Source organism: Thalassospira permensis NBRC 106175 (assembly GCF_000714555.1).
GTDB lineage: Bacteria > Pseudomonadota > Alphaproteobacteria > Rhodospirillales > Thalassospiraceae > Thalassospira > Thalassospira xiamenensis.
In genome coordinates this window covers 1-55,835 of record NZ_AUNC01000018.1, presented here as the reverse complement: position 1 = coordinate 55,835, position 55,835 = coordinate 1, and the positions used below count along the sequence as shown (strand labels likewise).

The 55,835-nt window shown below is 54.9% G+C and carries 58 protein-coding genes; 20 read left to right on the top strand and 38 right to left on the bottom strand.

Annotated elements, in window-relative coordinates:
• Positions 1-38 precede the first annotated feature (38 nt).
• Positions 39-1,046 (bottom strand): TRAP transporter substrate-binding protein DctP, encoded by a 1,008-nt coding sequence (dctP, locus tag SMB34_RS10805; protein ID WP_037990004.1) that lies wholly within the window; start codon positions 1,044-1,046, stop codon positions 39-41.
• A 318-nt stretch (positions 1,047-1,364) separates the two neighbouring features.
• Between dctP and SMB34_RS10800 the strand changes: the two genes are divergently transcribed.
• Together SMB34_RS10800 and SMB34_RS10795 are read left to right on the top strand one after the other, a co-directional pair.
• A complete protein-coding gene (locus tag SMB34_RS10800) occupies positions 1,365-2,042 on the top strand; it encodes a GntR family transcriptional regulator (RefSeq protein WP_037990001.1) in 678 nt (225 codons plus the stop codon).
• A gap of 32 nt (positions 2,043-2,074) precedes the next feature.
• Positions 2,075-2,815 carry a TlyA family RNA methyltransferase gene (locus SMB34_RS10795; protein WP_037990000.1) on the top strand — a complete coding sequence of 247 codons (741 nt, stop codon included), beginning with the start codon at positions 2,075-2,077 and terminating at the stop codon, positions 2,813-2,815.
• A 31-nt stretch (positions 2,816-2,846) separates the two neighbouring features.
• Here the strand turns inward: SMB34_RS10795 and SMB34_RS10790 are convergent, their stop codons facing one another.
• Both SMB34_RS10790 and SMB34_RS10785 read right to left on the bottom strand, forming a co-directional pair.
• Positions 2,847-3,275 (bottom strand): GlcG/HbpS family heme-binding protein, encoded by a 429-nt coding sequence (locus SMB34_RS10790; protein WP_007090884.1) that lies wholly within the window; start codon positions 3,273-3,275, stop codon positions 2,847-2,849.
• 132 nt (positions 3,276-3,407) lie between these two features.
• Complete coding sequence (locus SMB34_RS10785) at positions 3,408-4,280, bottom strand: LysR family transcriptional regulator (RefSeq protein WP_037989999.1); 873 nt, start codon at positions 4,278-4,280, stop codon at positions 3,408-3,410.
• Positions 4,281-4,410: 130 nt separating this feature from the next.
• On the opposite strand from SMB34_RS10785, the gene SMB34_RS10780 reads away from it, so the two are divergent.
• Positions 4,411-5,406: a DMT family transporter gene (locus tag SMB34_RS10780; protein ID WP_037989997.1), complete on the top strand. Its 996-nt coding sequence runs from the start codon at positions 4,411-4,413 to the stop codon at positions 5,404-5,406.
• A gap of 14 nt (positions 5,407-5,420) precedes the next feature.
• Here SMB34_RS10780 and SMB34_RS10775 read toward each other — a convergent pair whose 3' ends face one another.
• Both SMB34_RS10775 and SMB34_RS10770 read right to left on the bottom strand, forming a co-directional pair.
• The gene (locus SMB34_RS10775; protein ID WP_037989996.1) at positions 5,421-5,888 is read right to left on the bottom strand and encodes a DUF2269 family protein; all 468 of its coding nucleotides are present in this window, start codon (positions 5,886-5,888) and stop codon (positions 5,421-5,423) included.
• A gap of 47 nt (positions 5,889-5,935) precedes the next feature.
• Positions 5,936-6,541, bottom strand: coding sequence for a TetR/AcrR family transcriptional regulator (locus SMB34_RS10770; protein WP_037989995.1), 606 nt, complete (start codon positions 6,539-6,541; stop codon positions 5,936-5,938).
• Positions 6,542-6,705: 164 nt separating this feature from the next.
• On the opposite strand from SMB34_RS10770, the gene SMB34_RS10765 reads away from it, so the two are divergent.
• Positions 6,706-7,311, top strand: a complete 606-nt coding sequence (locus SMB34_RS10765; RefSeq protein WP_156962671.1) for a hypothetical protein — start codon at positions 6,706-6,708, stop codon at positions 7,309-7,311.
• Between the two features lie 49 nt (positions 7,312-7,360).
• Here the strand turns inward: SMB34_RS10765 and SMB34_RS10760 are convergent, their stop codons facing one another.
• From SMB34_RS10760 to fabI, 4 genes are all read right to left on the bottom strand, one after another.
• On the bottom strand, positions 7,361-7,993 hold the full coding sequence (locus SMB34_RS10760) for a dioxygenase family protein (protein ID WP_051682251.1): 633 nt from the start codon (positions 7,991-7,993) through the stop codon (positions 7,361-7,363).
• 136 nt (positions 7,994-8,129) lie between these two features.
• On the bottom strand, positions 8,130-9,140 hold the full coding sequence (locus SMB34_RS10755; RefSeq protein WP_156962670.1) for a hypothetical protein: 1,011 nt from the start codon (positions 9,138-9,140) through the stop codon (positions 8,130-8,132).
• Positions 9,141-9,234: 94 nt separating this feature from the next.
• On the bottom strand, positions 9,235-10,326 hold the full coding sequence (gene aroC, locus SMB34_RS10750) for a chorismate synthase (protein ID WP_037989990.1): 1,092 nt from the start codon (positions 10,324-10,326) through the stop codon (positions 9,235-9,237).
• 80 nt (positions 10,327-10,406) lie between these two features.
• Positions 10,407-11,237 carry an enoyl-ACP reductase FabI gene (fabI, locus tag SMB34_RS10745; protein ID WP_007090890.1) on the bottom strand — a complete coding sequence of 277 codons (831 nt, stop codon included), beginning with the start codon at positions 11,235-11,237 and terminating at the stop codon, positions 10,407-10,409.
• 259 nt (positions 11,238-11,496) lie between these two features.
• Between fabI and SMB34_RS10740 the strand changes: the two genes are divergently transcribed.
• Entirely contained in the window at positions 11,497-12,798 is a 1,302-nt protein-coding gene (locus SMB34_RS10740) for a YihY family inner membrane protein (RefSeq protein WP_240478807.1), read from the top strand.
• 84 nt (positions 12,799-12,882) lie between these two features.
• On the opposite strand, the gene SMB34_RS10735 is transcribed toward SMB34_RS10740, so the two are convergent.
• From SMB34_RS10735 to SMB34_RS10715, 5 genes are all read right to left on the bottom strand, one after another.
• The gene (locus SMB34_RS10735) at positions 12,883-13,551 is read right to left on the bottom strand and encodes a tetratricopeptide repeat protein (RefSeq protein ID WP_051682250.1); all 669 of its coding nucleotides are present in this window, start codon (positions 13,549-13,551) and stop codon (positions 12,883-12,885) included.
• Positions 13,548-14,351 carry an SDR family NAD(P)-dependent oxidoreductase gene (locus tag SMB34_RS10730; RefSeq protein ID WP_240478806.1) on the bottom strand — a complete coding sequence of 268 codons (804 nt, stop codon included), beginning with the start codon at positions 14,349-14,351 and terminating at the stop codon, positions 13,548-13,550. The genes SMB34_RS10735 and SMB34_RS10730 overlap by 4 nt, the downstream gene beginning before the upstream one ends.
• Positions 14,323-16,341, bottom strand: a complete 2,019-nt coding sequence (locus SMB34_RS10725) for an AMP-binding protein (RefSeq protein WP_037989982.1) — start codon at positions 16,339-16,341, stop codon at positions 14,323-14,325. Before SMB34_RS10725 ends, SMB34_RS10730 begins: the two co-directional genes overlap by 29 nt.
• A gap of 2 nt (positions 16,342-16,343) precedes the next feature.
• Positions 16,344-17,042: a thermostable hemolysin gene (locus tag SMB34_RS10720; RefSeq protein ID WP_037989979.1), complete on the bottom strand. Its 699-nt coding sequence runs from the start codon at positions 17,040-17,042 to the stop codon at positions 16,344-16,346.
• A 101-nt stretch (positions 17,043-17,143) separates the two neighbouring features.
• Positions 17,144-18,487, bottom strand: coding sequence for a mechanosensitive ion channel family protein (locus SMB34_RS10715; protein ID WP_037989977.1), 1,344 nt, complete (start codon positions 18,485-18,487; stop codon positions 17,144-17,146).
• A 215-nt stretch (positions 18,488-18,702) separates the two neighbouring features.
• On the opposite strand from SMB34_RS10715, the gene slyA reads away from it, so the two are divergent.
• A complete protein-coding gene (slyA, locus tag SMB34_RS10710; RefSeq protein ID WP_007090897.1) occupies positions 18,703-19,203 on the top strand; it encodes a transcriptional regulator SlyA in 501 nt (166 codons plus the stop codon).
• A 22-nt stretch (positions 19,204-19,225) separates the two neighbouring features.
• Here slyA and SMB34_RS10705 read toward each other — a convergent pair whose 3' ends face one another.
• From SMB34_RS10705 to SMB34_RS10690, 4 genes are all read right to left on the bottom strand, one after another.
• On the bottom strand, positions 19,226-19,492 hold the full coding sequence (locus SMB34_RS10705; RefSeq protein WP_037989975.1) for a hypothetical protein: 267 nt from the start codon (positions 19,490-19,492) through the stop codon (positions 19,226-19,228).
• Complete coding sequence (locus tag SMB34_RS20670; protein WP_156962669.1) at positions 19,492-19,905, bottom strand: DUF411 domain-containing protein; 414 nt, start codon at positions 19,903-19,905, stop codon at positions 19,492-19,494. Before SMB34_RS20670 ends, SMB34_RS10705 begins: the two co-directional genes overlap by 1 nt.
• A gap of 107 nt (positions 19,906-20,012) precedes the next feature.
• A complete protein-coding gene (locus SMB34_RS10695) occupies positions 20,013-20,936 on the bottom strand; it encodes a DnaJ C-terminal domain-containing protein (protein ID WP_037989973.1) in 924 nt (307 codons plus the stop codon).
• Between the two features lie 168 nt (positions 20,937-21,104).
• Positions 21,105-21,581 carry an RT0821/Lpp0805 family surface protein gene (locus tag SMB34_RS10690; protein WP_007090901.1) on the bottom strand — a complete coding sequence of 159 codons (477 nt, stop codon included), beginning with the start codon at positions 21,579-21,581 and terminating at the stop codon, positions 21,105-21,107.
• Between the two features lie 148 nt (positions 21,582-21,729).
• Here SMB34_RS10690 and pdxH point away from each other — a divergent pair, with 148 nt between their 5' ends.
• Positions 21,730-22,350, top strand: a complete 621-nt coding sequence (gene pdxH / locus SMB34_RS10685; RefSeq protein ID WP_007090902.1) for a pyridoxamine 5'-phosphate oxidase — start codon at positions 21,730-21,732, stop codon at positions 22,348-22,350.
• A gap of 70 nt (positions 22,351-22,420) precedes the next feature.
• Here the strand turns inward: pdxH and SMB34_RS10680 are convergent, their stop codons facing one another.
• Positions 22,421-22,726 (bottom strand): ArsR/SmtB family transcription factor, encoded by a 306-nt coding sequence (locus tag SMB34_RS10680; RefSeq protein WP_007090903.1) that lies wholly within the window; start codon positions 22,724-22,726, stop codon positions 22,421-22,423.
• 322 nt (positions 22,727-23,048) lie between these two features.
• Here SMB34_RS10680 and SMB34_RS10675 point away from each other — a divergent pair, with 322 nt between their 5' ends.
• Positions 23,049-23,906 (top strand): universal stress protein, encoded by an 858-nt coding sequence (locus tag SMB34_RS10675; RefSeq protein ID WP_051682248.1) that lies wholly within the window; start codon positions 23,049-23,051, stop codon positions 23,904-23,906.
• 213 nt (positions 23,907-24,119) lie between these two features.
• Positions 24,120-24,308, top strand: a complete 189-nt coding sequence (locus SMB34_RS21055) for a hypothetical protein (protein ID WP_063095421.1) — start codon at positions 24,120-24,122, stop codon at positions 24,306-24,308.
• 24 nt (positions 24,309-24,332) lie between these two features.
• On the opposite strand, the gene SMB34_RS10665 is transcribed toward SMB34_RS21055, so the two are convergent.
• Positions 24,333-25,046 carry an SOS response-associated peptidase gene (locus SMB34_RS10665; RefSeq protein WP_037989968.1) on the bottom strand — a complete coding sequence of 238 codons (714 nt, stop codon included), beginning with the start codon at positions 25,044-25,046 and terminating at the stop codon, positions 24,333-24,335.
• Between the two features lie 184 nt (positions 25,047-25,230).
• Between SMB34_RS10665 and SMB34_RS10660 the strand changes: the two genes are divergently transcribed.
• Positions 25,231-25,974, top strand: a complete 744-nt coding sequence (locus SMB34_RS10660) for an SDR family NAD(P)-dependent oxidoreductase (protein WP_007090907.1) — start codon at positions 25,231-25,233, stop codon at positions 25,972-25,974.
• A 58-nt stretch (positions 25,975-26,032) separates the two neighbouring features.
• On the opposite strand, the gene SMB34_RS10655 is transcribed toward SMB34_RS10660, so the two are convergent.
• The 8 genes from SMB34_RS10655 to SMB34_RS10610 form a co-directional block, all read right to left on the bottom strand.
• Positions 26,033-26,545 (bottom strand): GNAT family N-acetyltransferase, encoded by a 513-nt coding sequence (locus tag SMB34_RS10655; protein WP_037989965.1) that lies wholly within the window; start codon positions 26,543-26,545, stop codon positions 26,033-26,035.
• A 75-nt stretch (positions 26,546-26,620) separates the two neighbouring features.
• Positions 26,621-27,160 carry a hypothetical protein gene (locus SMB34_RS10650; RefSeq protein WP_007090909.1) on the bottom strand — a complete coding sequence of 180 codons (540 nt, stop codon included), beginning with the start codon at positions 27,158-27,160 and terminating at the stop codon, positions 26,621-26,623.
• Between the two features lie 148 nt (positions 27,161-27,308).
• On the bottom strand, positions 27,309-27,728 hold the full coding sequence (gene rnk / locus SMB34_RS10645) for a nucleoside diphosphate kinase regulator (protein WP_037989959.1): 420 nt from the start codon (positions 27,726-27,728) through the stop codon (positions 27,309-27,311).
• 799 nt (positions 27,729-28,527) lie between these two features.
• Positions 28,528-29,745: a 5-aminolevulinate synthase gene (hemA, locus tag SMB34_RS10635; RefSeq protein WP_037989955.1), complete on the bottom strand. Its 1,218-nt coding sequence runs from the start codon at positions 29,743-29,745 to the stop codon at positions 28,528-28,530.
• 522 nt (positions 29,746-30,267) lie between these two features.
• Positions 30,268-31,668: an aspartate aminotransferase family protein gene (locus SMB34_RS10625; protein ID WP_051682247.1), complete on the bottom strand. Its 1,401-nt coding sequence runs from the start codon at positions 31,666-31,668 to the stop codon at positions 30,268-30,270.
• A 210-nt stretch (positions 31,669-31,878) separates the two neighbouring features.
• Entirely contained in the window at positions 31,879-32,721 is an 843-nt protein-coding gene (locus SMB34_RS10620) for a universal stress protein (RefSeq protein ID WP_007090914.1), read from the bottom strand.
• 176 nt (positions 32,722-32,897) lie between these two features.
• Positions 32,898-33,443 (bottom strand): hypothetical protein, encoded by a 546-nt coding sequence (locus tag SMB34_RS10615; protein ID WP_037989951.1) that lies wholly within the window; start codon positions 33,441-33,443, stop codon positions 32,898-32,900.
• 160 nt (positions 33,444-33,603) lie between these two features.
• Positions 33,604-34,497, bottom strand: a complete 894-nt coding sequence (locus SMB34_RS10610) for a LysR family transcriptional regulator (protein WP_037989949.1) — start codon at positions 34,495-34,497, stop codon at positions 33,604-33,606.
• A 108-nt stretch (positions 34,498-34,605) separates the two neighbouring features.
• Between SMB34_RS10610 and SMB34_RS10605 the strand changes: the two genes are divergently transcribed.
• Entirely contained in the window at positions 34,606-34,983 is a 378-nt protein-coding gene (locus SMB34_RS10605; protein WP_037989946.1) for a VOC family protein, read from the top strand.
• Positions 34,984-35,035: 52 nt separating this feature from the next.
• A complete protein-coding gene (locus SMB34_RS20665; RefSeq protein ID WP_167332762.1) occupies positions 35,036-35,749 on the top strand; it encodes a glutathione S-transferase family protein in 714 nt (237 codons plus the stop codon).
• A gap of 71 nt (positions 35,750-35,820) precedes the next feature.
• Here the strand turns inward: SMB34_RS20665 and SMB34_RS10595 are convergent, their stop codons facing one another.
• Positions 35,821-36,438 (bottom strand): TetR/AcrR family transcriptional regulator, encoded by a 618-nt coding sequence (locus tag SMB34_RS10595; protein ID WP_037989943.1) that lies wholly within the window; start codon positions 36,436-36,438, stop codon positions 35,821-35,823.
• A gap of 93 nt (positions 36,439-36,531) precedes the next feature.
• On the opposite strand from SMB34_RS10595, the gene SMB34_RS10590 reads away from it, so the two are divergent.
• A complete protein-coding gene (locus SMB34_RS10590; protein WP_037989939.1) occupies positions 36,532-37,152 on the top strand; it encodes an NAD(P)H-dependent oxidoreductase in 621 nt (206 codons plus the stop codon).
• A gap of 81 nt (positions 37,153-37,233) precedes the next feature.
• Here SMB34_RS10590 and SMB34_RS10585 read toward each other — a convergent pair whose 3' ends face one another.
• Positions 37,234-37,923 carry an orotate phosphoribosyltransferase gene (locus SMB34_RS10585; protein WP_037990021.1) on the bottom strand — a complete coding sequence of 230 codons (690 nt, stop codon included), beginning with the start codon at positions 37,921-37,923 and terminating at the stop codon, positions 37,234-37,236.
• A gap of 259 nt (positions 37,924-38,182) precedes the next feature.
• On the opposite strand from SMB34_RS10585, the gene SMB34_RS10580 reads away from it, so the two are divergent.
• The 3 genes from SMB34_RS10580 (at position 38,183) to SMB34_RS10570 (ending at position 41,179) form a co-directional block, all read left to right on the top strand.
• Entirely contained in the window at positions 38,183-38,470 is a 288-nt protein-coding gene (locus SMB34_RS10580; protein WP_007090922.1) for a helix-turn-helix domain-containing protein, read from the top strand.
• 78 nt (positions 38,471-38,548) lie between these two features.
• The gene (locus SMB34_RS10575; protein WP_037989937.1) at positions 38,549-40,279 is read left to right on the top strand and encodes a SulP family inorganic anion transporter; all 1,731 of its coding nucleotides are present in this window, start codon (positions 38,549-38,551) and stop codon (positions 40,277-40,279) included.
• Between the two features lie 111 nt (positions 40,280-40,390).
• On the top strand, positions 40,391-41,179 hold the full coding sequence (locus SMB34_RS10570) for an enoyl-CoA hydratase/isomerase family protein (protein WP_051682245.1): 789 nt from the start codon (positions 40,391-40,393) through the stop codon (positions 41,177-41,179).
• A gap of 8 nt (positions 41,180-41,187) precedes the next feature.
• On the opposite strand, the gene SMB34_RS10565 is transcribed toward SMB34_RS10570, so the two are convergent.
• The 7 genes from SMB34_RS10565 to SMB34_RS10535 form a co-directional block, all read right to left on the bottom strand.
• Complete coding sequence (locus SMB34_RS10565) at positions 41,188-41,697, bottom strand: DinB family protein (RefSeq protein ID WP_051682244.1); 510 nt, start codon at positions 41,695-41,697, stop codon at positions 41,188-41,190.
• A gap of 37 nt (positions 41,698-41,734) precedes the next feature.
• A complete protein-coding gene (locus tag SMB34_RS10560; protein WP_051682243.1) occupies positions 41,735-42,991 on the bottom strand; it encodes a multidrug effflux MFS transporter in 1,257 nt (418 codons plus the stop codon).
• Between the two features lie 402 nt (positions 42,992-43,393).
• A complete protein-coding gene (locus SMB34_RS10555) occupies positions 43,394-44,800 on the bottom strand; it encodes a TRAP transporter large permease (protein ID WP_007090926.1) in 1,407 nt (468 codons plus the stop codon).
• Between the two features lie 19 nt (positions 44,801-44,819).
• Positions 44,820-45,395, bottom strand: coding sequence for a TRAP transporter small permease (locus tag SMB34_RS10550; protein WP_037989934.1), 576 nt, complete (start codon positions 45,393-45,395; stop codon positions 44,820-44,822).
• Between the two features lie 29 nt (positions 45,396-45,424).
• Positions 45,425-46,420, bottom strand: a complete 996-nt coding sequence (locus tag SMB34_RS10545) for a TRAP transporter substrate-binding protein (protein WP_007090928.1) — start codon at positions 46,418-46,420, stop codon at positions 45,425-45,427.
• Between the two features lie 411 nt (positions 46,421-46,831).
• On the bottom strand, positions 46,832-48,187 hold the full coding sequence (locus tag SMB34_RS10540; protein ID WP_037989933.1) for a sigma-54-dependent transcriptional regulator: 1,356 nt from the start codon (positions 48,185-48,187) through the stop codon (positions 46,832-46,834).
• 28 nt (positions 48,188-48,215) lie between these two features.
• A complete protein-coding gene (locus SMB34_RS10535; RefSeq protein ID WP_240478805.1) occupies positions 48,216-50,201 on the bottom strand; it encodes a sensor histidine kinase in 1,986 nt (661 codons plus the stop codon).
• A gap of 259 nt (positions 50,202-50,460) precedes the next feature.
• Between SMB34_RS10535 and SMB34_RS10530 the strand changes: the two genes are divergently transcribed.
• Positions 50,461-51,456 (top strand): mitochondrial fission ELM1 family protein, encoded by a 996-nt coding sequence (locus tag SMB34_RS10530; RefSeq protein ID WP_007090931.1) that lies wholly within the window; start codon positions 50,461-50,463, stop codon positions 51,454-51,456.
• Positions 51,457-51,499: 43 nt separating this feature from the next.
• On the opposite strand, the gene SMB34_RS10525 is transcribed toward SMB34_RS10530, so the two are convergent.
• On the bottom strand, positions 51,500-52,423 hold the full coding sequence (locus tag SMB34_RS10525) for a LysR family transcriptional regulator (RefSeq protein WP_037990013.1): 924 nt from the start codon (positions 52,421-52,423) through the stop codon (positions 51,500-51,502).
• 160 nt (positions 52,424-52,583) lie between these two features.
• Here SMB34_RS10525 and SMB34_RS10520 point away from each other — a divergent pair, with 160 nt between their 5' ends.
• From SMB34_RS10520 to SMB34_RS10510, 3 genes are all read left to right on the top strand, one after another.
• A complete protein-coding gene (locus SMB34_RS10520; protein ID WP_037989928.1) occupies positions 52,584-53,765 on the top strand; it encodes an MFS transporter in 1,182 nt (393 codons plus the stop codon).
• Positions 53,766-53,881: 116 nt separating this feature from the next.
• Entirely contained in the window at positions 53,882-54,817 is a 936-nt protein-coding gene (locus tag SMB34_RS10515; protein WP_037989926.1) for an EamA family transporter, read from the top strand.
• 76 nt (positions 54,818-54,893) lie between these two features.
• On the top strand, positions 54,894-55,718 hold the full coding sequence (locus SMB34_RS10510) for an aldo/keto reductase (protein WP_007090935.1): 825 nt from the start codon (positions 54,894-54,896) through the stop codon (positions 55,716-55,718).
• Positions 55,719-55,835: the final 117 nt, after the last annotated feature.

Sequence of the window (55,835 nt, the reverse complement as noted above, 5' to 3'; positions counted from 1 at the left end):
CGAAGTGGCGCCGGCATGCATCCGGCGCCACGAGACCATTATTCTACGGCAAGAGCCATATCGAGCAGTTCCTGACCGCCCGGGGTTTCTTCAACAAACTTCGCATAGGACGTCTGTTTAGCAAGTTCCTGCCATGCCTTGAAGTCGGCGTCGGTCAGATCAGCGATTTCAACACCGGCATCCTTGAAAACCTTGACGCTGTTGGCATCTTCGTTACGGGCTTCTTCGGAATAGAACGCCTCGGCCTTTTTGGCCGCCGCGGCAAGGGCATCTTTCTGGGCGTCGTTCAGACCGTCATAGGTTTTCTTCGACATCAGAACCGGCTGATACATGAACCACAGCGCGTTGGCACCCGCCGGGGTGTAGCATTTGACCTGTTCATAAATGCGGTATGAAACGAAGCTGGCAGAACTGGTGTTGGTGGCATCCAGAACGCCGGTCTGCATGGCCGGATAGATTTCCGAGCTCGGCATTGCGGCGATGGATGCACCGGCACCCTGAAGCATCTGTTCGAACGATTTGCCAGCGGCGCGGATCTGCAGACCTTTGACGTCATCCGGAACCCGGATGCAGCCCTTGGTCGAGGCAAAGCCACCGGCCAGCCAGCCCTTGGCAATGGTAACAACCCCGTTTTCATTCAGGAGTTCTTCCATCTTTGCCATGAAAGGCGAGTTGTTCAGGCGTTCGGCGTGGTCATGGTTTTTAACCAGTGCCGGCATCAGCGTCAGGTTGGTTGCTGGAATACGGCCACCTGCATAGGCCAGCGGATAGACGATCATGTCAAGCTGACCGCGTTCCATCGGCGTCCACTGTTCGTTCGCCTTGAACAGCGAGCCGGACGGGAAAATCTGGATTTCGAGATCGACATTGGCCGCTTTGACTTCGTCGGCAATGATCTGGGCGACCTTGTGGCGGACATCGCCGGTCGACCACTGATGCGACAGCTTGAGCGTTTCCGCATCAGCGTTCGAGGACATGCCAAAAGCAGCGATGGACAGGGTAATAGCGGCGACGGACGCCGTAAGAGTACGTTTGAAAATCTTCATCTTTTCCTCCCGGATGAAGCATGCGTTTCTGGATGCATTTGTGACGTGTTGACACGTCTTTTTATTGGTGCGGATTTCGCAATATCAAAAAGCGTTACAGATTTCTGGCATCCTGTCTATGGATTTTTGTATACCAGAAATGTGTATTGCGGTGCCACAGATGTGCGCTCAAGGATTGCAGCCATTTTAGCCGTTTTTTGCAGATAACTTTTGCGATGCAGCAGAGTTTCGATGCAAAGCAGCACGTAAAAGGCTTTGCGCGGTACCATTTTCTATGTTCTGGTATACCACGATTGCAGCGCAAGGATGAGGCTTCTCATGTCACGGAACGGCAAGCTCGCCACCGATCTGGTTCAGAAACTTGAACGCGATATTGTCACCGGTGTTCTTAAGCCCGGCGACAAGCTGGACGAGCGCAGCCTGTCGGAACGGTTTGGTGTTTCACGTACCCCGGTCCGCGAAGCGTTACAAACGCTGGCGGGGTCGGGGCTGGTGGCGACCATGCCTCGGCGCGGCACCATCGTTGCCTCGATCACCGTGGCCGATCTGATTGAAATGTTCGAAGTCATGGCGGAGCTTGAGGCAATGTGTGCCCGGCTTGCCGCGCGCCGGATGGCGCGCGCCGACATTGAAAAGCTGATCGCACTTGGCAATGAATGCGGCACGCTTCAGGAACATGCAGACGCCGATGCCTATTACGAGGCCAACGTCAATTTCCACGAAGTGATTTACGCCGGATGCCGCAACAGCTTCCTTGAACGCCAGACCAAGAATGTGCGCAACCGGCTCGCACCCTATCGCCGTTTGCAGTTGCACCGGCCGGGGCGCGTGAAAAAATCCAATGCCGAACATTCCGAAATCCTTGATGCGATTTCGACTGGCGATGCCGAACGGGCGGGCCGACTGATGCATCAGCATGTCGCGGTTCAGGGCGAGGCGTTAAACGATCTTCTGGCCATTGTGCCGCGTGGTTACCTTGAGCCGCTGGCGAGCTAGATTTCTTCGGAACTTTGCGCTAAAACCCGCGCATGGCAAAGAAACGTTTGGATCAGTTGCTTGTTGAACGCGGATTGGTGGAAACCCGGTCCAAGGCACAGGCTTTCATCATGGCAGGCAATGTCTTTAGCGGCGAGCAACGGCTCGATAAGCCGGGGCTGCAATGCAAGGAAGACATTTCGCTGACCCTGCGCGGGCAACCCCATCCGTGGGTATCGCGCGGCGGGCTCAAGCTTGAAAAGGGTCTGGCCGAGTTTGGCGTCGATGTCACCGGTTTTACCGGCATTGATGTCGGATCCTCGACCGGCGGTTTTACCGATGTGCTTTTGCAAAACGGTGCGGCCAAGGTTTTCGCCGTTGATGTCGGGCAGGGGCAGCTTGACTGGAAACTGCGCAATGACGACCGGGTTGTCGTGATGGAAAAGACCAATGCGCGTCACATCACGTCCGAACAAATTCCCGATCCCATCGATATCGTCGTCTGCGACGCCAGCTTCATCGGCCTTCGCACCGTGCTTCCGGCAAGCCTTGATCTGGTCAAACCGGGCGGTTGGCTGATTGCATTGATCAAGCCGCAATTTGAAGTCGGCAAGGAACGCGTCGGGAAAAAGGGCGTGGTCCGTGAACCGGAACTGCATCAGGAAGTCTGCGACACCATTTCCGACTGGCTGGCAAGTCTGCCCGGCTGGCAGGTGCTCGGCATCGCGACAAGTCCGATCACCGGGCCCGAAGGCAATGTCGAATTTCTGATCGGCGGGCGCAAATCGGCGTAATCAACGCCGATTTGCGCCAATAGTGATGGGCTTATTTACCGATCACTTTCAGGAAATGATCAATCCCGGCTTGGGCGCAATCCTGATCCTGCGGCGGGGTGCCTGAACTGACGCCGATTCCGCCGACAACATCGCCATCAACCGATACCGGCAATCCACCGGCGACAATCGAAAGACGACCGCCGACTTCGGAATCGATTCCGAATGCTGGCATGCCCGGCTGGGCCGCGGCGGCATATTCATGGGTCGCCTTGCGCGCACCCGCGGCGGTGAATGCCTTATCCTGGGCAATCGTGGTGCTGGTGACCTTGCCGCCATCCATGCGTTCAAAGGCAATCAAAACACCGGATTCATCGGTGATGGCAATGCACATCGGAACGCCGATTTCAGTTGCACGGTTGCGTGCACCTTCGATCAGGATTTTGGCATCATCGATCGACAGGCGTTTGATGGTCAGCATCGGGCTTCTCCGGCAGGTTTATCGTTAAAATCACGCATTATGCCGGGGCATCTTATGGTTTGCCGTCTTCTTCGATCAACCCGATAAAACGTCTTTTTACATGGTGGAAGCATGCGCAATCACGGGGTCGGTTTAGACCCGCTCGCTGGTGGTGCTTCGGGCTGGCGCAAGGGCGGCAATTGCGCCAAGTGCCAGTTCCCGAACCGCCGGATTGGCCTGTTCGCGGACCAGAAGGGCGATATCGACCTTGGGCAAGCCGGGCAATGATGGATCATCGATAATCTGCATTCCGGCATACTCCGCGGTGCATCTGGGCATTGCGCCGATGGCGTGGCCGCCGTCAACAGCGGTGATGATCATGGAATTGGAGTCGCTGCTGTGGCTGATCCGAAACGCGATATCCTGGCGCGACAGGGCATCGGTCACGTAATGGCGAATGACGCAGCCATCGTGGAACAGCGACAGCCGTAACGGCCGTGCCTGATGATCAAAACCGGCATCGGCCACCCAGACCAAGGGTTCGGATGTGACATGCAGGCTGGGCGTGTCGGGGTCGGCGGTCAGGATGGCCAGATCCAGATCGCCATTGGCAACCCGTTTGCCAAGATTTCGGCTGATATCGGCGTGGCAGCTGATTTCCGTGTCCGGCAGGCGGATCGCCGCAATCCGCAAGATTTCCGGCAGGTAAATCGCGGCATAATCATCCGGAAGGCCGATGCGCAAAATTGAGGGGGCAGCATCCAGAAGATCGGCCAGCATCTTGTCATTCAGGCCGATGATCCCTTCGGCATAGGATTTGACGACAAGGCCGGTCGTGGTCGGGGTAATGGCATTGCGATCACGCGTGATCAGCGGCGCACCAACGGTATCTTCAAGCTTTTTAATCTGCTGGCTGATGGCTGGTTGCGTGCGGAAAAGTCGTTCGGCCGTGCGTGTGAAACTTTGCGTATCCAGCACGGTCAGAAACGTTCTGAGCAGATCAATATCGACATTGAGAAGAGCCATAAGCGCAATTTATCCCGACGATAAGGCGAAGCAATTTCACATCGATATAGCACCGCTGCAAGATAAGCGCTATCAGCCAAGGCGCATTTTGCACAACCTGCACATCGCCCCCGTTCCGAAAGACCAGACCATGCCCCATGTCTTGCCCGACATCCTGCGCAATACCGGAAATGCATCTGCTATTCCCTCCGCCACCACGGAAATTGCACCGGGGACCGAAAGGGTCACGCCGATGGTCCAGTCATCATTCTGGGCCATTTTAACCCTCGTAGTTGCGGCAATCCTTATGGGGCTTGGTCCGATTTTTGTGCGGTTCAGCGGTGTGTCACCCGATGCCTCGGCTTTCTGGCGTGTTGCGCTTGCTGCTCCTTTGCTGGGCGCGACCGTCTTCTTGATGCCGGCAGGATCATCAAAACCAGCGGTCGGAAATGGTGTTTCCGTGCGCAAGCGTGATACGGGTTTGATGATCCTTGCCGGTCTTTTATTTGCCGCCGATCTGGTCGCCTGTCACATGGCGATCGAAATGACGACGGTCGGCAATGCGATTTTGCTTAACAACCTTGCACCGGTGATTATCGGGTTTCTTGGTCTGTTTGGCATCGCACGCAAACCCGGCGTGATGTTCTGGTGCGGGGTGCCGTTTGCGATTATCGGCGGTTATTTCCTGTTTCGGGCCAGTGAAACCGGCGCAGGATCGATGCAGGGTGATGCCTTTGCCGTTCTGGCGGCCTTTTTCTATGCCGGATATCTGATTGTCATCAGCCGGTTGCGCCGCAATCACAGTGCCGCATCAATCATGTTCTGGAGCACCCTGACCACCATGATTGCCTTGGGCGTGATGATGGTGATCAAAGGCAATTTCGTCCTGCCGCCACATATAACAGGCTGGCTGGCGCTGATCGGTCTTGCGATGCTGGTGCATGTTTTGGGGCAGGGGATGGTGTCGGTCGGGCTGAAGCGCGTGGACGAGGCGACCGGATCAATGATCCTGCTGTTGCAGCCCTTTGTCGCCTCGATCCTTGGGGCTGTCATCCTGGGCGAGATGCTCAATGAGTGGCACATCATGGGCAGTGCGGCGGTGGTTGTGGCCCTTCTGATCGCGACCCGTCGTCGCCGCACGCTTTAGGCTTGATCTTGGCACTATCTGGCAATCATGAACCAAAGGGTGCCAACCGGCATCAGGGTTGCTGCAATGCCCAGCATCGTCCAAAGCCTTACACATTTATCATAGGCATCTGGCATGATGGTTTCACCCGCCGCCACCGTCTTGGCGGCAATCCGCGACATATATAGTTGCAAGGGCAAAAGCCCGACCAGCCAAAGGGTTGCCGCCATGGCAAACAGACTGATGCCAATCGTCAGATGCGGGCTATCGGAAAGCGAAACGCCTCCGGCATGAAAAAGACCAACCCCACCAATCACGACCAGAGCCGCGCCAAAGGCGGTAAAGGCCAGATCGGTGACATTCACCAACCGGCAGGCAAAGGCGATGATCACCGGGTTTCTGGTGCGATCGGCCAGGCTTTTCCATACCGCCGTAACGATGATATTGCCCAGAAACAGTACGGCACCCAGAAGATGAATGAATTTAACGGTGGTATATTCCATCGCGGACAGCCTTCGAATTTTGGGATATCGGAAACGGGAATTTCAGATCAGGTATTGTCCGGTGCGGTCAGGTCCTCGGCAAGCAGGCCCAGAACAAAATCGTCCAGTTCCTGATCGGCAGGCGGGACAATCATGCCGTCAATCACCAGCATGGCGATACCGTGTGCGCGGCTCCATGCGGCCAGCGCGCGGTTATAGGCGGTGGCCGCCTCGTTCAGGGTCATGTCGGCACGGCGATCAACCGATGTAACGGCGCGCTGCAACACATCAAACGCATTATCGGCTGCTTCGCGAAGTTCGGGATATTGATCCAATGGCGGGCGTTCCCGGCCAAAGATCAGGCGAAAATGTTGCGGGAAATCGACTGCGAAATGCACATAGGCCGCACCCAGCGCCATGATGCGCTCTTCGTGTTTTTTGATATTTGCAGCAACATTTTCAAGCCGTTTGGCAAAGCGTTCAAACGCATCAATCGCTACTGCCGCCAAAATGCCATCCTTACCGTCAAAATGGCGATAGGGTGCTGCTTCCGAAACACCGGTAAGCCGCGCAAGACGTCGCAACGACAGGCCACTTGGGCCTTCTTCGGTCAGGATGTTTTCAGCTTGCTGTAGAAGGACATTACGGACGTCGCCGTGGTGGTATTTCCCCATAAACTCGTATCTCGATTTTCTTATGTTAACTTCGTTAACTTTACTGACTTAGACGAGTATGTGCAAGCCCGTTTTTGTCTTTCAGATCGACATGAAAAGATTTTAAAAATAGGGTGTTGCTCTCGGGTTTTCTAAAGCGAGAAACTGTACAGCAGGTTGGGAAGATGTTTGGTGAACCCCCTAAAGAAAGGCGTCGGTTTTGGCTTTTTTTCATCGCTGCGATGCTGGTTATCGTGGGGAGTGAGAGACTTTGGGCGTTTCTGCCTTCTGAGGTGCCGCCGGGACTTGCCTTTGATGAATTCAATAAGCGCTGTGTCGTTAACGTTGATGACTTTTCAGTGCTTGCCAACGATGTGGAAATTGCCCCTTACCTTATTGATGGCGAGCGCATGAAAGCCGCCTTCTCCGAGGGGAAGGCCTATGCGTGGCAATACGAGCACAAGTCTTACGACGAGTTTTCTGTGTTATTGTCTGTAACGGAAAACAGTACCTGTACTGTGCTGATGTCCGGGCAGGGTTTCGATACGATGAAAAGTGCACTGGAAAGTGGACTGGATGGAAGAATCAAACAGATCGATCTTCCGCCAGAACGACCGGGAACGGTTTCATATGTTCTGTTCGACGAGTCTGGTTTTACTCGTCGTGCGATCATCGTTTTGACCCCGGTAGCAAAGAAGGGTTTTGACTTTGGTGTTGCTTTAGTCAAACCAGTGAATAGCCATTTTCGTGATGGAACCACGCTGGATGACTATTCTGTTTTTGAGAAATAACCCCGATCGCGGCTTCGGGATTGTCTTGGGGGTATAGTGTCACGTGTGATTAACTCAGAATAAAATCAAACCGCGCGATGTCACCGTCAGATGCTTTTTGAACATCCATCAACAGTGCCGGATTAAACAGAAAGTCCCGCTCGTTCCGGGCTTCGCCGGGGAAGTAAAGCTGCGTGGTCAGAACTCGGTCATCCCCGTTTCGCAACTTGACGTGATAGTGCGGCGTGCGGCTGCCATATTCGGCGGGGCGGATGGTTTCGAAAAAGTACCGACCTTTGGCATCGGTTTTCTGATAACCGCGCAGCAGGAAACCGCGATTGTCATATTCGCCGTCGCGATTGGCATGCCAAAGATCGACGATTGCGCCACTAACCGGCTGGCAATCGCGGGTCAGGACAAACCCGATCAGAGTGACTGGATCGCCATCCGCATCGGCACGAAAATCAGATTTTTCCGGGGGCTGCTTGCTGTAAAACGGGCCTTCGGTGCTGCTGCGGGTTGGTTCATCATCGGTGCCACAGGATGGCGTGATGTCGCGTTTTATTGGCTGGGCGCGCAAGATTGGCGCAAACATCCCCACGGAAATGCCGGAAATGCCGGTCGCGCTGGCGGCAAGCCAGCCTTGCAACAGGCTGCGGCGGATTGGTATGGCATGACTTTGCTCACGTCCTGATAACGGCATGCGGTATTGCCCCTTTCATCACCATCAGGCATCTAGCCGCACGTGGAATGCGGTCTGCCTAATAAAAGCGAGATAGCGGCTTTGGCCCAAAAATCAACGCCCTCATGCAATTTGTGATGAAAAGCGATTGGCGAATTCAGGCAGGCGTTGTTGATGTTGCCTTGTCAGCTTCGACCGGTTGCGAGGCAGCAGAAGCATCACCCCCTTGGTCCGTCGATGGTGTCGCGGGGGGTGGTTGAGTTGCTGGGGCGGTGTTGCCATTCGTGCCATCCGGTACGGCGGTGGTACTGCCCGATATATCGGCCGTAGGCGCCGTGCCCTGATCTGCGGTTGGGACAGGCGCATCTGGGGCTGGGGTGGGCGTTGGAGTTGGAGTGGTTGCCGATGCCGCCTCGCTTTCCGGCGGCACAGGCACCGGTGGCATATTCGGGCTGGATGCGGCTGATTGGGGCGCTGCGTTGCTTGTATCCGGTGCTTTTCCCGGTTCTGCTGGTGTTGCTGGTGCCGTTGTCGAAGCAGGATCAACCGGTTTTGCTGGTGCGGCGGGCTCGTCAGGCGTGATCGAAAGCGTTGCGGACGGCGACGGGGTCGGGGCGGCTTTATCATGATCTGGGCGGATCAGGAAGCGGTCGGACAGGGTATCGCGCCCGACCAGAAGCGGCTGGGTAATGCCCGGTACTTCCAGCAAGCCCAGTTCAACATCACAGACAACATTGCGCAGGACCAGCTTCGTTCTGATCACGGGTGCTCGTACCGGGGTGCTGTTGGCGCTAGTTGTGATCTGTCGGAAGGTCCTTACCGGCATGGCAAGACGCCAGGTGATCTGTCGCTGGATCAATTGCGAATTGTCACCAGGTGCGCTGTCGACAGTCAGCGAAAAGGATACTTTGACTGGCGGGGTTGTGTCTGCGTTACCGGGCGTTCCGGCACTGCTTTCGGTTTCGTCATCGGGTTCCTCGACCGTCAGGTCGCTAACGAAAAGGCAGCTTTGCGGGGCCGCGCCAAGGATCATCGAGGGCAGGGCCGCAATTCCCCAATCGGGCAAATCGACCGGTTCATCGGCATAAAGGACGGTGCGATTGCCCAAGCCACCATCCCGCCCGGCGGGCTTTGTGGCCGATGCCGGTTTGCTTTTGGATGCAAGCATGATCAGGGCTTTGTACAATGTCGGGTTCATGCACCATTGACGGTGCACGATCCCGCTTGTGACAGACTAGTTCAGGAAAATAATGCCGCCGGAATTACTTATTGCGGTTCCAGCCATCACACTGGCCGCGATGGCGCAACAGATGATCAGCCAGAACGATGGCTGCCATGGCCTCGCCAACCGGAACGGCACGAATGCCAACACACGGATCATGGCGGCCCTTGGTGACGACATCGACATCCTTGCCGTAAATATCAACACTTTTGCGCGGTGTCAGGATCGAGCTGGTCGGTTTGACGGCAAAGCGCAAAACAACATCCTGCCCGGATGAAATCCCGCCCAGAATGCCGCCTGCATGGTTGGAGCCAAAGACCGGCTTGCCATCTTCGCCCATGCGCATTTCATCGGCATTTTCGATGCCGGTCAGTTCGGCGGCCTCAAACCCGTTGCCGATTTCAACACCCTTGACTGCGTTGATTGTCATCATCGCTTTGGCCAGATCAGCATCAAGTTTGTCATAGACCGGGTCACCCAGCCCGACCGGAACGCCCGAACAGACAACTTCTATTACTGCACCGACCGATGATCCGTCCTTGCGCAGACCATCAAGATATTCCTCGAACACCGGAACAGCGGCTGCATCGGGGCAGAAGAACGGATTGTTATCAACCTCGTCCCAGTTCCAGTTGTCGCGATTGATTTCCTTGGTGCCCATCTTGATCAGGGCGCCGCGGATTTTGATATCCTCGCCAAGGACTTTGCGCGCAATCGCCCCGGCGGCAACCCGCATCGCGGTTTCGCGCGCCGATGATCGTCCGCCACCGCGGTAATCACGGATACCGTATTTTTCCCAATAGGTGTAATCGGCATGGCCCGGGCGGAACTGGTTTTTAATCTCGCCGTAATCCTTGGAGCGCTGATCAACGTTTTCGATCAGAAGTCCGATAGGGGTGCCGGTGGTTTTGCCTTCGAACACGCCTGACAGGATTTTGACCTGATCGGGTTCGCGGCGCTGGGTGGTAAAGCGCGACTGGCCCGGTTTGCGTTTTTCAAGAAACTGCTGGATGTCTTCTTCGGTCAGGTCAAGAAGCGGCGGCACCCCGTCAACGACGCAGCCAATCGCCGGGCCGTGGCTTTCGCCAAATGTGGTGAAGCGAAACAGGGAGCCAAAACTGTTGCCAGCCATTTCCGATATCCAGAATTCAGGTGTTTGAAGACAATACGGGCTGCCAGTAAGGCAGCCCGCAAGATCATATCATGTTCGGATCAGGATTTCTGAACATTGATATCCGGTGCGTCTGCCTGCTTCATGCCGACGGTATGATATCCGCAATCGACATGATGGGTTTCGCCGGTAACACCGGTCGAAAGGTCCGACAGGAAGTAAAGGCCCGATCCGCCAACATCATCAAGGGTGACGTTGCGGCGCATCGGCGAATTATATTCATTCCATTTCAGGATATAGCGGAAATCGCCAATCCCTGACGCGGCAAGGGTCTTCATCGGACCCGCAGAAATGGCGTTGACGCGAATACGATCCGGGCCAAGGTCATTGGCAAGGTATTTCACGCTGGCTTCCAGTGCTGCCTTGGCAACGCCCATGACGTTGTAATGCGGCATCACCTTTTCCGCCCCGTAATAGGACAGGGTCAGAAGCGAACCACCATCGGTCATCAGTTTTTCCGCGCGCTGTGCAATCGCGGTAAAGGAGTAGACCGAAATGTTCATCGACATCGCAAAATTTTCCGGCGAGGTATCGACATAGCGCCCGCGCAGTTCGTTTTTGTCAGAAAAACCGATGGCATGCACGACGAAGTCCAGCTTGCCCCATTTTTCTTTCAATGTTTCAAAAACGGCGTCCATGCTGGCCGCGTCGGTCACGTCGCAGGGCAGAACGGTGTCGCTGCCAACAGACTCCGCCAATGGGCGGACGCGCTTTTCAAGTGCTTCACCCTGATAGGTAAAAGCAACCTCGGCGCCAGCGGCGGCCACGGTACGCGCAATCCCCCAGGCAATCGATTTATCGTTCGCGACGCCCATGATCAGGCCACGCTTGCCAGCCATCAGGCCAGAAATGTTTTCGGCGGAAAAGCTCATTTTCCCTCTCGTTCCCACGATCTCTCTCTGGCAGGCATGCAGCGCGGAACAAAGCTGTGGCCCACACAGGAGGCATTTGACATTGGGCGCATCCTACACAAAGCGAAGCCAAGGTCAATCTGGCCTGTTTTATCTTGTGCGGTCACGTTATCCTGTTGATCAATTACACTATAACCAGAAATCGTGCAGGGATAAGTGTTTAATGGTTCCAATCGGCCAATTACTTAAGGACCGCACTGGATTTTGGCGCTACGCCATTATGCGATTTGTGCATGACAAATCCGTCGAACGCGCAGCGGGGCTTTCTTATACAACCCTTCTTGCCATGGTTCCGTTCCTTGCTGTTGCGCTTACGGTATTGTCGGCCTTCCCGGTTTTTGAACAGTGGAAGGACCAGATCATGGGCGTGGTCCTGAACAATTTTCTGCCCGAAACTGGCGAACAGGTGACAGGTTACCTCAGCAATTTCCTTCAGAATACCGGCCAGATGACAGCGGTGGGCACGATTGTGCTGGCCTTGACCGCGGTCATGCTGCTTGCTGCGATCGAAGGTGCGATGAACGATGTGTTTCGCGTTACCACTCCGCGCAAACTTTTGGCGAAACTCGTCGTTTTCTGGACCTTGCTGACGGTCGGGCCGATGTTGCTGGGGCTGAGCCTTTCGGTGGCATCCTATATTTTTGCCATGCGCTACATGGTCGGGGCCGACGGGCTGGGTGAGCATATCGGGCAATTGACGTTTTTGGCCCCTTTCCTGCTATCCTCGATTGCCTTCTCGCTTTTGTTTATCGGCATGCCGAACCGTTCTGTCGTGATCACTGACGGCATTTTGGGCGGCTTGGTGGCGGCTGGATTGTTCGAGGCGCTTAAAAAAGGGTTCGGGTATTACGTTATTAATTTCCCGACCTATCAGACGATCTATGGCGCCGTGGCGATTGTACCGATCTTCCTGTTATGGATGTATCTGACCTGGATTGTTGTGCTGCTGGGCGCGCAGGTTGCTGCCGCCCGATCCGAATGGCGTGCGGCACGTGCCGCTGGGCTGATCCCCGATCCGCGGGGTGCCGTGCCCGGCCATATGGAACGCATTATCGCGGTGTTACGCGTTCTGGAATATTTGCAACATGGTTTCCGCGAAGCAACCAAACCGCCGACCTATCGCCGCATGTTGCGCGAAACCAAGCTGGGCGGGCGGGATCTTAACTGGGCCTTGGCGGCCCTTCGGCGTGAAAAGCTGATTGAACGGTCCGAAAGCCACCGCTGGCTTTTATCAGGCGATCTGTCGCGGATCACGCTGGTGGATCTGATGTCCAGACTGGGGCTGTTTCTGGATTATGACCGGTTGCTTCTGGTTAATGCCGATGGCGGTTGGCCAGGAGCCATGCGCGAACGTCTGGTGGAACTGGAAAAAACGCGAAAATCCGTTCTGGATGTTGAAATTGCTGCCCTGCTTGATTTGCCAAAATCCGATGATACAGCCCCCAAGCAGGTTGAAACCAAGCCCGAAGACGAAAAGAAAGACGAAATCGGCCCAAAAGACATGACCGAAATCGTCGATTGAAACTTTCCGAAGGCATCAAAATACAAGGCCGGGTTTGTGTTCCCCGGCCTTGTTTCGTTTGGGGAATTGTGCTGTTCGTCAAGGTTAGTTTTTGGAAACTTCCTGCGCGATTTCATTTAGTGCCTTGGCTATTTCCGCCCGACGTCCGGCATCCGCCGATGCGCGGCTGGGGCGCTCGGGTGCGTTCAATGCTTTTTCCAGATAAACCTTGGCTTCGGCGTAATGATCATTCTGAAGCAGGAAATCGCCATAGAAATAGTTGGGGTCAATCCCGTCAGGATTAAGTTCCAATGCCTTTTTCAGGAATTCTTCGGCCTTGCTGTCACTGCCAAAGGCAAGCGGCCATGGAGGCACCTGATAATAAAGCGATCCCAGTGACGTATAGGCCGATCCATCAAGTGCCGTTGGATCGAGGGTAATCGACTTTTCAAACAAATCGCGCGCGTCGTTTACTTTGCCAAGGGCGGAAATGCCGCGTACGATCCCGGCCTCGGTCGACAGGACAATACCCTGCCAGATCATGACTTCGGGACTATCCGGATAGAGGTTCAGCAGACTTTCGCCCTCGGTTTCAAGTTGATGAATGGCATCAAGCTGCTGTTTTTCATCCGTCATCTGGTACTTGATGCGGGCCCATTCTGCCTGCAGATGGGTAACGCCATTCATGGCCTCGTTATTGGCCGTGTCGGCATTGGCAGACAAAGGCAGGCCAAGCGCAAAGACGCATATCATGGCAAAACGGGTGATTTTCATGCCGGGTGGCTCCTTGGGTTGGCGTCCGGTTTGTTGGCGATCAGGGGGATTGGTGCAACCACCTGATCAGCCTTGAGGATTTCTTCGCCGATGGCGGTGTTTTTACGAAGTCCCCTGTCGACGATGCCCGGTATGACGGCATTGATCAGGGCAAAAAGCCGTTCCGGCCAGCCGATCCGAACATCGGTTTTGTCTTGTTCAATCGAATTGACGATCTGACGGGCAACGTCACGTGGATCGTCTTCGGTGACATTTGTGCGACGGTTAAGCAGCCCTGCCTTGCCGCTGTTCATGGTGGTACGAACCGCACGCGGGGCGATGTGACTTATGGTGATGCCCGTGCCGGACAGTTCACGACGCAGCGCATCGCTATATCCCTTAAGCCCGGATTTGGCGGCGACATAGCCGGTCATATGGGGCAACGGAATCAATCCGGTCATTGATCCGATATTGACGATCTGACCGCTACCGCGTTTGCGCATGGCCGGAAGAACGGCCTGGCACAGGCGCATTGGCACCAAAAGGTTCAGCGTCACAAGCGCGTCGTAATCCTGATCTTCGGCATGATTGAAATCATTGATCCCAGCCAGATTGATCAGGATGTCGGGTGTGTGTTCACGCAATGCCTTGCAGATTGTATCAATGCTTTCCATCAGGTTGCCCTGCGTCGTGCGGTCATAGGCAACGACATTTGCACCGCGTTCGATCAGCAGGTTGACCAGTGGCATGCCAATGCCGCCAGTCGCGCCCGTCAGGAAAACGGATTTTCCATCAAGCAACATTTTTACGTTGTCCTTCATGCGGGATCGCCGCAAACAGATTGGCAAACAGCCGGAAGGTGTTTTGCGCGACTTCGATGATGGCGGCCTGATCAGCCGGATCGGTGACCTGATTGACGGTCTTTTCGAAGAATTTCATGTGTTCAAGATCAAGGGTGCCGTGCGAAAACAGATAGCTGAATGCTGATTTCGGCAAATCAAGGCCGGTCATGACGGCATCCGCACCCTGACTGGCGATTTGGGTGGATGTGCTTTCAAGCATGAAGACCATACCAAGGAAACCGACCGGGTTCTTAAGGCTGATATAGTCGTAGTTATAGGCAACCATCACCTGGGTTTCGAGGTTCGGTATCGCGTTGCGGGCGGCTTCGCGGTTACCACCGGCGGCTTCGATATCATTGAGAATCCATTCTTCGTGGCCTTCTTCTTCTTCCAGATATTCAATGATCGCCTTATGCAGCCAGCGTTTTTCATCTGGCAGACGCGATCCCATTGCCATCAGGAAGGGAACGGTGTGTTTGACATGGTGATATGCCTCCGTCAGGTAGGCGACATAGGTTGACCGTGAAATGCGACCTTGCAGGCCATCAACAAGCTGGGGAACGTGATAAAGGGACGCGCGGGCTTCGTCGGTTTCGGCAACAAGGCGATCATAAAAATTCATGGTTTTCTCCGGGACGGACAAGGGGGATGTGTAAAGTTTGGCAATCGCCTCGCGGCGCGGGCGTCCGGTGCCTGTCAGGCAGCCGTTTTCGACCGTAAAGGGGGCAACGATGCGGGTATGTTTGATGTGTGCGTAATCGGGCAGGCCAGCATTGGCCGCGGCAACCGCGGCACTTACATCGGCGGTCGGACCGGTCGGAACAATCAGGGCGCTTAGTTCCGGTTCCCCATCGCCAAAGACCATGGCCTGATAGATGCCTGGCTGGGCCAAAATGGCGGCTTCGGGCCATTCGGGGGAAATGTTGCGCCCAAACGATGTGATCAGGACATTTTTGCGTCGCCCTGTCACACAGACGAAACCATCGTCATCAATCTGCCCCAGATCGCCGGTTGCAAGAAAGGCCGGTGCTGCTTCGCCGACATAGCCAAGGAAACCGGGATTTTCGATGATGATTTCATCGTTGGAAATCTCGGCCTTTACATGGGGCAAAAGCGTTCCGGTGGTGCCGGGCTTATCTTTGCCCGGTACATTCATTGAAACGACCGATGCGCATTCCGAAAGACCATATCCTTCGTAAACCGGAAGCCCGATATGGCGGGCCTTGGCAATCAGGGCCGGATCAACACGCGATCCACCAACCGCAATGAATTTAAGGTCAGGAAGGCGACCCTTGCGGATGACCAGCATCATCAGCGCACGCAGGATTTCAGGCACCAGAATGACCGATGTCGCGCGGGTATCCCTAAGGATTTCGTGCAGGCCCTGATATTGCGCCCCGAACTGGCCAAGCGGTGTCAGGGTAATGGTACACCCGGCCAGGAGACCGGCATAAACCCCCGCGACATTTTCCAGAAGTACTGCAAGTGGCAGCACACAGGCATGGATGCCAGCAAAATCATCGCCCAGCATCGCGTGGATCGAAGACGCAACAGTGATCATCGCCGATGTGGGCAGACAAACGCCCTTTGGCGTACCGGTGGTGCCGGATGTGAAGGTAATTTTTGCCGTGCCATCGGGGATGTCGGGCGAACGCGACTGCCCTGTTTCCGTCATCCCATTAGCCGTCAGCATGTGGGTGATGCCCGCGGTCACAATGGTGTGATTGATCTGATCGCGGGTGAAAAATGGCGGGATCGGAACGCATACAATACCGGCCGATAGGGCGGCAAGGTCCCAGACCAGCCAGTCGATCCCGTTATCAAGTGCTATACCCAGTACATCGACATCTGCAAGTTCAAGACAACGTGCGTCGATCAGGTCGGAGAGGTCGCCATAGGTTACGCTATCATCGCCTTCGCGGAGCGCGACTTGATCGGCGTTATGGGTGCGGATGCATTCGAACAGCATGATTATTTCTCGCCGTTATGTTGCAGCTGGGGATAAAGGCGCGGGCGCATGTGGGTGTATTCTGCACCCAGCAATGTCTGAAGGCGGCGATAACCATGTTCGACCGAACCAGACAGAACATGCGGGCACGTATCGTAATACCGGCCCCAGTCGATTTCGTTTTCCGTCAGGCATGATGGATCGGCATGGGCGTGGCGAACGGGCTTGAGGCCCATTTTACGCAGGCGTTTTTCGATACTGTCGGTGCCGGTCACAACCGCCTGTTTAAAGCCGTTATGGTGCAGATAGGCCGACAGTGCCGCAAACAGGAAGGACGACGCCCCACCACCCGATGACGCCAGATTGCCGATCTCGACAATCTGATGGCGCGGTACACCAAGGATCACTTCGATTGGCGCGGGTAGATATTGTTCAAGAAACAGCGGCCCATGTCCGGCTGACCGGAAACCAAGGGCGGCGACGATCCGTCCGGCATCGTCGCGGACACTCATCAGGCTGCCATATTGCACGCGGATCGCGGCGTCATAGGCGTCTGCATAGATATTGGCGATGAATGTTTCGACTTCGGGGCGTTCTGTCGCCAGAAGTGTCAGCACCGAAATGGCACAGGCACGCATCTGCAGATGATCCAGAAAACCGCGTTTCTGGAAACTGAGCTTGGCGGCGGGGAAACCATTTTCATTATAATTCAGGTGAAGCATGCCATTGGGCCTTCGACTGCGTTGATAGCGCATTCTTGGCCCGGAACCTGACAGCAACCTGAATGAGGGGTTGTTAAAGCAAAAACCTTGGAAATGTTACTTTAGCGGGCAGTGTTTTCTGAAGCATTGCCGGGGATTTCGATCTTTACCGTACCATCGGAACTGCGTAGATGAAGGTCGCGCTGCGGGAACGGAATTTCGATCTCGTTTTCCTTGAAGCTATCCCAGACATTGAGCAATACCTCGCTGATGATATTACCACGTCCGTTTTGTGGATCCGTGATCCAGAAGCGGATTTCAAGATCGACCGAATTATCGCCAAAGCCGCGTAGCAGTGTGTTCGGGCCGGGATTATCCAGAACGCGCGCACATTTTGCTGCGGCTTCATTGCACAATTTGATCGCGAAATGCGGATCGCAACGATAGGCAATGCCGACCGGAACCTTCAGGCGCAATTTGACGTCCGAGTGGCTCCAGTTTTCCACCTGATTGGTGATAAGGTCTTCGTTGGGGATCAGGAATTCGGTGCCGTCGCGGGTGCGAACGGCGGTGTAACGCGCGCCAAGCGACTGAATCCAGCCAAATGTATCGCCAATCGCAATCACGTCGCCCGGCTTGATCGACCGGTCCAGCAACAGGATCACGCCGCTGATCAGGTTGGCGACAATCCGTTGCAGACCAAACCCGATGCCGACACCGATGGCACCACCAAAGACAGCAAGCGCGGTCAGATCGACACCGACGGTCGAAAGCGCAAACAAAACCGCAATCGACAGCAGCACAAGTTTCAGAAGCTTGGACATAAGCACCTGAACCGATGGCGTCAGGCGGTGAACCTTCTGGATGCGTTGTTCGAAAATGCGCGAGGCAAATGACGCGACCCAAAGCAGGATCGCCAAAGACAGCATTGCCTTGAGGATGCCAAACACCGATATCCGAAACTGCCCGATATGAAGGGCAAGGCTGTCCAGCAGATCAATTGCCGGATCAAGCCAGCCGACAATGTTAAGGGCGGCCAGCCCCCATGCAATGATAGCGATACTGCGGGCCCAGACGGGATCATTCACCACCGCTGTGCCCAGACGGATGAAAATCCACGCATTCAGAAGGCTTGCGACAAGGCGCAGGATATTGTGCCGCAGCCCCGCCTGTATCGCGACCGAATCAATAAACCAGATCAGCAGAACCAGAATGATCGGAAACGCCAGATCGGGTAAAACCGCCAGCAACCGACGGAACCCGGCATAGTGCAAAAGCGCCCGCCAGTTTTGCAAGCGCGCCAGTTGGCGCGAAAGCGGCCTGCGCAGCAACAGGGCAGGGATCACCGTCAGCAAACATGCCCCGATCTGTAACAGGATCGGAACCAGCAAGATATTGTTGTCCACCCATGCGGCTGCCTGTTCAAGCCAGATCACGAGCTGGTCGGGATTCCAGAATTGCTCCATACGTCCCCTGATTTTGCCCTGTATTATGATTGGCGAATGGAAAGCATTATATTTCATATGGTAACGCGAAACCGCCCGCGGGAGATAGGGGGCTGATTCTTCGTGTTCTGGTTGGTTCTGCGAAAGATGCGTCTTTTGGCTTTGGTTTTCTTGACGTTAGATAGCTATCTATCTAAATCTTTAGGATCAAAAACCTCCTGCAGGTATCTCCCCCCATGACAATTTCCAAAGATAGCAATGCATCGCGTGAACAGTTCGGTTTCTGGCTGGGCATGCTTGCCCGGCAATGGCGTGCGGAAGTCGACCGGCGTTTATCGCCCTTTATCCTGACCGAGGCGCGCTGGATCATCCTGTTTCGTCTCAGCACGACCGATCATGACCTGACGCAAAAGGAACTGGCGCGTATTGCCGGGGTGCAGGGACCGACATTGGTGCGGACATTGGACTGGCTGGAGGAAAAGGGATTGATCGAAAGGCGCGAAGTCCCCGATGACCGGCGGGCAAAAACGGTTCACCTGACCGAAAAGGCCGAACCGGCGCTTCGACAGATTCAGGCGGTCATACAAGGTGTCCGCGCCCAGATTTTTGCCGATGTTACCGATGAAGAACTTGAACATTGTCTGACCGTGTTCAAAAAGATCGGCCGACAGTTCGATGCTTTTGCCGGAAGTGAACAGGACAAGGACATCATCATGGTTGGACGGGGGAAAACCTAAAACCGTTTCCACCGTTTTATATCTAGCTGTGAGGCAGTGCTGGGTCGGGTGATCGGTTCCGCAGGGTTTCGCGCTCCCATCGTTCGGTCAGAACTGCGGCCCCAAAGCCGAGCCCGCCAAAGATCGCAAGGCTGATCGCAAGTGCGGGCAGCAAACTGTTTGAGGGCATGAATGTCGGCGAGCCGCCGGGCAATGACAACCAGACCATTGCAGCACTGCCCCATAAAATGCCAACCGCAACCATGCCGATCCCGGTAAAGGCAAGCCGCAAGCGCGAAAGATATTTCATTATTCTGACCTGCGCCGCTCGACTGATCCATCATAATGGATCGCTACGGTTTCCTGTGCCGGGCCATCAAGGGCAAGCGCGATAACATCCGCCGGTTTGCGCCGCAAAAGTGTAACGATATCGCCAGACGGGACCTCGCCGATCACGCTATAACCCGCAACCCGACCGATCTTGCAATCGCGCATCGCGGCAGGGGTGATCATCATTGCCTGTTGTTCTGAAAGGGACAGGTTGCTGACCTGTGCGGCGCGAACGTCAAAACCTTCGGCCTCAAGGTGGCTTTGCCAATCGATGCTGTCTTGGCAATCATTCGTGTATGAAAGTTCAAGCGTCGGGCGCGATGTGCCGACAAATGCGGTCAACCCGATCAGGGCGATACCGGCCAGAATCGTAGAAAGAGCAATGGGTTTCATGACTTCTGCCTTTGTCAGATAAAACTGCAAAGGCAGAATGCCTGTTAGAGCAGGTGCGAGTCTTGAGCCCGGTCAAGCCGCAATCGGGCGTGGCCGGGCTACCCGTGTTAACGTGCCTTGTAAGGATGTTTTTCCGACCATTCTCGTACGAAATCGATCAGTTCATCGTCGCGATCTTCGGGCAGCTTGACGGTCAGATGTACATATTGATCGCCGCGTTTGTCACCCCGGTCATATGCCGCACCCTTGCCACGTAGCCGCAATTTCGTGCCGCTATTGGCGTTGGCGGGGAGTTTCATGCTGACCTTGCCATTGATCGTCGGGACTTCGATAGACCCGCCAAGGATTGCTTCGGCCAGACTGATCGCAAGATCGCAATGCAGGTCATTGCCTTCGCGACGAAAAACCTTGTCCGGGTGGACATGCAGCTTGATCAGCGCGTCACCCGCTTCCCCGCCATTCATGCCGGTCATTCCCTGGCCTTTCAGGCGAAGGGTCTGGCCATCTTCGCTTCCGGCAGGGATGCGGACTTCAAGGCTTTTGCCGCTGGCAAGATTGATGCGCTTGGTCGTGCCGATAATGGCTTCGGCCAGATCAAGGCTAAGCTCATAGGAAATATTGGGTCCTTTGACCTTTTCGGCCTGTCTGCGCCCACCAAAACCACCGAAGCCGCCCCCGCCGCCGCGGCCAGCCTTGCCGAAAATCTCGTCAAAGATATCCTCGGCATTGGCACCGGAAAAACCAAACGGATCACCGCCAGCCTGGCCGCTATAACGCGCACCGCCGCCACGGCCAAACGGCCCGGTTTCACGGCCATCGGCATCAATTTCGCCCGCGTCATATTTTTTGCGACGTTCGGCATCCCCCAAAAGATGATAGGCGGCCGAAACTTTCTTGAACCGCTCTTCGATCTTGGTGTCACCGGGATTGACGTCCGGGTGCAATTCGCGCGCAAGTTTGCGATAGGCTTTTTTGATTTCGTCCTGGGTGGCGTTTTTGGCAACGCCCAAAGTCTTGTAGGGATCCTGCATCGCCTGACCGGTTGGAAAATGGGAAACGCTATAAATGTATTATAGGCCTGTATTGGCTGTTGCAAGGAAGGCATTTGTTTTTATTGCTGTCCTTGACATGGCTCAGATATGAAAAAGCGGCGCTGTTCGCAAGGAACGCGCCGCTTTTTTAATGTCGTTTCGCGCAGGTCAGTTTACAACTTCCCAGCTTCCATCCGGCTTGCGGCATGCGGTACCGTACGCTTCTTCCTGCTTGCCGCCGATGGTGACGGTCTGCTGGTATTCACGGCAATATTCCTGGGTTTTCGGTTCCTGATAGGTTCGGGTCGGGGTTACCGTGCCACGAACCCCGGTATCGGGGTTATTCCAGGTCGATGTCTGGCCCGTCGGCGCACTTTCAAGGGTGCGCTGCGTGCTTTGTGCCATGATCGCGCGGTCGGCATTGTCCAGTGACTTGCCGACTTCACTGCCGATAAAGGCGCCAGCCAGTGTGCCAAGTGCCACACCGACAAGCTGTCCCGATCCTTTGCCGAACTGCGCACCGGCAACCGCACCACCAACCGCGCCCAAAAGGGTGCCTGCGGTTTGTTTCTGGCCTTGATCCTGTGCGCAACCGGCAATGAATGCGGTCATCATGACGGGGATTACGATATGACGAAATTTCATATTTTTTTGCCTACCTTGTCTTTCCTGTCCCAACCGATATGTTCTGTATCTACGGAACGATCTTGATTGCGTCGTTTCACGTATATCCAAAACCCGTATCTTTCGAATTTGGTGCGGATTTTGAACTATCAAAGGAATCCTGACCCCAATGGACGAAAAAAATACGCCAAAAATGGGGCATGAAGATCATGCCGTACCGTTCGATCTTTTTGACGTGTGGTTTAAAGAGGCGAAAAACAAGGAGAAACCGTATCCGGATGCGATGACGCTGGCGACAGCAGATGCGCGCGGGCGGCCTTCGGCGCGTATTGTACTGCTTAAGGACTTTGATCAGCGCGGTTTTGTTTTTTACACCAACTATGAAAGCCGCAAGGGCGATCAACTTGCCGAAAACAGCTTTGCTGCATTGTGCTTTCACTGGAAGTCGCTTGAAAAATGCGTTCGCATCGAGGGGGCGGTGACCAAGGTCGACAGTGTGGAGTCCGACGAGTATTTCGCATCCCGACCGCGCGGCAGCCAGCTTGGCGCGTGGGCGTCAACCCAGTCCCGCCCGATGAGTGGCCGGTTCGATCTGGAAAAACGGGTTGCCGAATTCACCGCCAAATTCGGGCTGGGAAAAGTACCTCGCCCGGAGCATTGGGGGGGCTTCCGCCTGATCCCTGATCGCATCGAATTCTGGTCCGAAGGCAAGTTCCGCCTGCATGATCGCCAGCTTTATACCCGCGATGCCGAGGATAAGGGCTGGAACCTGCAAAAGCTTTTCCCGTGATGCGGAAGGCTGTTCTGAAAATGCAAAACGCGCGAATGTCGGTTCGCGCGTTTTTGTTTGGCTGGTTTGATCAGTATTCTTCTGACGGGCAGAAGACTTCCTGCAACACGACGATGATTTTCATGATCTCGGGATTGGCAAGTGAATAATAGATGGTTTGCGATTCCCGGCGTGTCTTGACCAGTCCCTCGCGGCGCAAACGGGCAAGATGTTGCGATAGTGCAGATTGTTTAATACCCAGTTCACCTTCAAGCGTGCTGACTGATTTTTCTGTTGTTCCAAGCGAACATAAAACCATCAGACGCCACTCGTTTCCCAATGTTTTCAGGAACTCGGCAGCCTCGCGAGCGTTTTCATGCAAGTTTTTATAGGGCATCGCAGGCAGTATCCATTCTCGAAGTCAGTCCGGCTATTTTCTGGCACGTTAAGACCGATAAACCGTATAGGATGATTAATCTTCGGCATTCGGCAACGCATTGGTTTGATGTTACACTGGTTTCTTTCTCCGCCTAAGCATTTCGTAGGGGAAAGCCCCTTTTCAATGCATGGACGGGATCTTTTATAAAAGTTTTGATCTTGAACAAGGAAAGATGCGTTTTCTGGTTGCAGACTGTCCCTTTCTGACGTCTTGACGCATTGTAGTGATCGCAACAAGGCACACGTGTCGGAAGACACATCAATTCTCGGGAGTGAGTGCGATGGCAGTAAGAACAATTCTGGCCCCGGTGGCGGGTTCGAACATTGATCAGCGTGTACTGGATCTGGCGTTCCGGACGGCCAAAAGATTTGATGCTCATCTTGAGGCATTGTTTGTTGCCGCCGAACCACAAGATGCGATCCCGATTGTCGGGGAAGGCATGTCGGGCCTGATCATCGAAGAAATGATGCGGGCTGCTGAAAACGAAACCCAGCGCCGTGAAACCCGCGGGCGTGCTGCCTATGATGCGGCGCGTGATGCCGCCGCCGTTGCCGAGGCCGCCGTTCCGATGGCCGATCTTCAGGCGACCTGTGCATGGCGGCGCGACAATGGCCGTGAAGACGAAACCGTTGCCCGACGTGGCCGTCTGTTTGATCTTGTGGTCATTGGCCGCGAACCGCGCGAAGCTGCCGCGTCGCTTACTTTTGATGCCGCCCTGATGGAAACCGGTCGTCCGTTGCTGGTTGCGCCGGAAAAAACACCCGAAACCGTTGGTGAAAAAGTCGTGATTGCCTGGAATGGCGGAGTGGAAGCCGCCCGTGCCGTGACATCGGCCATGCCGCTTTTGCGTACGGCCAAGGAAGTCACCATCGTCAGTGTCGGCGAAGTCCCCCATGGGCGTGCCTGTGCCAAAGCATTGGCCGAACAGTTCCTTTGGCACGGAGTCGAGGCACGGGTGTCCGAATTGCCCGAACAGTCGCACGTTGCTAATGCCTTGATATCCGAGGCAGAAAAGGTCGGTGCCGATAGCATCGTACTTGGCGCTTACAGTCATTCGCGGTTCAAGGAAATGATCCTTGGCGGTGTTACACAGGATATGCTGGCAAAATGCACTTTGCCGCTTTGGATAATGCATTGACCCATAGGTCACGTAACATCCTGAAATCCGGATGATTATTTGTATGATCATTGGTATATGACAAAAAAGGCGCAGTCTTTTGCGCCTTTTTTGTTGCGTCTGCGAACAAAACCCGCCACCGTTACTGAAATCTTACAAAGACGACGGCCCGATCAACGAGGCCTTCGCCCGATAAAAGAACAGTGGAAGAAACGTCTGGCAGGGGAAAATCCCATGTTATCACTTCGCGATGTCATTGATTTCGCATCCATGTCCGAGGATCTGAGCCGGGAGCTTACCCGTCAGAATGTCGGCTTGCCCGATCTTGGCGCTTTGGTTGCAAGCTATTCCGGTGTTGCTGCTGGCCCTGTTAGCAATTGCAATGAAGCACCATGTGCCGCCAACGATGTGGATGGCGAATAACTTACAAAGTCCCTGATGTCCCGATCAGAATAGGTTGATCTGGTCTTTTCGCTTTCGCGAATTCGTTTTCTCAGGGACATCTTCTTCGCACCAATCCAGAACATGACTGGGCACCGGGCCCAACATGTGACGCACGGCGTCAAATCCGTTGACCGGATCAAGCCATCCGGCGATATGGTTTGGCCCGATCACGGCGGGCATGCGATCATGGATATGTGAAATTGCCTGTGCGGGGGCGCAGGTGATGATGACCGCCTCGCGTCCGTTTTCAAGCCCGGCAAACAGCACTGGCTGATGATCTGGCAGGGTGATGCGGGTCTTGTGCTTTACCCTGCCGTCCTTGCGCCATTCAAACCAGCTTGTCGCTGGTATCAGGCAACGCCGATCCAGCAAGGGGCGAAAGGTCGGTTTCTGATCAAGGGTTTCAGCACGGGCATTGGTCAGTGGCGCATTCAGCGTTGAAACGCTTAACCCCCAACGGCGCGAGGCAGCCTTTTGACCCGGCAGGATCACAATCACCGGATCGGTCGGGCGTCGAATGCCAGACAGGCTCTCAAATGCGGCTTGGTCTGCGTCCTCCAACGGCTTTTCGGTATCTCGTCGATCTGCATCCCGCCCGTCTACATCGCGGTCGTCTGCAAAATCCGATGCTTCCTTGCGAATGATATCGCTAAGGTCGATGGCCAGTTGTGCCTGAAACGCGTTCATGTCGTTGATAAGCTGGTATTGGCTGCACATCGGATTGTCTGCCCGTTCCTTAATTGACAATGATCATAGCCGTTTGACTGGTTTTGATACAACCTTCGTCCTATATAGGAACGCGTGTTGCGATGCGTGCTTGCGACGGATCGCAATGCTATAAGAAGATGACGATACGATATAACGTGCCACTTCGGCGCGCGGGATTTGAAAGAGCCACCCAATGAATGCCACTGCCCCGAAAACCGTTGTCCTGACTGGCGCAAGCCGGGGGATCGGCCATGTTACGGTCGGTTATTTTGCCGCGCGCGGCTGGCGGGTGATTTGCTGTTCACGGGAAGCTCCGCCGCCCAGTTGCCCGCGTGATCCGGCACAGGGCATTCATATTGCTGCCGATCTTTCCAAACCCGAAGATGTCGAGCTTTTCATCAGGCAGGCCAACGAAGTTCTTGGCGATGATCCGCTGCATGCATTGGTCAATAATGCCGGGGTATCACCCAAGACGCCGTATAAAGAACGGCTCGGCTGCCTGAATGGCGATATCGAGGCATGGCGTGATGTCTTCGAACTGAACTTCTTTACTCCGTTGACTTTGTCGCGCGGCTTTGCCGCAGCCCTGCATCGCGGCAAGGGGGCGATTTGTAATATCACCTCGATCGCGGGCCACTACGTTCATCCGTTTGCCGGATCGGCTTATTCCACGTCCAAGGCCGCCCTTTCGGGGCTGACACGTGAAATGGCGGTGGAGTTTGCCGAACTGGGCGTACGGGTCAATGCCGTTGCACCCGGCGAGATCAAAACCGCAATGATTTCCCCGGAATACGAGGCACTGGTGCCGCGTATTCCGATGAACCGAATGGGCACCCCCGAAGACGTCGCCGCCGCCGTTCATTATCTGGTTGGGGAGGACAGCAGCTATGTCACTGGTACGGAAATTTTCGTAACCGGTGGGCAGCATCTGTACTGATTTTGCAAGTCTGTAGGGCTTTGATCGAAAAAAACAGCCAGGAACTTACGGCTGTTTTTTATCGGTGGTGGTTCGAGGAAATGTAAAATGCCGAATCATATTCAGCCTTGCCCGCCGGAATATCATCAATCAACGGACGTGCCATGAAATACTGTTCCGGGACGCCGTCCAGTTTCAGGTCGGGCAGGGGAGCAAAGCCGAACCGGCTGTAATAATCAGGTTCGCCCAGAACCACGCACCCCGCCGCATCATTGACCCGCAAGCGTGCAATGCCAGCCTGAATCAGTTCCGATCCGATGCCAAAACCCTGTCGGTCGGGACACACGGCAACCGGCCCAAGGCCGAACCAGTCGATATTTTTACCATCGATGGTAATCGGCGAGAAGGCTACGCAGCCGACAAGTTCGTTATCTTCAATCGCGACAAGCGAAATGCTGAGCTTGCCCTTTTTGCGCAAGGCATCGACGATCAGATGTTCAGTTTGCTGACTATGAGGGGCTGTTGCGAATGCGCTGGCCAGCAATGCATGGATTGCCGGAATATCGGACTTTGTCTCATCGCGTATAAGCATGATCGTCCCGTCCCATCCTGTGACTTCACGCCTGCTACCTGCAGGTCTGTCACACGACTATAACGGGAAAATCAATTAGACCAACAGGCTTTTAAGCCAGTCGCGCTTTTGCTCCAGCCGACGGGCTTCCATATCAAGCCATCCGGTGAACGGGGCGGCTTCGTTTGCGTGGTCTTCACGCAGTGCCAGAACGCGATCAAGTTCCAGTTCGCAAACGTCATGCAGGATTTCGATCTGGTCGCGACGGGTTTCATCATCAAGCAGATGCAAGAACCGCATTTTAAGCGCCATGACAAGCCGCGAAAGTTCGCCCGACGTATCTCGAAGCGTGCCCTGCATCAGTTCCTGAAATTTATCGTGCCCGGCCTTGGTCAGCGACAATTGTGCATCTGAATAGGACCCGCTATTGCAATCCTCGCGCACCAGCCCTTCAAGCTTCAGAAGCTGAAGCGAGCTTCCCATCATATCAAGCGATGGCCCCATGATATGGGCGGTAAAATGACGCACTGAATTGGCCAGATCGGCATAGCTGATCGGTTTGTCCGAAAGGGCAAGGGTACCAAGTGCGCAGAGGCGCAGACATTCTTTGGGCAGCAATGTTCTATCCGAATACATAAACGGTCCCTGTCATGTTGCAGGTACCTATATTAACGCGAACGGTTCTTAATTGCAAGATGTCGATGCCGGAGAAACCCCGGCACCGGTGAATATAGATCACAATCATGATTCCGCAAACAGACTGTCAAAGACATATCGTTTCCGTTCAGGGGGCAACGACGTCATGAACGGTCAGTTCCCGGACTTCACCATCGGGCGTTTGCCACCAGATGGTTTCACCCTTTCTGATACCGATCAGGGCTGCTCCAACCGGTGTCATGACCGAAATCCGCTGGGTGGATATGTCTGCTTCGGTGGGCATGACAAGAATTATGGTTTGCATGCCACCGGTCGCATTGTCGCGGAATGTGACTTCCGATCCGATGGTGATGGCATCAGGGGGCAGTTCGGATCGTGTGGCGATCACAGCCCTGTCTATTTCGTCAAGCAGGCGGTTGGCGACAATCGGGTTCCGGCCAATATTGGCCCGTGCAAGGTTTTCAAGCTGATCGGCGATGGTCTGATCGATGAAAACGGCTGGATCATGGGACTGGGTTTCAGTGAAGGTTTTGGTAGTGGTTTGCATTTCGAAAAGTCCTTTGGATGGGATGTGATGTTGCGACACATAAGGTCGCAAACAGGATTCAGTCGAACGGGACCAAAAGCTCACCCCCCCTGAAGGGGGAGCCTTCTGACTGTGGTGTCGGCCAAAAGAAGCGGGCTGCGTTGTCGTGGTTTCATGCCGATAACGGTCAGGCCGATAAAACTTCGCAAATCAACGACACTCGGATCGCGACTGTTGCCACCAGAGTTGGCTGAGTGATCATTGATATTGCCAATCATGGCTTTGAGGCTTGGTTAGGTTCAGGCTCAGGAACGATGTCTGTGGCGGCTGATCAATAATCGAAAAGCAGATGAAATCGCCCGGGCAAAGCCTGCTTGTCAGAGGGCGCAAAGTTTCAAGTCGTTTGAATTGCTGGGGGCGACCGATAGGGCGCGTGCGCACATCGTGTGTTTGCGTGCATGTGATGCTGTTTGGGGGAATGCCACCCAAAGCACGGCATTTCAAAGCTGTCATTGTAATCCTGCCTGTCAAACGATCCGGTTGGATGTTCATCGAAGGTCATTGAAGGTTTGACTTCAAAACCCCGAGTGCAGGTATAGGAATACGTTCCTCACCCCACTCGGGGTAAGGCTCCTGCGAGAAGGGAACCCGCATTGATTACAAAACGAATGTTTAATTGCTGCTTCAACATGACTGGATCAATCTAACATATCGGTCTTGAAATTGAATGATCTTATTGGTGCATAAAAAGCAAGACCGGCACATGGTCATGTCTGTGCCGGTCTTATGTGTTCCGTCGCGGATCGCGTGATTTTCCGCTTTATGCCGCTTTTGCGATGCCCAACTGGCCCCAGACGGTCAGAAGTGAGTTGATCAGGTGATCGATCAGTTCATCATTGTGAAGCGGGCCGGGGGTAAAGCGCAGCCGTTCTGTGCCGCGCGGTACGGTCGGATAGTTGATCGGCTGGACATAGATGTCGTGATCAAACAGCAACCGGTCGCTGGCTTCCTTGCACATGCTGGCGTCGCCCACCATCAGTGGCACGATATGACTCGGCGCATCCATGACCGGAAGACCGGCGGCACGCATACGTTCACGCAGCGTTTCGGCACGTTCTTTCTGGGCTTCGCGTTCGACATTGCTGTCTTTGAGGTGGCGAACCGATGCCAAGGCACCAGCCGCGATGCTGGGCGGATGGGAGCTGGTAAAGATAAAGCCGTTGCCAAAGCTGCGTACGAAATCGACGATTTCGGTTTTACCAGCGATATAGCCGCCAATAACGCCAAAGGCCTTGGCAAGCGTGCCTTGGACGATATCAACGCGGTCCATCACGCCGTCGCGTTCGGCGACGCCGCCGCCGCGCGGGCCATACATGCCAACCGCATGGACTTCGTCGAGATACGAAATCGCGTTGTATTTTTCGCACAGATCAAGGATTTCGGCGATCGGTGCGATGTCGCCATCCATTGAATAAACGGACTCGAACGCAACGATCTTGGCGCGGTTCGGCCCCAGATCGCGCAGGATTTCTTCAAGATGTTCGACGTCGTTATGTTTCCAGATCCGGCGTTCCGCCTTTGAATGGCGCATACCTTCGATCATGGAATTGTGATTGAACGAGTCGGAAATGATCACACAATCCGGCAGCTTCGAGCCAAGGGTCGAAAGCGTCGTCCAGTTGGCGACATAGCCCGATGTCATCAGAAGGGCTGCTTCCTTGCCATGCAGATCGGCGAGTTCATTCTCAAGCGCGACATGCAGATGGTTGGAGCCGGAAATATTGCGTGTGCCACCCGCCCCGCCGCCCTGACCGGTGACGGCGTTTTGCATGGCTTCAAGAACCGTGGGATGTTGCCCCATGCCGAGATAGTCGTTTGAGCACCAGACCGTAATTTTGCGCGGTGTATCACCGTTATCGGGGTGATACATGGCCTTGGGAAATTCACCGACAATACGTTCAAGATTGGCGAATACGCGGTAACGGCCTTCAGCCTTGAGGCCGGACAACGCGTCTTTAAAGAAGGTGTTATAATTCATCTTTTGTGTCTTTCGCCTGTCTCTTTACCGCGGGTACGGGCTTGTGTCTCATCCCGTTCTCTCTCCCTTGGTAAAGCTCTGGTCCTGGCCGGATATGCTTACATCTCCGGATCAGCATGGTCCCGTCTGACCGGGTCTTGGTAACTTCCTTATCGGACATGGCTTCCGACTTGGCATTGACCCTTGTCAAAAATTTTAAAGCGATTCCAGTTTCAGCTAAAACTTTTCAGCAAAACTTCACTGCGAACCACGCTGTCAAAGAAGGCGTCCATTCATTGTGTGTCGATCACGCCATCTCGTGGCGTTGGGCGGTTCCCCATTCACTTTCCAATTTGGCGCTATTGATCGCATTTGGCAAGGTTTTGAAAGGACTTCCGACCCACAATTAAATCAATTTAAACAAGCGGCAAAATCTATCGATTGTTTTATTTCGGAAGTTTAAGGCTATTCTCCTGCCGCCGTATTCGTTGGAGTGCGGCGGCAGGTGTTTGTTTTTAATGTGTTTTCTGGAATGTTATGGATTTAGCCGAGGCTTTCATGCCAGTCCGCAAGGGCCGCTTCGACCTTGTCGAACATGTCATGAACCTGTTCTTCGGTAATGATCAGTGGTGGGCAAAAGGCAACGCTGTCACCAAGTGCACGCAGGATCACACCGTAGTCCATACATTTTGCAACAACCGCCTTACCGGCAGCACCGACAGGCTGCATTGGTGTTTTCAGGCATTTGTCAGCCACCAGTTCAAATGCGCCAATCAGCCCGCGTCCCCGGGTTTCGCCGATATGTTCAAATTTGTTCAGGTCCTTAAGGCGTTTCTGGAACGGCGACATGACATTGCGGACATGTTCGACAATACCGTCCTCTTCGTAGATGCGCAGCGTTTCAAGGGCGACTGCGGCCGCGACCGGATGGCCGGAATAGGTAAAGCCATGGCCAAAGGTACCAATTTCATCGGATGCCTTTTTCGCCGCCTGATAAATCTTGTCATTGATGAACAGGGCCGAAATCGGCTGATAGGCCGATGAAAGCTGTTTGGCGACCGTGATCATGTCGGGTTTGAGCCGGAAGGTTTCGGTGGCAAACATCCGCCCGGTCCGCCCAAAACCGCAAATGACCTCGTCGGCAATGAACAGGATATTGTAACGATCCAGAACTTCCTGCACCTTTTCGAAATAGGTGCGCGGCGGCACGATGACGCCACCGGCCCCCATGATCGGTTCTGCAATAAATGCGCCGACGGTTTCCGGGCCTTCGGCCTGGATCAGGTCTTCAAGCTGTTCGGCCAGACGGGTCGCGAAATCTTCTTCTTCCTCGTCGGGCTGGGCTTCGCGCCAGTAATGCGGGGTTTCGGTATGGATGATGCGGTCAATCGGCAGATCAAACATTTTGTGATTGCCCGGAAGCCCTGTCATTGAGGCCGCAGCCACCGTCACCCCGTGATAACCCTTTTTGCGCGAGATGATCTTTTTCTTTTCCGGCTGGCCGATGGCATTGTGATAATACCAGACCATCTTCACCGCAGAATCAGTTGCTTCTGAACCGCTATTGGCAAAGAACACCTTGGACATCGGGACGGGTACAAGTTCAAGAAGCTTCTCGGCCAGATCAATCGCCGGGTTGGTGCTGCGCGATGCGAATGTGTGATAGTAGGGCAGGGTTTCAAGCTGCTTTGTTGCTGCTTCAACAAGGCGCCTTTCGCCAAAACCAAGCGATGCACACCAAAGACCGGCCATGCCTTCGATAAAATCGCGGCCATTGTCGTCGGTCACGTAAATCCCGTGGCCCTTTGAAATGATATGCGGCCCGGTTTTTTCGTGCGCGGCAAAGTTGGTATAGGGATGCAGATAGCTTGCGATATCGCGGCTGGCCGAGGAATTGCCTTTGGCCGATGGGGCAGCTGGGGCGATGGTGGCGTCTGTGGTCATGATAACCTCTGTTTCGTGCAGGAAAGTTCCTGATGCTTTCAGGCACTTTAGTCAGCATTCTGCGGGTTGGAAATCATTAGTTGGGCCCTGTTCCGGCGAAGATCCTTTGGCGGTTCGTCAAAACAGAAATCACCAAAACAGAAGCCCAAAAGCAAAACCGGCCGGGCAAGGGGCACCGGCCGGATTGGTAAAGATGTTGTCGGTCGTAACCTAGTGCGACATCAGAACCGGAACCGTCATGTGACGCAGAAGATGTTGGGTCACCCCCCCCAACATCAGTTCGCGCAGGCGCGGACGGCCATAGGCGCCGCAAAGGATCAAATCGATGCTTTCATCCGCCGCACGCGACAACAGAAGATCGCCAACACTGATGCCACTGGCATTCATGCTTTCCTTGCGGACATTGACACCGTGGCGTTCAAGCCGCGATCCGATATCGACACCCGGCACCGGAATGGAATCACGTGCCCCCTTGTTCGGATCGGCACAGAGAACGAGGGCCGATTTGGCATTTTCAAGAAACGCCATGCCGTCATTCACCGCACGGACAGCTTCGCGATAGGGTTTCCATGCAACCATGACGCGCTCGCCAATCGTTTCGAACCGACCGGCATAAGGTACGACCAGAACCGGGGTGCCAGCAGTCAGAATGGCCTTGTCGGGCATTTCCGAGGTCGAAGACGGGTCGGCACTGTCCGGATCATACTGGCCCAGAACCGTCAGGTCGTGATGGCGGGCATACATGGCAACCGTGTCGGCAATCTCGGCGGCAGAACATGGTGTTTCCTGCCAGCTGAAGGTTACACCGGCATCTTCGCAGGCTTTGGCGAAGTCGCGCTTGGCTTCCTTGGCGGTTTCGGCCATTGCAGCACGTTGCTGATTGATGATTTCCTGGGAAATCTGAACTTCCATGAAACGCGGAATTTCCGCATAGGGCAGAAGAAACAGCCCGGTCAGGTGGGCTTTGTGCGCTTTGGCAACTTTCAGGGCAACCGAAAGCCTTTGGGCGCAAGGGGCCGAATTGTCGATATGAACAAGGATATCCCGATACATCTGCCAGTCTCCTTTTCCGGGCAGCCCCGCCTTCGATCAAGGCGGCTAGCGTGGTTATGAGAAGCAGTCTAATGCGATCAGTGCTGGCGTTCTTTGTTCTATCTCAAATTACACTTACCGCCTGTACTGAGTATCGCGTAACCCTGTGGCGAGAAAATGACTGTCCGTGAATTGGCTCAGCCGTCGGCAGGACGTGACATCATCGGAATGGACTTTTCCATGGTCGGGGCCCTTTCATCGGGCATCGTGACCGGACCATGTGTTGACGTTCCCGCGGTTGGATCGGCCATCATTGGTGCGCCGGCAGACGGCATTGTACCCATGCTGTCGCCCGAAATGATCGCAAGGCTTTTGCGCAATTGCTGTGACAGGGTTGACCAGTTGGTCTGCAGCGTGTTGCAGGCTGCCGGGTCGTTTTGCTGAACACAGCGTTGCGCCATGCGATCAAGTATACCAAGGGCGATACGCGCCTCGTCGATTTGCTGGCGCTGCATATCGGTGATTGCGGCTTTTTTCGGATCTGGCACCATGACAAATTTGTCATTTGCAGTATTGGCTGGCGCATTTGCGGATGTTGACGTGGTCGGGCCACCCCACGGGGTTACGATTTCCGCCGTGGTATTGGCGGGAGAATTGCTTTGTGCAGTGGGCTGCACGCAGCCCGACAGCAGTGCCGCAGAAACAACAAGACCGGACAGGAGGCCAGCGCTTCTGATCTTCATGACTTGCTCCTTTGGCCGCAAGGCGATGTCCGCCGGGCCGTTCCCTTTACTTTACAGTGCCATTTATTGTACGGCCTTGCTTTTGCTTGTGAATATATTGGACCCAGTTACGCGTGATGTCCAGAAAAGGGCGCGTGACAGCTTATTGACCCGGGCTTTGTTACCGAGCTGGCGGTATCAAGCGGGGTTCGTTCTTAAGCGCATTTCCGAGCCATTGCAGAACCAGCTTGATGCGTTCAATGCGTTTGAGTTCTGGATGTGTAAGCACCCAAAGCCTGTTTGGTACGAATTGATGCAGAGACGTAACGCGTTCAAGATCTGGGATCGCCAGATCAGCAGGCAGGCAAGCATATCCAATTCCGGCGCGAGCAAGGCCTGCCATTGCAACAAAATCATCGCTACGATGGATGATCCGGTCAGCGTGGTTTTCGTCGAGCCATTTAAATACCGGATGATTTCTTAGGGCTCCGCTGGCACCGATAAACCCACCGGGCAAGCGATCCGGAAATTTCATGGCATTGAAATTCTGCTCGGTTTTTTCCGCCATATCATGATTTGCGTAAAGTCCCCAATCTATCTTGCGAACTTCGCGGCCGACAAGATATTCGGGCGGGAGTTCCGCGACCCGTATCGCGATATCAGCATGGCGTTCTGCCATGTTGAATTCCTGATTACTTGCCAGAAGTTCAAGGCTGATATCTGGGTAGGCCGTCTGTAAGCGGGCAAAATAATCAGGCAGAATGAAATAGGCAAAGCTTGTCGGTGCGGTAATTCGGACCGTCCCAGCAGCGGCAATATCGCGCCCGGAAACACTTAGATTGATAGCTTCGAAATTGTTCAGGATTTGCCGGGCGGGACCAAGCATCTCTTCACCTGCTTCGGTCAGGCTGTAACGGCCTTTGATCCGTTCGAATAGGCGTGTTCCGGTTTCTTTTTCCAATGCATGGATATGGCGAAATACCGTTGTATTGCTGACATTCAGACGTTCGGCTGCTTTTTCAAGTGACCCGGCGTCGACAACGGCAAGAAACGATTTCACATAATTCCAGTCCATTTTGGCCTTTCAAATTTGCAATGTATTTATTCAAAATTGCCTATTTATTGTAAATTTGCAAATTCATACGATGGAGCCGATAAAGCCAGACAACCAAGAGAGAGCAAAATGATTGGTTATACATCGATTGGGACGAACAACCTTGCTACGTCCGGGGCATTTTACGACGCCATTCTTGGCATGATGGGGGCCAAGCGGGTGATGGAGATGGAGGATTTCATTGTCTGGGCACGCGCGGAAGGAGAGGCCAATTTTTCGGTTCATTTGCCTTTTGACGGCAGGCGGGCAACCGTTGGGAATGGTGTAATGATCGCCTTGCAGGGAAAATCAAAGGACGAGGTCGACGCCGTATACAGCAAGGCGATCAGCGTCGGGGCAGTATCGGAAGGGGAACCGGGCGCGCGCGGCGGTGATGATAGCGGTTTTTACGCAGCCTATTTTCGCGATCCGGATGGCAATAAAATCAACATTCATTACATGTCGTGATTTGCCTGAAACTTGGCGGTTTTTGGGAGAAAACGGCTAAAAGGAGGTGGGGGTGGAACATCCGCATTTTAAGCTGATAGGCCACCGGCTGTGCCCGTATGTGCAACGGGTTGCAATGGTTATGGGGCACTACGCGATTGATCATGAAAGGGAAGATATTCGTCTGGAAGACAAGCCAGCCTGGCTTGAAAAGTTCAGTTCGGAAAGGCAAGTGCCGGTCTTGCTTCTTGACCAAACGCGACCGCTAACCGAGGCTGCGGTTATTTGCGATTATCTCGACAGGATTAATGGTCGTGCGCTTTATCCGGTCGATCTGATTGAGAGTGCCGAACACAGTATCTGGATTTTACGAGCAGAGCGGATATTGTCGCTAACTGCAGATCTTGTGTATCGGGCTCATAATGAGCATGACTGCGATCTGACATTGCACAGGATCGGCCTGATCTTGGCCATACTCAACAAGAAGTTTGAAGCCGCCGGACCCTTTCGCGAGGTTGGGCTATGCATGGTCGATATGGCCTATGCGACCGCGTTTCGGGCATTTCCGGTATTGGTATACGGGCTTAACCGGGATTTGTTTGCGGGGTTTGAACATGTTCGTGGCTGGAGCGAACGATTGTTAAAAAACGATATCGTGCGGACGGTAGTCCCCCAAACGTATCATGGGGAACTTCATCATTTTATCGCATCAAGACAAAGCTATCTGGCCAAAAGGCTATCGATGCTTCCGGTGCCACAAAAGCCCGCCTTATCTGCCTCCCTATAGCTTTGTCAGATTACAATTAACGGACTGAAAAGCCATCAATAGTGTATGTCGACTGTTGATGGCTTTTTTCTTTATGTTTTGTCTCGCGACACCATGGCGATGATGGTTTCAAAAAGTTCCTGCTTTGCCTGATCGGCGGTGATTTCGCCGGTTGCCGCTGCGTAAGAAAGGGATTCGGCTGCGCCCAGAAAGCCCCAAAGGCGGGGTATTGGTATTTTACCGGTCGGGCTGAAAGGGGACAGGATATCGCGGCATTTATCAATGAACAGAATGTGATAGTCGCGTTTGACCTGTTCCAGCTCCGGCGATCCGGCAAGTGATGCAATGACACCCGAAATTTCGCGCCCCTGTGACAGCACGCAATCAATATAGGCCGATGCGATCACCGATGCCTTGTCGCGCAGGGTATGGCTGCTTTGCGCAAGGGTAGAGTCCATCAATGCTGTCTGACGTCGATCGTAATCCTGATACAGCGCGATCAGCAAACCCGATCGTGTTCCGAAATGATCATAGACCACCGGCTTGGTGACTCCGGCCTGTTCGGCGAGACTGCCAAGGCTGAGTGCCTCGGTCCCGTCGTCATGGATCATCTTCCATGCAACGTCGAGAAGTTGCCGATTGCGATCTTCGCGCGCCATCCGTTTGCGTGGGGTATGTGACGGGGACTTTTTTGCGTCGCTGCTTGACATCTTTATATACCAAACGTAACTTACAGATAGTAACTTACTTATAGTATATAGTGATTGCCGTTGAGTGGCAATTGCCTAGCAAGGAGGTATGTCATGCGCGCGCTTGTTGTTGTCGCCCATCCAAATTCCGGTTCGTTCAGTCATGCGGTCGCCAATCAAATTGGCAAGGGGATTGAGGATGCCGGACCTGAACACAGTTTCGAGTTTGCTGATCTGTCGGCCGAAGGGTTTGATCCGCGTTTCAGCCAGGATGATATCGCGGCCTTCGAGATGAGGGCCCCGTTCCCCGATGATGTGCTTGCCGAACAGAAACGGATTGATGCCGCCGATACGCTCGTTCTGGTTTTTCCGATTTATTGGTGGTCAATGCCCGCGATCCTGAAAGGCTGGATTGATCGGGTGTTTTCAAATGGCTGGGCTTATGAGGATATTGACGGTGAAAAGGTGATCAAAAAACTGAACCATCTGAAGGTCCACCTTGTCGCGATTGGTGGTGCAGGACTTGGCACGTTTGCCCGGCATGGATATTTCGGGGCCATGAAACTGCAAATCCATCAGGGCATTTTTGATTATTGCGGAGTGGAAGTCGCAACTTCGGAATTGATGTTGCTGGCCGACGGCAATAACCCTGCGGAGCTCTTGAAAAAAGCACGCGAGGTTGGGGCGGCGATCCCTGCAAAGGTGACAAAGCCGGAATTGGATATGGCGGGATAAATCCCGTTAGACCGGCCATCAAAAGCAAAACGCCCGCAGGGAAAATCTGCGGGCGTTTGAATTTGGCAATGTGCTGCTGGCTTAGTCGTGCTTGCCGCCATGTGCCTTGGACCAGCCGATCGGGTCGGCAAGGAAGGCGCGAACGCCTTCGATGGCTTCTTTGGGGAAGTATTTGCCTTCTTCGGCAACCGCCAGAATATCGGCCCAGGTTGCCAGGTAATGCAGTTCGATATCGTCTTTTTTCAGTTCTTCAAGCGCATTGGGGAACACACCATAGAAGAACACGACAAATGCATGTCTGCATTCGGCACCGGCTTCGCGGATGGCATTGACGAAGTTGACTTTCGATGCGCCGTCGGTGGCAAGGTCTTCGACCAGAAGGACGCGCTGGCCTTCGTGGATGTCGCCCTCGATCCGTGCCTTGCGGCCAAATCCCTTTGGCTTCTTGCGGACATACTGCATCGGCAGGTCCAGAACATCGGCCAGCCAAGCGGAATAGGGGATTCCCGCGGTTTCACCACCGGCGACCGCATCAAATGCCTCGTAACCGGCCTTGTCGGAAACCTGACGGGCGGCAAGTTCCATGACCTTGCGGCGTGCGCGCGGGAAGGAAATCAGTTTGCGGCAATCAATATAGACCGGGCTCGCCCAGCCCGATGTCAGGATATAGGCCTCTTCCGGGCGGAAATTCACAGCCCCGATATCAAGCAAAATCTTTGCGACGGTTTTGGCAGCATACGAGCAATGCGCGGTCGAAGTTTCGTTGGTCATGGCGGCTATACCCTTTTCCGGATCGAATATTTGCGCACGTCTTAGCGTTTTTGGACGCAAAGCGCAAAGAAAAGCCGCTGTCCGGCTGGTCAGGATCAGGTGCCCGGCGATGTCGGGGGCAAATTTGCGGGCAGCAGGACCGGATGCGAATAAGGCAACGTCGATTTGAAATGGCATTGTTGATATCTGAAATATCATAATTGCAGTTTTAAATGCGTTTTGTTAGGCTTCGATCATGTGTGAATGAAGGATGCGCCCAATGATTACCGCGGGACAAATGCGTGCGGCGCGTGCGTTGCTGGGCATTGATCAGAAAACGCTGGCTGAAATGGCCGGGATTTCGGTGCCAACCATCCAGCGGATGGAGTCCAGCAAGGGTAATGTGCGTGGTGTGGTTGATACGCTGACCAAGGTCGTCGAAGCACTTGACCGTGCCGGGATCGAATTGATCGGGGATAACGTGCCCAGCATGGCAACCGGGCGCGGTGTGCGTCTGAAAGAACCGGAAATAAAACCGACACTGCCAGACGAGCAGGGCGAACAATAACGACCGCAACAATTTTGCGACGGCGACCGCCGACTTATGCCGACGATCCCGCCGCCTTTTGCAAGGCTGCCGGAGACTATGGAAACCAGAACCTCGAAAACCAATCAGGCATCCGACCCCGGATATGCCGACCTGTTTACCCCAAAACTTGTAACCGTCCTTCGCGAAGGTTACGGGTTTGCGCAGTTGCGGGCCGATGCGATTGCCGGTTTGACGGTGGCGATTGTCGCCTTGCCGTTATCAATGGCGATTGCGATTGCATCGGGCGTTTCCCCCGCACAGGGGCTTTATACCGCGATTGTCGGGGGGATTCTGGTATCGCTCCTGGGGGGCAGTCGCTTTCAGATTGGCGGACCAGCGGGGGCTTTCATCGTTCTGGTCGCAGGTACGGTTCAGACGCATGGCCTTGATGGCTTGATCATTGCCACTATCCTGTCGGGATTGATGTTGCTCGCCATCGGGGCGCTGAAGCTTGGTACCTATATCAAATTCATTCCCTATCCGGTGACGGTTGGCTTTACTGCCGGGATTGCGGTGATCATTTTCGCAAGCCAGATCAAGGATTTGCTGGGGCTGACTTTGTCAGGCAAAGAACCGGGGCCGCTTTTGGAAAAGCTCCCGGTGATCTGGGCGGCATTGACGGGGATCGATCCGGTGACGGTTGCGTTGTCCGGCGCGACGATCCTTGTGATCATCGGCAGCAAACGGCTGCGCCCGCATTGGCCGGGCATGCTGATTGCGGTGGCCGGGGCCGCATTGGCGACCGCGTTGTTCAATCTGCCGGTATCGACCATCGGCAGCGTCTTTGGCGGTATTCCCGGTGATTTCCCCATGCCCGTCTTGCCGGAATTCACCCTTGCCAAGGTCCAAGCGGTTTTGCCTAATGCAATTGCCTTTGCGCTTTTGGGGGCGATTGAGTCGCTTTTATCAGCCGTGGTGGCCGATGGCATGACTGGCCGACATCACAGATCGAACTGTGAGCTGGTGGCCCAAGGGGTGGCAAATATGGCGTCGGGTCTGTTTGGGGGCATTTGCGTGACCGGCACGATTGCAAGAACGGCCACCAATATCCGGGCCGGTGCGCATGGGCCGGTTTCGGGCGTTTTGCACGCGCTGTTTTTGTTGTTGTTCATATTGGTTGCTGCGTCGCTAGCCAGTTTCATTCCGTTGGCAAGCTTGGCCGGGGTGCTGGCGATTGTGGCATGGAACATGATCGAAAAGCACGCGATAGCGACCTTGCTGCGCGCATCGCGTGGCGATGCTGCGGTGTTGCTGGTAACATTTTTACTGACGATTTTCCGAGATCTTCTCGAAGCAATCGTTGTTGGATTTGCCCTTGGCTCGGTTCTGTTCATTCAACGCATGTCGAAAACAACCGCAATTGCCACCCACAGCCCGTTCGTATCCGAAGATCGGGCCGACGGTACGACCGGCGGAGGGGCATCGGATATTTCATCGACAACCGACCCCGACATCATGATTTACCGGATTACCGGCGTGTTCTTTTTCGGGGCGGCGGCATCCATTGGATCGGTTCTGGACCGGATTGGCGATACGCACCGGGCATTGATCATTGATTTTGCCGCTGTACCGTTTCTCGATTCAACCGCGGCCAATACGATTGCGGGACTTGCCCGCAAAACACGCGGGCGCGGGATCGAGGTGATCCTGACCGGCACATCGCATGACCTTCGACGGGAACTGTTTGCACATGGTATCAAGCCGCCGCTGGTTCATTATGAAACCGATATCGAGAAGGCGGTCGGGCGCCTTCGCGCGCATGGATTGCGTAACGTCACGGCATCCTGAGTTGCGACCGCAAAGACAGCGATAATGGCCAAGCCTTTGTCAGGCATTGGCAAAATCCGGTTTTGGGTTTATTTGGTATAGCTTTACCGAATTAAGCTGAGAGGCACTGCCATGTCGCAGGAAACCGGACTTGCCGTCGATATCAATGACGGCGGCATTGCAACCATCACCATTTCGCAGCCGGAGCGCAAAAACGCGTTGACCAAGCCGATGTGGGGGGAGCTTGCCCGGATTGCCGATGATCTTGGCGGGGATAATAACCTGCGCTGTATCGTTATTCGCGGCGGCAGCGGGGCCGGGTTTGGTGCCGGGGCGGATATCCATGAATTTGTCCGCGAACGTGACGGGTTCGAAAAGGCGCGTGATTACGGGATGCTTCATGCCGAGGCCTTGCAGGCGCTTCGGGTCTGTCAGCATCCGGTCATTGCCGCGATTGACGGGCCGTGCATCGGGGCATCATTTGTGCTGGCCGCTGCATGCGATTTGCGGATTGCTGCGGATAACGCAAAATTCGCCGTGCCGCCGATGAAGCTTGGCGCGACACTGGGCTATCCGGAATTGCAGATCATGCTCGATCTGCTGGGCGAGGCGGCGTTGTTTGAAATCCTGCTTGAAGGGCAGGTGTTTGATGCCAAACGCGCGCGCGAAATCGGTTTTGTCGCCCGCTATGTGGCGATTGAGGCGTTCGATGCGGAAATCGCATCAACCGCCGCCCGTATTGCAAGCGGCGCACCCATCACCCAACGCCTGCATAAGAAAATGATCAACCGCCTCAAAGAAGGTGGTGCCATCGGTGCCAAGGAATTTGACGAAGGATACCGCGCCTTTGACAGTGCGGATTTTAAGGAAGGCTACACCGCCTTTCTGGAAAAAAGAAAAGCGGTGTTCGCAGGCAGGTAACGGTCAGATCACAACGGTAAATCCGGCGTCAGCGGAACATCGGTAATGCCGTAATCAAGGCCCATCTTGTGCAGCTCGCTTGTGATTTGCGATCTGTGATGGGTTTGGTGGTTGAAAAGCTGCATCAGGAAAAGCTGGCGCGGCAATTTGCGGGTTACACCATCCAGCCCCATCAATTCGCGAATGTCATCCTGCCAACCATGATCACTGGAATCGACGAATTCGGCGATTGCCGCGTCGGTTTCAACGCGCATTTTGCGAAGCGTTTCGAAATCATCGGCCATTATGGTGCGGGCATCAAACGGTTCGGCCTGTCCGGTTTTCAGGATACCGAGGATGCGGTGGTCGATATAGAGCAGATGATTAAGCGTTGCATGGATGGAGCCAAAAAACATGCCGCGGTCACGACGGCGTTCCGCGTCGCCGATCTGTTCGCAAAGTTCGTACAGAACGCCATTCTGCCAGATATTGTATTTGGCCATGGCGCGGCCATAATCGTTGAAATTCATCTTTGCCATTTTGGTGGGGCTCCTGTCTGGCGTTCATTGACTGTGTTTAGTCGGCGGCAACGACAACAGTATCGTCGCTTTGTGCCGGGGCGGGTTGTTCGATCTGTTTTGCCTCGGCCACGAAATGCACCATGACATTGGCGAAAATGCCAAAGGCCAGCATTGATGCGGTCGCGGGCAGGAGGCTGCCGTCATGAACCTGCCCGATGATGGTGCCTGCCAAGGCGCCAGTGGCAAACTGGATGGTGCCCATCAAGGCGGTTGCCGTACCGCCGATATGCGGGAAATACTGCATGAAGGCCGCAGTTGCGTTTGGCGCTGTCAGCCCGATCATGCCAACGGCGACCATCACAAGTGGCACAACCGCATAGAGGGATGGTTCGAACACATTCACCGCAATGAACAATCCGATTACCGCCGCCAGTTGAAGGCCGGTGCCGATTGCCAGTATCTGATGACATTCAAGCCGTTTCAGCAACGGATTGTTCAGTCGATTGCAGATCACGATGACAATGACATTGGCTCCGAACAGATAAGGGAACTGGCTGGGTGATACGCCAAAATAATCAATATACATGAACGGGCTGTCGGTCAGGAAACTGAACATCACCGCACTGGCGCCGGTATGGGCCAGCATGAAACCAACCGCCTTGCGGGTACGCAGAACTTCCAGATAGGTCCACAAGACCCGTCGCGCAGGCCCCGCATAGCGTGGGCGCAGCTTGGTGGTTTCAGGCAGCTTGAACCAGACAACCACCAGCATGATGCTGCCATAGATCACCAGCAGAACGAAAATTGCCTGCCACTGGAAATAAACCAACAGGGCCGAGCCGACCGTGGGCGCGACCAGCGGTGCAATCATCATGATTACCGCGATCAGGGCAAACATACGTGCCGCATCTTTGCCGTCAAACAGGTCGCGGACCGACGCACCGACGATGACAAGGGCAAAACCGCCGCCAATCGCCTGGATAAAGCGCATGACGTTGAGCGAGAAAGAACTGTCGACAAAGATGATCATCGCACTGGTGATGATGTAAATCACCAGTCCGACAAGGGCGACCGGACGGCGACCTACGCGATCCGAAAGTGGCCCGCCAATCAGTTGCCCCAGTGCAAAGCCGATCAGGAACATGCTGATCGATACTTCGACATTGTGGGTCGGCGCACCAAAATCGACCGCCATAGCCGGGATGGCCGGCAGGTAGGTATCAATCGCAAAGGGCGCGGTCGCGATCAGGGCGGCAAGCAGGATCGCAAGGCGCTTGGTATTGATCGGGGCGCTGGCATCTTTATTCGCCATGACTTCCGTATCCGTTTCTTATGGTGGCAGGTGGGGTGCGATCCATCCGGTTTCTGGTGTAGATATTTAACGGACTTCCTTAAGGCTGGCCACAATGACAGGTAATGGGGCAAATTCGCCGACCCCCGGATAGTGTGAGGTGCGAAAATTCCGGTCAGATATGGCCGTGGCGTTAGGAAGGCTGCGCCGTTACGAGTGACGGGGCCGGGTGGGTCGCAACCTGAAACGATTCAAGTCATGCTATTATCCACGTAAATTCTGTTTTTTCCAGCCCGGCGATTTTTGCGGGCTGAATATCAGCTATGCATATAACCGTTTGAGGCGGTGCAAGAATATAGGCGGTAAAAGAAAACGGCACCCGCGATGGGGTGCCGTTTGCAAGGTTTTCGGTTTTCACCGGCCCTAGTAATTCATGACCTTTTCCGGGCCCATCAACATGGTCGGAAGCCATGTCGAAATTGCCGGGATGTATGTCACGATGATCAGGAAGACCAGAAGGATCATCAACCACGGCAAAGCGGCGCGAACCACTTGAACCAGCGACATTCCGGTAATGCCCGACGTCACGAACAGGTTAAGTCCGACCGGCGGCGTGATCAGGCCGATTTCCATGTTCACAACCATGATGATACCAAGATGGATCGGATCGATACCGAGCTTTATCGCGATCGGGAAGAGGATCGGCGCCATGATCAGAAGGATCGCCGACGGCTCCATGAAGTTTCCGGCAATCAGCAGGATGATGTTGACCACGATCAGGAAGGCCCAGGGCTCCAGACCCCAGTTGATGATGGTTTCAGCAATGGTGTGCGGAATGCGTTCGGATGTCAGCACATGAGCAAACAGCATGGCGTTGGCAATGATGAACATCAGCATGATGGTCACTTTGCCTGCCTCAAGCAGCACGTGGCGGATATCCTTGTCGAACGGGATCATGGCAATGGCCTTGCCGATTTTCGGCAGGTTGTGGCCAATAATGGCAGCAAAGCTCATGCCTTTTTCCGGAACCCATGCAACGCCTTTTATCGGCCCCATATCGCGATAGAACACGATGGCGACCAGCATGGCATAAACGGATGCAACTGCCGCGGCCTCGGTCGGGGTAAATATCCCGCCATAAATGCCGCCCATGATCACAACAACCAGAAGCAGGCCACCCGATGCTGAAAACAGGCCTTCAAGCCATTCGGTAACGCTCGGACGATCCTGTTTTGGCAGTTTCTTGATCCGGGCCACGATATAGATCACGGTCATCAGCATGATGCCGGCAATCAGACCGGGAATAACACCAGCCAGGAACATGCGACCAACGGAAACCTGGGTTGCCGCGGCATACACCACCATCACGATCGACGGCGGGATCAGAATGCCCAGCGTCCCGGCGTTACAAATCACACCGGCGGCGAAATTGCGCGGATAACCCGATTTGATCATACCGGCAATCACGACGGAACCGATGGCAACAACTGTGGCCGGGCTTGAACCCGAAACGGCGGCAAACAGCATACAGGCCAGAACCGACGCCATGGCAAGACCACCATGGAACCAGCCCACCGTATCGACGGCAAATCGGATCAGGCGGCGTGCCACCCCGCCAGTCGACAGGAAGGTCGAGGCAAGGATAAAGAACGGAATGGCCAGAAGGGTGTAATGTTCCATCCCGTTGAACAGCTTTTCGATCAGGGTCGCAAGCGAGTCTGATCCGAAAAACAGGATGGTGGTGATGGATGACAGGCCCAGCGCCACGCCGATCGGGGTGCCAAGCGCCATCAACGCAAACAGCGTGATGAACAGATATGCGATTGTCATTTAAGGCGTTCCCCCGCGATCATTTATCGTTGTCGCGACGGACGATGCCGTCGGCCATGACGTCGGCTTTGTCGCCTTCGCCAATGGTTTCGATCGCCTCGCGTGCTTCATCGGCAAGCGAGAATCCGTTTTGCTGACCCGAAAGAATACGCCACAGGACCTGTCCGAGACGGAACAGCAGCAACGCACCGCCAAGTGGCAGGATCAGATAGACGACCCACATCGGGATCGGGGAATCTTCGGCCTCGATACCGATCATGTGATAGAAGGTCATGCTTTCCCAGCCGCCATAAAGAATAAGCGCGGCATAGGACATGCAGACCAAAGCAACAAAGATACCGGTGATGCGCTGGGCGGGTTTTGCAAACAGTTGAACAAGGGCATCAACCCCGATATGGGATCCGACCTTGACACCATAAGACATGCCGAAAAGCACAAGCCAAGCAAACAGAAATTCGGTGATTTCCATCGACCAGGTCATGCCGGAATTGAAGCCGTAACGAAGGACGACATTGACGAAGGTCAGCATCGTCATGGCGGCGAGAAGGAGGGCAATAATGCCCTCCTCCAGCCGGTCAACGACCGTTTTAATCATAGCGGTAACGGTCCTCTAGGTTCGAGGAATTACTTGTTGCAGGCGGCAGCGGCTTCGATCAGATCGGCACCGATATCGCCTTCGAACTGCGCCCAGACAGGCTTCATGGCTTCGCGCCATGCTTTGACATCGTCAGCAGACGGTTTGACGAGTTCGGTTTCACCCGAATCAACGATCAGCTGGCGCTGTTCGTCGGCCAGTTTGCCCGACAGGCCGTTGGCATATTCGGTTGCCTCGTCCATGGCCTGTTTCAGGCCAGCCTGGATTTCCGGATCAAGACCGTCCCACCATTTGGTCGAGGTCACGACGAGATAGTCGAGAAGACCGTGGTTGGATTCAGTGATGTAATCCTGAACTTCAAAGAACTTCTGGGAATAGATGTTCGACCAGGTATTTTCCTGACCGTCAACAACGCCGGTCTGAAGTGCCGAATAGGTCTCGGCGAATGCCATTTTCTGAGGAACGGCATCAACAGCTTCGAACTGTGCAGCAAGTACGTCCGAGCTCTGAATACGGAATTTCAGGCCCGCAGCGTCAGCCGGGGTCAGCAGCGGCTTGTTGGCCGAGAGCTGTTTCAGGCCGTTGTGCCAGTAACCAAGACCGGTAAGACCCTTGTCTGCCATCGACAGCAGCAATTCCTGGCCTTTTTCGCCTTTCTGGAAGCATTCAACAGCTTCCATGTCGTTGAACAGGAACGGAAGATCGAACAGGCCGAGCTTCGAGGTCCATTTGCCGAATTTCGCAAGCGACGGTGCTGCAAGCTGGACGTCACCACGCAGCATTGCCGGCAGAACCTTGTCGTCATCGAACAGCTGCGAGTTCGGATAAATTTCGACTTTAACCTTGTCACCAAGGATTTCTTCGGCGCGCTTTTTGAAGAATTCAGCGCCCTGGCCCTTCGGGGTGTTCGGGGCAACCACATGGGCGTATTTGACAACAACCTGTGCGGACGCCGCGCTGGTCATGCCAAGAACGGCTGCCATTGCAACGCTGGTTGCGAGAAGTTTTTTGGTAATCGGACGCATCAATAGTCTCCCTATAAGCTTTGTGCGTTTTCCCAGTAGCGCGCCAATTATCGGCGTCGTTCAGGTCGCCGTTTGGCGCTGGGGTGCAACACTGCAATTGCCGGGCCAGTTCTGCATATCTGTCATTACGATAAGTAATATCAGCGGTTTGCAGTGTGTTTCGCAATGGTGCGGTGCAGCGTAAGTTCTTCTTTTTGTTGTCTTTCCCGCACATCCCTTCTTCGCAATGTGCGGTCTTCCGCACAATACCTCAAGTTGAAAATGCAAAATTTTTATCGATTGCAGGATTTTTGACGCAGGCGGGGCGGGTGGTTGGTAGGACCAATTGCAAAAGGTGCGGCAAAGGCTTATCCCGCCAGTCGCTTTGTCAGATTACGGGCAGTATTGCGGGGCGATTTGCCCTGATCGTTCCTAACCGTCTGATTTATTGCGAAACTCTGCCGGGACGATGCCGTATTTGGCAAGTTTGTCATAGAAGGTTTTGCGCGGAACGCCCAGTGCATTGACCGTTGCCGTTACATGGCCGCCACGCTGACGGAGTGCCTCGCAGATCACGCCTTTTTCAAATGCTTCGACTTGCTGGGGCAGGGACAGGACATTTTCGGTTGCCTGTGCGCTGTCACCGGCAAACGGATCAAGGCCCAGAACCCGGCGTTCGGCAGCGTTGCGCAATTCGCGGACATTCCCCGGCCAGTCATGGGCAGTCAGGCGGGCGATTTCCGTGCCGTTCAACGGGGCAAATTCCCGGCCAAACCTTCCTTGCGCCTCTTTCATGAAATGCTGGAAAAGAAGGGGGATGTCATCCTTTCGATCACGCAATGGCGGGATGTGCAGTTGCACGACATTCAGCCGGTAATACAAATCCTCGCGGAATGCCCCGCGTGATGATGCCTCGCGCAGATCAATCTTGGTTGCGGCCACCACGCGCAAATCAATAGGTTGCAACTTGTTCGAGCCCAGCCGTTCCAGCGCGCGTTCCTGCAAAACCCGCAGCAGTTTGACCTGAAGCGATAATGGCATGCTTTCGATTTCATCAAGGAACATGGTGCCCTTGTCGGCAAATTCGAATTTGCCGATACGCTTGTTCTCCGCCCCGGTGAATGCGCCCGCTTCGTGGCCGAACAGTTCGGATTCAATAAGGTTTTCAGGCATTGCGCCGCAATTGACTGCCACAAACTGGCCGGGGCGGCCTGATGCCTCGTGCAGGGTGCGCGCAACCACTTCCTTGCCCGCACCTGTTTCGCCATTGATCAGGACATGGGCATCGGTCGCGGCGATATTGCCAATCAGCGTGCGTAGCTTTTCCATGGCAGGCGTGCGACCGATCAGGCCCGATACTTCCTTGCTGTGGCGGGCCAGTTCGGCCTTGAGCGTCCTGTTTTCAAGAACCAGCTGCCGATGGGCCATGGCCCGGCGCGCGATATCGATGAAATGATCCGGGTCGAACGGTTTTTCGATGAAATCAAACGCGCCTTCGCGCATCGCACGCACCGCGGTGGCAACGTCACCATGTCCGGTGACAAGGATCACCGGCATTTCCGGCTCAACCTTGCGCACCTGAGACAGCAATTCCATGCCGTCCATGCGCGGCATGCGGATATCAGTAATCAGGATTCCAGGCCAGCCGCGGCGAACACGTTCCAGCGCCGAACCGGCGTCGCTGTGGCATTCGACAAGGATGTCGGCAAGCTCCAGCGTTTGCTGTGCGGCTTCCCGCACATCTTCGTCGTCATCGACAAACAGAACGCAATGGGCCGAGTTATTCAAATGCCTTCCCCTTTTAATCCGTTCCGGATCACGGGGCGATCATACGATGTACCAGCAGATCCGTTTCCGCGCCTTCTGTTTCGGCGGTTTGGCCGGATGTTGTATCAGGCATCGGCGATGCCGTCGAGGTTGATGTGCCGTCATGCCCGGACACCTGTTCTATGCATCGCAATTCAATCGTGAAACAGGCCCCGCCCATCGGGCGGTTTTCCGCACGTATCGTGCCGCCAAAGCTGCGCATGATGCCATAACAGATCGAAAGCCCCAGCCCCAGCCCGTCACCAAACGGTTTGGTGGTGAAGAACGGGTCGAACAGTTTGGGCAAATTTTCGGGCAGGATACCGGGGCCGTTATCGGTAATCGCGACCAGAACGCGACCATCCTTTTCCTCAAGCATGATACCGATTTCGGGGAATTCCTCATCCCGGCAGGCATCGGCGGCGTTGCTCAGGATATTGAGGAATACCTGTTCAAGCTGGTTTTCCTCGGCGGTGACTTTTGGCAGGTTTTCCAACGCCTGATAACGTATGTCGGCCAATCCGGCCCGGCCGGTTTCGCGCAGCAGATCAATCGCCTTTTCCAGCGGTTCGGCCAATTGCACCGGATGGGTGTCATGTTTTGGGCGGCGGGCAAAGGTTTTCAGATGGTTGGTGATCCGACCCATGCGTTCGGTCAGTTCAGAAATCCGGCCCAGATTACGGCTGGCGGTTTCGTCATTGCCGCGCGCAATGAATTTAAGCGCGTTTTCGGCGTAACTTCGAATGGCGGTCAGTGGTTGATTGATTTCGTGTGCAATGCCAGCTGACATCTGGCCAAGGGCGGCAAGTTTGCCAGCCTGCACCAGTTCGGCCTGTGCCGTGCGCAGGGCGTCTTCGGTGCGGCGGCGTTCACTGATTTCCTCGGCAAGGCGGAGGTTTGTGCTCATGAGGTCGGCGGTGCGAAGCCGCACCTGACGTTCCAGTTCACGTTGCGACCAGTCGCGGATTTCTATTTGTTCGAGCATCGCGCGACGGCGTTGCAGCAGCACAAAAATCGTCCCCATGATGATGATATGCATGGCCCCGCCGATGAAGCCCGCGGTCAGGATCGACTGATCAAGAACCGCCTTGTCGGTCAGCAGATAAATATTCCAGCCCTGTTTGGGCAGGGGGCTTCGGATCACAAGATATGGTTTGGCATCATTTTTGGCTTTTCCGCTGGCTTCGGCGTCTGGTTTTGCCGTTGCAGCTTGCCCTGATTGAAGGGTTTCCGGGGTGATGACCTGTGCTGATGCAAGCGACAGAATGCTGATCCCGTCATCGCCGGGCCATTCGCCCTGATGAACGGGCATCGGATCGAGCGGATATTCACCATATTTGCGCGAAAGCATCAGTTCAGGCCGGTCTTCGGGCGGAATGCCGGTCAGGGCGCGAAACCGCCATTCGGGCCGTGATGTAATGATGACGATGCCGTTTTCATCGGTTACCAGAACATTCTCGTTCCCGCGTGCCCAGCGTTGGACAAGGGTTTCAAGGTGGGTCTTGACCACCATCACGCCTTCGAATGCCGCCCCGTTCGGGCGGACCGGATGCGAGATATAATAACCTGGGACATTCGACGTGATGCCAAAGGCAAAGTAATGCCCGGTCAGTCCGGCTTCGGCCTGTTTGAAATAGGGCCGGAACGCAAAATTTCGCCCGACAAAGGATGCATCGCTGTTCCAGTTGCTGGCCGCAATTGTTGTCCCGTTGCGATCCATGAAATAGATGTCGGATGCGCCACTGTCAGCGGCGAGTTTTTCCAGATAGAGATTGACCTCGGCCGCGTCCGACGGGCTGGAATGCAGGGCAAGGTCAAGGATACGTTTGTCACTGGCAAGCGTGATCGGAAGGTATTCGTGTTCCTTGATCGCCCCCTGAAGGTTGGAACGATAAAGTTCCAGCTTGTTGCGGCCGTCCTCGGTGATTTCGACAAGACGGGTTTCGCGCCACAGTTCCGTGGTCAGCCATACGGTAACCGGCAGCAATATCAGCATTCCGGCCAAAACCAGCCGTGCACTTCGCTTTGCGGATATTGATGTCTTGAGCATTTCCCGCCAGACCGTTTCAAGAATTATGCCGGGGTATTATGATGACATATTGGTAACAATGCATAGCCGAAAAAGGCTTCGCGTGTCAGGCGCTTGATAAAAGTGCGCACTGTCTGTACCAATCAGGAAACGATCTGGCCTGATCGTGGCCCCACGTTTCCTGCCTGGACGGGAAATCCATATTCCGACAAGGATGTGACCCTGAATGACCGATGATGATGCACGCCTGATCTGGGTTCTGGCCGATGACCGTGCAGGAAACGTCAATCAGGCCATCGGTGTCGCAGAAGCACTGGCACAGCCCTTCAAGCGGGTCGATATCGGTTATACCAATCTGGCACGGTTGCCCAATGTTATCCGCCGGGCCAGCCTTTTGGGGGTGGATACCGGATCACGGGCGCGCCTTGTCGCACCCTGGCCCGATCTGGTGATTGCCGCAGGACGGCGCACCGCACCGATTGCCCGCTGGATCAAAAAGCAAAGCAACGGCCATACACGAATTTGTCAGATCATGCGTCCGGATGGGGGCGAGGGGGCGTTTGACCTGATTGCGGTCCCGGCCCATGACCGGATGCCAGCGCGTGACAATGTTGTTGAAATCCCCGGTGCCCCGCATCGGGTAACCGAGACGCGGCTTCTGATCGAAGCCGATCTATGGCGGCCGCATTTCAAGGGGCTGCCAAGCCCGCGCGTGGCACTGATCATCGGCGGCAGCACCAAAAGTACGGTCTTCACCGCGGATATGGCCCGGGAACTGGTTGGTCGGGCGATTGAGGCGACCGGGGCCATTGATGGTAGCCTGCTGGTCACGACCAGCCGTCGCACAGGCCCGGAGAACGAGGAGATCATTGCCGAAATGCTCGGCAATTCGGGGCTTGCCTATCATCTGCATGATTGGAGCTCGAAGGCGGAAAATCCGTATTTCGGGTATCTGGCGCTGGCCGATATCATCCTTGTTACCGGAGATTCGGTTTCGATGTGTTGCGAAGCGGCTGCCGCACCGGGCGGGGTTTATATCTATGCCCCCGATGGCATCGCAGGCCCCCGCCATCAACGTTTGCACCAGTCACTTTATGACGGTGGATATGCGCGGCCATTGCTTCCCAACACGGAAATCGTGCCGTTCAGGCATCCATCCCTGCAACCGGCCCGAACGGTAGCGCAGCGGTGCCTTGAACTGCTAAGCGCACCTGTTTCCTGATCTGCCAGAATCCGCGATTTTATTTTTATCGTGATAGTGATCGTTACGGAAGTCGGATACCGTTTCCGTGCGGATCAATATGATTGACCAGAAAATCGATGAAGGCCCGGATGCGCGCGGCAAGATGTTCATGCCCGGCAAAGATCGCATGGATCAGCTGTTCGTCATTCGGGTTCCAGTCGGGCAGGATTTCAACCAGTGTTCCGGCCTTCAGATCGCCCTGAACATGGAACCGCCCCAACCGCGCCATGCCGAGCCCTGAAAGGCAAAGGCGGCGCATGGCCGGGCCGCTGTCGCAGAGGAAATTGCCCGATACCGTCCGGCCAAACCGTTCGCCGGTGTCGGGATTGGTGAAAGGCCATTCATTCATCGGGATCGGGAAGTTGAACCGCAGGCAATTGTGACTGTCCAGTTCGTCCGGATGGCCGGGCAGGCCGCGTTTGGCAATATATTCCGGTGATGCGACGATGGTGCGGCTGCTTTCGATCAGTTTGCGGGCCTTTAACGATGAGTCGGGCAATGATCCGGATCGGATGGCAATATCGGCCCGTTCCTCAAGCAGATCAATGATCCCGTCGGTCAGGGAAAAGTCCAGCTCGACCTCGGGATAGCGTGCGAGAAAGGCCGGGATCAGCGGCTGAACATACATCACGCCAAACGCGATGGAGGCATTGACGCGCAACCGTCCACGCGGGGCGGCCTTGCCGCCGCTTGCGACCGCACGTTCGGCATCGTCGATTTCATCGAGAACACGCTGGGCGCGGACCAGATACATCTCGCCTTCGGGGGTCAGTTGCAATCCGCGTGTGGACCTTACCAGAAGCCGGGTCGCCAGCCGGTCTTCGATCCGTGTGACAAGTTTGCTGACAGCAGATGGCGACAGATGCAGCTTGCGCCCGGCTTCGGAAAAGCTTCTGAGTTCCGCGACCCGGATGAAGACTTCCATTTCCCCTGCGCGATTATCCAACTGATCCTCCGGCTTTGAATTCAATTCAAAAGCATTTGTCGCGCAATCCGGATTATCGTGCAAGCATTCCATCGGCATAGTGGGCGGCAATGAACGGGGCGGGATGCCCCACCAACCATTTGTGCCCGCAGACGCATGGCGCGCGGGCCGGAGAATTGAAATGCCGCTTGCTTTATTTGCGTTGACGATCGCGGCCTATGCGATCGGCACGACGGAGTTTGTTGTCGTCGGCCTTTTGCCGACCGTGGCAAACGATCTTTCGGTGACCCTGCCGATGGCCGGGTTGATTGTCAGTGTTTATGCCCTTGGTGTCACATTTGGTGCGCCGGTTTTAACCGCCCTGACCGGGCGCATGCACCGCAAGACCCTGATGCTGGGGCTGATGGGGGTGTTTGTGGTTGGCAACAGTGCCGCCGCCCTTAGCCCGAGTTATGAAATGCTTCTGGTTGCGCGGGTGATTTCGGCCTTTGCGCATGGTGTGTTTTTCTCCATCGGGGCGACGATTGCCGCCGATCTGGTGCCGGAAAACCGCCGGGCATCGGCGATTGCGATGATGTTCATGGGGTTGACGGTTGCGATTGTGACCGGTGTGCCGCTTGGCACCTATATCGGTCAGATGTTTGGCTGGCGGGCGACTTTCTGGGGTGTTTCGCTTCTTGGCGTGATTGCCTTTGTAGGGATTGCGGCTTTGCTGCCCTCGAACCTCAGCCGGGCAGAGCCCGCACGCCTGCTTGATCAGGTGCGCGTGCTTGGCAGTGGCCGGTTGCTTCTGGTGTTTGGCATGACCGCTTTTGGTTATGGCGGAACGTTTGTCACCTTTACCTATCTGTCTGCCGTGCTTCAGGATATTACGGGGTTCAGTGAATCCAGTGTCAGCCTTATCCTCGTTGCTTATGGGCTTGCGATTGCGGTTGGCAACCTTGCCGGGGGACGCATTGCGGATCGGAACCCGGTCCGGGCGCTGACCATCCTGTTTGCCTTGCAGGCCGTCACACTTGTGATCTTTACCTTTACTGCCGTGTCGCCGGTCCTTGCGGTTATTACGCTGGCGGCCCTTGGTTTCCTGCAATTTGCCAATGTGCCGGGGCTTCAGCTTTATGTCGTGCAACTGGCAAAGCTGCACCGGCCGGGCGGGGTGGATGTCGCATCGGCGCTGAACATTGCGGCCTTTAACCTTGGCATTGCGATTGGAGCGTGGGTTGGCGGGATTGTTGTTTCCTCGTCGCTTGGTCTGTCGGCAACGCCGTGGGTTGCGGCCCTTCTGGTAGCGTTTGCGGTTGGTCTGACCATGATCAGCGGTGTGCTTGATCGCCGGTCCGATAACGCCCTTCAGACCGCATAACCGATATCGGGTTGCCGCATCCTGTTCACCGGATGTGGCACCCTTTGCCGGAAAGACTTGTTTTAAGGGGCTTTCTGGCGTTTTCTGATTGTTCGCCCCACAAAACCGGTTTTGATATGTCCATTTCGACTGCCCTGCCTGCTGCCGTTCCTCAACATTTCCCGCGCCAGATTGCGGTTCTGATCCTTGTTGTTGTTGCCTGTTCCTTTGCCGGGAACCATGTGGCGGCAAGGCTGGCATTTGAAAACGGCACGGGGTTGCTTCTGGCGATCCTGTGCCGGTCCGGTGTGGCTTTGGCCATCCTGATCACGCTTGTGATCTGGCAAAGGCAGACGATCCGGCTTCCGGCCGGGACGCGCAGATGGCAATTGTTGCTGGGGCTTCTGGTCACCATTCAAAGCCTGTGCCTGTATTCGGCAGTGGCCCGCATTCCGGTCGCGTTGGCCCTTCTGACGGCCAATAGTTTCCCGATCATTCTGGCGTTGCTGACCTGGGCGTTGGGCGGGGCGCGACCGACATTGAAATCGGCGGCCCTGATGCTGTTTATCCTGTCGGGGCTTGTTTTAGCACTTGATGTGCCCGGCGTTCTGGCGATGGAGGGTGATGTCGGTGCGAACTGGTGGCAGGGGATTGTCTTTGCGCTTGGTGCGGCAACGTCCTTTGCCGTGGCCCTTTGGGTGACCGATCACAGATTGTCGGCTTTGCGCGGATCGGTGCGCAGCATGTTCACCATGCTGATTGTGTTTGCATCGATGATCGTGGCCGGTTTCGCCGAACTGGTGCCGGGCGGGATGAATTTGCCCGCGGCAACGCCTGGCTGGCTTGGTCTTGGTGCATTGGTATTGCTGTATGGTGGTGCCTTTTCCGTCCTGTTTATCTCGGTGCCGCGGCTGAATATGGCGCGCAATGCGCCGGTGATGAATATGGAACCGATTGCCACCCTGCTGTTTGGCTGGGTGGTGCTGGAACAGATGATCAGCCCGGCCCAGATGCTGGGCGGGTTGGTCGTGATTACCGGGATTGTCATCCTGACGCTGCGCAAATCGGCCTGAGTGCCGGAATTATCGGAACCTTCGGGTTTGGCAGCCGTTGCGAAGACAGTCGCGACATTTTCAATGAGGAATTCAGATGTTTGATGTATCTGCAAATGGTGCGGTGATTCCCGCCCTTGGCTTTGGCACTTTTCGCATGCCCGAAGCCGACGTTCTGCGTATCGTGCCACAGGCGATCAAAACCGGCTTTCGCCATATCGATACGGCCCAGATTTACGACAACGAAGCCGCGGTCGGGCAGGCGATCCTTGATAGCGGCGTCCCGCGCAAGGACATCTTCCTGACCACCAAGGTCTGGGTCAGCAATTACAGGCATGATGCCTTTATCAAATCGGTCGATGAAAGCCTTGAAAAGCTTAAAACCGATTATGTCGATCTGCTGCTGTTGCATTGGCCGAACAATGATGTGTCGCTTGCCGATCAGATCGGGGCGTTAAACGAGGTCAAGCAGGCCGGCAAGGTGCGCCATATCGGGGTTAGCAATTTCAACATTGCCCTGATGGACGAGGCCGCCGCGCTATCGGATGCGCCGCTTGTGACCAATCAGGTCGAATATCATCCATTCATTGATCAGACCAAGGTCATGGACGTTGCGCGCAAGCATGGCATGGCGCTGACCGCCTATTATGCGATGGCCGATGGCAAGGTGCTGGAGAATGAGCAGCTTGGCGAGATTGCCAAATCGCATGACAGGTCGGTCGCACAGGTTGTTCTGCGCTGGCTGTTGCAGCAGAATGATGTGATTGCCCTGTCGAAAACCGCAACCGAAAGCCGGGTCGCGGAAAATTTCGACATCTTTGATTTCGAACTGAGCGGCGAGGAAATGCAGGCCATTCATGGTCTGGCCGATGAAAACGGCCGGATCGTCAGCCCCGACGGGCTGGCACCCGATTGGGACTGATGCTGCTTTCAGGAAGCGACAAGGCCGGGGAAACAGATTTTCCCGGCTAAGATATTGAGAAATATATCTTTTATGTCGTAATGAGTTTTGATTGGGAACTTTTTCCGGTTTTCTGGA

What these genes read in the sequence shown, in the direction of transcription:
- SMB34_RS10730 (WP_240478806.1), bottom strand. Translation starts at nt 14,351, where the DNA reads ATGAAGGACAACGTAAAAATGTTGCTTGATGGAAAATCCGTTTTCCTG.
- SMB34_RS10665 (WP_037989968.1), bottom strand. Translation starts at nt 25,046, where the DNA reads ATGTGCAGCCAATACCAGCTTATCAACGACATGAACGCGTTTCAGGCA.
- hemA (WP_037989955.1), bottom strand. Translation starts at nt 29,745, where the DNA reads ATGAATTATAACACCTTCTTTAAAGACGCGTTGTCCGGCCTCAAGGCT.
- SMB34_RS10620 (WP_007090914.1), bottom strand. Translation starts at nt 32,721, where the DNA reads ATGTATCGGGATATCCTTGTTCATATCGACAATTCGGCCCCTTGCGCC.
- SMB34_RS10650 (WP_007090909.1), bottom strand. Translation starts at nt 27,160, where the DNA reads ATGTATTCGGATAGAACATTGCTGCCCAAAGAATGTCTGCGCCTCTGC.
- SMB34_RS10545 (WP_007090928.1), bottom strand. Translation starts at nt 46,420, where the DNA reads ATGCGTCCGATTACCAAAAAACTTCTCGCAACCAGCGTTGCAATGGCA.
- SMB34_RS10605 (WP_037989946.1), top strand. Translation starts at nt 34,606, where the DNA reads ATGATTGGTTATACATCGATTGGGACGAACAACCTTGCTACGTCCGGG.
- SMB34_RS10795 (WP_037990000.1), top strand. Translation starts at nt 2,075, where the DNA reads ATGGCAAAGAAACGTTTGGATCAGTTGCTTGTTGAACGCGGATTGGTG.
- SMB34_RS10580 (WP_007090922.1), top strand. Translation starts at nt 38,183, where the DNA reads ATGATTACCGCGGGACAAATGCGTGCGGCGCGTGCGTTGCTGGGCATT.
- SMB34_RS10530 (WP_007090931.1), top strand. Translation starts at nt 50,461, where the DNA reads ATGACCGATGATGATGCACGCCTGATCTGGGTTCTGGCCGATGACCGT.
- SMB34_RS10770 (WP_037989995.1), bottom strand. Translation starts at nt 6,541, where the DNA reads ATGGGGAAATACCACCACGGCGACGTCCGTAATGTCCTTCTACAGCAA.
- SMB34_RS10555 (WP_007090926.1), bottom strand. Translation starts at nt 44,800, where the DNA reads ATGACAATCGCATATCTGTTCATCACGCTGTTTGCGTTGATGGCGCTT.
- SMB34_RS10550 (WP_037989934.1), bottom strand. Translation starts at nt 45,395, where the DNA reads ATGATTAAAACGGTCGTTGACCGGCTGGAGGAGGGCATTATTGCCCTC.
- SMB34_RS10785 (WP_037989999.1), bottom strand. Translation starts at nt 4,280, where the DNA reads ATGGCTCTTCTCAATGTCGATATTGATCTGCTCAGAACGTTTCTGACC.
- SMB34_RS10565 (WP_051682244.1), bottom strand. Translation starts at nt 41,697, where the DNA reads ATGGCAAAGATGAATTTCAACGATTATGGCCGCGCCATGGCCAAATAC.
- SMB34_RS10780 (WP_037989997.1), top strand. Translation starts at nt 4,411, where the DNA reads ATGCCCCATGTCTTGCCCGACATCCTGCGCAATACCGGAAATGCATCT.
- SMB34_RS10560 (WP_051682243.1), bottom strand. Translation starts at nt 42,991, where the DNA reads ATGGCGAATAAAGATGCCAGCGCCCCGATCAATACCAAGCGCCTTGCG.
- SMB34_RS10740 (WP_240478807.1), top strand. Translation starts at nt 11,497, where the DNA reads ATGCGATTTGTGCATGACAAATCCGTCGAACGCGCAGCGGGGCTTTCT.
- SMB34_RS10660 (WP_007090907.1), top strand. Translation starts at nt 25,231, where the DNA reads ATGAATGCCACTGCCCCGAAAACCGTTGTCCTGACTGGCGCAAGCCGG.
- dctP (WP_037990004.1), bottom strand. Translation starts at nt 1,046, where the DNA reads ATGAAGATTTTCAAACGTACTCTTACGGCGTCCGTCGCCGCTATTACC.
- SMB34_RS10510 (WP_007090935.1), top strand. Translation starts at nt 54,894, where the DNA reads ATGTTTGATGTATCTGCAAATGGTGCGGTGATTCCCGCCCTTGGCTTT.
- SMB34_RS10695 (WP_037989973.1), bottom strand. Translation starts at nt 20,936, where the DNA reads ATGCAGGATCCCTACAAGACTTTGGGCGTTGCCAAAAACGCCACCCAG.
- SMB34_RS10585 (WP_037990021.1), bottom strand. Translation starts at nt 37,923, where the DNA reads ATGACCAACGAAACTTCGACCGCGCATTGCTCGTATGCTGCCAAAACC.
- slyA (WP_007090897.1), top strand. Translation starts at nt 18,703, where the DNA reads ATGACAATTTCCAAAGATAGCAATGCATCGCGTGAACAGTTCGGTTTC.
- SMB34_RS10725 (WP_037989982.1), bottom strand. Translation starts at nt 16,341, where the DNA reads ATGCTGTTCGAATGCATCCGCACCCATAACGCCGATCAAGTCGCGCTC.
- SMB34_RS10535 (WP_240478805.1), bottom strand. Translation starts at nt 50,201, where the DNA reads ATGCTGATATTGCTGCCGGTTACCGTATGGCTGACCACGGAACTGTGG.
- aroC (WP_037989990.1), bottom strand. Translation starts at nt 10,326, where the DNA reads ATGGCTGGCAACAGTTTTGGCTCCCTGTTTCGCTTCACCACATTTGGC.
- SMB34_RS20670 (WP_156962669.1), bottom strand. Translation starts at nt 19,905, where the DNA reads ATGAAACCCATTGCTCTTTCTACGATTCTGGCCGGTATCGCCCTGATC.
- SMB34_RS10570 (WP_051682245.1), top strand. Translation starts at nt 40,391, where the DNA reads ATGTCGCAGGAAACCGGACTTGCCGTCGATATCAATGACGGCGGCATT.
- SMB34_RS10705 (WP_037989975.1), bottom strand. Translation starts at nt 19,492, where the DNA reads ATGAAATATCTTTCGCGCTTGCGGCTTGCCTTTACCGGGATCGGCATG.
- pdxH (WP_007090902.1), top strand. Translation starts at nt 21,730, where the DNA reads ATGGACGAAAAAAATACGCCAAAAATGGGGCATGAAGATCATGCCGTA.
- SMB34_RS21055 (WP_063095421.1), top strand. Translation starts at nt 24,120, where the DNA reads ATGTTATCACTTCGCGATGTCATTGATTTCGCATCCATGTCCGAGGAT.
- fabI (WP_007090890.1), bottom strand. Translation starts at nt 11,237, where the DNA reads ATGAGCTTTTCCGCCGAAAACATTTCTGGCCTGATGGCTGGCAAGCGT.
- SMB34_RS10775 (WP_037989996.1), bottom strand. Translation starts at nt 5,888, where the DNA reads ATGGAATATACCACCGTTAAATTCATTCATCTTCTGGGTGCCGTACTG.
- SMB34_RS10690 (WP_007090901.1), bottom strand. Translation starts at nt 21,581, where the DNA reads ATGAAATTTCGTCATATCGTAATCCCCGTCATGATGACCGCATTCATT.
- SMB34_RS10755 (WP_156962670.1), bottom strand. Translation starts at nt 9,140, where the DNA reads ATGCTTGCATCCAAAAGCAAACCGGCATCGGCCACAAAGCCCGCCGGG.
- SMB34_RS10800 (WP_037990001.1), top strand. Translation starts at nt 1,365, where the DNA reads ATGTCACGGAACGGCAAGCTCGCCACCGATCTGGTTCAGAAACTTGAA.
- SMB34_RS10590 (WP_037989939.1), top strand. Translation starts at nt 36,532, where the DNA reads ATGCGCGCGCTTGTTGTTGTCGCCCATCCAAATTCCGGTTCGTTCAGT.
- SMB34_RS10765 (WP_156962671.1), top strand. Translation starts at nt 6,706, where the DNA reads ATGTTTGGTGAACCCCCTAAAGAAAGGCGTCGGTTTTGGCTTTTTTTC.
- rnk (WP_037989959.1), bottom strand. Translation starts at nt 27,728, where the DNA reads ATGCAAACCACTACCAAAACCTTCACTGAAACCCAGTCCCATGATCCA.
- SMB34_RS10520 (WP_037989928.1), top strand. Translation starts at nt 52,584, where the DNA reads ATGCCGCTTGCTTTATTTGCGTTGACGATCGCGGCCTATGCGATCGGC.
- SMB34_RS10625 (WP_051682247.1), bottom strand. Translation starts at nt 31,668, where the DNA reads ATGACCACAGACGCCACCATCGCCCCAGCTGCCCCATCGGCCAAAGGC.
- SMB34_RS10680 (WP_007090903.1), bottom strand. Translation starts at nt 22,726, where the DNA reads ATGCCCTATAAAAACTTGCATGAAAACGCTCGCGAGGCTGCCGAGTTC.
- SMB34_RS10735 (WP_051682250.1), bottom strand. Translation starts at nt 13,551, where the DNA reads ATGAAAATCACCCGTTTTGCCATGATATGCGTCTTTGCGCTTGGCCTG.
- SMB34_RS10610 (WP_037989949.1), bottom strand. Translation starts at nt 34,497, where the DNA reads ATGGACTGGAATTATGTGAAATCGTTTCTTGCCGTTGTCGACGCCGGG.
- SMB34_RS10615 (WP_037989951.1), bottom strand. Translation starts at nt 33,443, where the DNA reads ATGAAGATCAGAAGCGCTGGCCTCCTGTCCGGTCTTGTTGTTTCTGCG.
- SMB34_RS10575 (WP_037989937.1), top strand. Translation starts at nt 38,549, where the DNA reads ATGGAAACCAGAACCTCGAAAACCAATCAGGCATCCGACCCCGGATAT.
- SMB34_RS10715 (WP_037989977.1), bottom strand. Translation starts at nt 18,487, where the DNA reads ATGGAGCAATTCTGGAATCCCGACCAGCTCGTGATCTGGCTTGAACAG.
- SMB34_RS10515 (WP_037989926.1), top strand. Translation starts at nt 53,882, where the DNA reads ATGTCCATTTCGACTGCCCTGCCTGCTGCCGTTCCTCAACATTTCCCG.
- SMB34_RS10760 (WP_051682251.1), bottom strand. Translation starts at nt 7,993, where the DNA reads ATGCCGTTATCAGGACGTGAGCAAAGTCATGCCATACCAATCCGCCGC.
- SMB34_RS10675 (WP_051682248.1), top strand. Translation starts at nt 23,049, where the DNA reads ATGGCAGTAAGAACAATTCTGGCCCCGGTGGCGGGTTCGAACATTGAT.
- SMB34_RS10655 (WP_037989965.1), bottom strand. Translation starts at nt 26,545, where the DNA reads ATGCTTATACGCGATGAGACAAAGTCCGATATTCCGGCAATCCATGCA.
- SMB34_RS10720 (WP_037989979.1), bottom strand. Translation starts at nt 17,042, where the DNA reads ATGCTTCACCTGAATTATAATGAAAATGGTTTCCCCGCCGCCAAGCTC.
- SMB34_RS10595 (WP_037989943.1), bottom strand. Translation starts at nt 36,438, where the DNA reads ATGTCAAGCAGCGACGCAAAAAAGTCCCCGTCACATACCCCACGCAAA.
- SMB34_RS10790 (WP_007090884.1), bottom strand. Translation starts at nt 3,275, where the DNA reads ATGCTGACCATCAAACGCCTGTCGATCGATGATGCCAAAATCCTGATC.